General features: G+C 69.4%; 47 protein-coding genes (1 of these 47 running past the window's edge). 38 read left to right on the plus strand and 9 right to left on the minus strand.

Annotated features, from left to right (window positions below):
- Nucleotides 1–287 precede the first annotated feature (287 nt).
- Nucleotides 288–701 carry a hypothetical protein gene (locus tag QN152_06685; GenBank protein MDR7539204.1) on the plus strand — a complete coding sequence of 138 codons (414 nt, stop codon included), beginning with the start codon at nucleotides 288–290 and terminating at the stop codon, nucleotides 699–701.
- A 38-nt stretch (nucleotides 702–739) separates the two neighbouring features.
- Here QN152_06685 and glpK read toward each other — a convergent pair whose 3' ends face one another.
- Both glpK and QN152_06695 read right to left on the minus strand, forming a co-directional pair.
- On the minus strand, nucleotides 740–2,266 hold the full coding sequence (gene glpK / locus QN152_06690) for a glycerol kinase GlpK (protein ID MDR7539205.1): 1,527 nt from the start codon (nucleotides 2,264–2,266) through the stop codon (nucleotides 740–742).
- Nucleotides 2,267–2,316: 50 nt separating this feature from the next.
- Entirely contained in the window at nucleotides 2,317–3,963 is a 1,647-nt protein-coding gene (locus QN152_06695) for a glycerol-3-phosphate dehydrogenase/oxidase (protein MDR7539206.1), read from the minus strand.
- Nucleotides 3,964–4,175: 212 nt separating this feature from the next.
- Between QN152_06695 and QN152_06700 the strand changes: the two genes are divergently transcribed.
- The 4 genes from QN152_06700 (at nucleotide 4,176) to QN152_06715 (ending at nucleotide 8,209) form a co-directional block, all read left to right on the plus strand.
- Nucleotides 4,176–4,778: a glycerol-3-phosphate responsive antiterminator gene (locus tag QN152_06700; GenBank protein ID MDR7539207.1), complete on the plus strand. Its 603-nt coding sequence runs from the start codon at nucleotides 4,176–4,178 to the stop codon at nucleotides 4,776–4,778.
- Between the two features lie 307 nt (nucleotides 4,779–5,085).
- Nucleotides 5,086–6,378, plus strand: a complete 1,293-nt coding sequence (locus QN152_06705; protein MDR7539208.1) for an ABC transporter substrate-binding protein — start codon at nucleotides 5,086–5,088, stop codon at nucleotides 6,376–6,378.
- 56 nt (nucleotides 6,379–6,434) lie between these two features.
- Complete coding sequence (locus tag QN152_06710) at nucleotides 6,435–7,316, plus strand: sugar ABC transporter permease (GenBank protein ID MDR7539209.1); 882 nt, start codon at nucleotides 6,435–6,437, stop codon at nucleotides 7,314–7,316.
- Nucleotides 7,313–8,209 (plus strand): ABC transporter permease subunit, encoded by an 897-nt coding sequence (locus QN152_06715; GenBank protein ID MDR7539210.1) that lies wholly within the window; start codon nucleotides 7,313–7,315, stop codon nucleotides 8,207–8,209. Before QN152_06710 ends, QN152_06715 begins: the two co-directional genes overlap by 4 nt.
- 6 nt (nucleotides 8,210–8,215) lie before the next feature.
- Here QN152_06715 and QN152_06720 read toward each other — a convergent pair whose 3' ends face one another.
- Nucleotides 8,216–9,022 (minus strand): HAD-IIA family hydrolase, encoded by an 807-nt coding sequence (locus QN152_06720; protein MDR7539211.1) that lies wholly within the window; start codon nucleotides 9,020–9,022, stop codon nucleotides 8,216–8,218.
- A 212-nt stretch (nucleotides 9,023–9,234) separates the two neighbouring features.
- Here QN152_06720 and ugpB point away from each other — a divergent pair, with 212 nt between their 5' ends.
- The 23 genes from ugpB to QN152_06835 all read left to right on the plus strand — a co-directional run bounded on the left by ugpB (nucleotide 9,235) and on the right by QN152_06835 (nucleotide 37,115).
- Nucleotides 9,235–10,569, plus strand: coding sequence for a sn-glycerol-3-phosphate ABC transporter substrate-binding protein UgpB (gene ugpB / locus QN152_06725; GenBank protein MDR7539212.1), 1,335 nt, complete (start codon nucleotides 9,235–9,237; stop codon nucleotides 10,567–10,569).
- A 93-nt stretch (nucleotides 10,570–10,662) separates the two neighbouring features.
- A complete protein-coding gene (ugpA, locus tag QN152_06730) occupies nucleotides 10,663–11,544 on the plus strand; it encodes a sn-glycerol-3-phosphate ABC transporter permease UgpA (GenBank protein MDR7539213.1) in 882 nt (293 codons plus the stop codon).
- Complete coding sequence (gene ugpE, locus QN152_06735) at nucleotides 11,544–12,395, plus strand: sn-glycerol-3-phosphate ABC transporter permease UgpE (GenBank protein MDR7539214.1); 852 nt, start codon at nucleotides 11,544–11,546, stop codon at nucleotides 12,393–12,395. The genes ugpA and ugpE overlap by 1 nt, the downstream gene beginning before the upstream one ends.
- Complete coding sequence (locus tag QN152_06740; protein MDR7539215.1) at nucleotides 12,392–13,159, plus strand: glycerophosphodiester phosphodiesterase family protein; 768 nt, start codon at nucleotides 12,392–12,394, stop codon at nucleotides 13,157–13,159. The genes ugpE and QN152_06740 overlap by 4 nt, the downstream gene beginning before the upstream one ends.
- Nucleotides 13,160–13,326: 167 nt before the next feature.
- Nucleotides 13,327–14,586 carry an MFS transporter gene (locus QN152_06745; protein ID MDR7539216.1) on the plus strand — a complete coding sequence of 420 codons (1,260 nt, stop codon included), beginning with the start codon at nucleotides 13,327–13,329 and terminating at the stop codon, nucleotides 14,584–14,586.
- A 127-nt stretch (nucleotides 14,587–14,713) separates the two neighbouring features.
- A complete protein-coding gene (locus QN152_06750; protein ID MDR7539217.1) occupies nucleotides 14,714–15,691 on the plus strand; it encodes a fused MFS/spermidine synthase in 978 nt (325 codons plus the stop codon).
- An 8-nt stretch (nucleotides 15,692–15,699) separates the two neighbouring features.
- A complete protein-coding gene (locus tag QN152_06755) occupies nucleotides 15,700–16,557 on the plus strand; it encodes a M23 family metallopeptidase (GenBank protein ID MDR7539218.1) in 858 nt (285 codons plus the stop codon).
- 17 nt (nucleotides 16,558–16,574) lie between these two features.
- Complete coding sequence (locus tag QN152_06760) at nucleotides 16,575–17,249, plus strand: dienelactone hydrolase family protein (protein MDR7539219.1); 675 nt, start codon at nucleotides 16,575–16,577, stop codon at nucleotides 17,247–17,249.
- 72 nt (nucleotides 17,250–17,321) lie between these two features.
- Complete coding sequence (locus QN152_06765; GenBank protein MDR7539220.1) at nucleotides 17,322–18,485, plus strand: site-2 protease family protein; 1,164 nt, start codon at nucleotides 17,322–17,324, stop codon at nucleotides 18,483–18,485.
- A gap of 222 nt (nucleotides 18,486–18,707) precedes the next feature.
- Nucleotides 18,708–19,904 carry a DEAD/DEAH box helicase gene (locus QN152_06770; GenBank protein MDR7539221.1) on the plus strand — a complete coding sequence of 399 codons (1,197 nt, stop codon included), beginning with the start codon at nucleotides 18,708–18,710 and terminating at the stop codon, nucleotides 19,902–19,904.
- A gap of 132 nt (nucleotides 19,905–20,036) precedes the next feature.
- On the plus strand, nucleotides 20,037–21,185 hold the full coding sequence (locus QN152_06775; protein MDR7539222.1) for a PQQ-dependent sugar dehydrogenase: 1,149 nt from the start codon (nucleotides 20,037–20,039) through the stop codon (nucleotides 21,183–21,185).
- A gap of 279 nt (nucleotides 21,186–21,464) precedes the next feature.
- On the plus strand, nucleotides 21,465–22,856 hold the full coding sequence (hydA, locus tag QN152_06780) for a dihydropyrimidinase (protein MDR7539223.1): 1,392 nt from the start codon (nucleotides 21,465–21,467) through the stop codon (nucleotides 22,854–22,856).
- 109 nt (nucleotides 22,857–22,965) lie between these two features.
- Nucleotides 22,966–24,537 (plus strand): ABC transporter substrate-binding protein, encoded by a 1,572-nt coding sequence (locus QN152_06785; GenBank protein ID MDR7539224.1) that lies wholly within the window; start codon nucleotides 22,966–22,968, stop codon nucleotides 24,535–24,537.
- Between the two features lie 15 nt (nucleotides 24,538–24,552).
- Entirely contained in the window at nucleotides 24,553–25,494 is a 942-nt protein-coding gene (locus QN152_06790; GenBank protein ID MDR7539225.1) for an ABC transporter permease, read from the plus strand.
- Nucleotides 25,491–26,384, plus strand: a complete 894-nt coding sequence (locus QN152_06795; GenBank protein MDR7539226.1) for an ABC transporter permease — start codon at nucleotides 25,491–25,493, stop codon at nucleotides 26,382–26,384. The genes QN152_06790 and QN152_06795 overlap by 4 nt, the downstream gene beginning before the upstream one ends.
- Nucleotides 26,385–26,407: 23 nt before the next feature.
- A complete protein-coding gene (locus QN152_06800) occupies nucleotides 26,408–27,904 on the plus strand; it encodes a pyridoxal-phosphate dependent enzyme (GenBank protein MDR7539227.1) in 1,497 nt (498 codons plus the stop codon).
- Nucleotides 27,901–29,322, plus strand: a complete 1,422-nt coding sequence (locus QN152_06805) for a pyridoxal-phosphate dependent enzyme (GenBank protein ID MDR7539228.1) — start codon at nucleotides 27,901–27,903, stop codon at nucleotides 29,320–29,322. The genes QN152_06800 and QN152_06805 overlap by 4 nt, the downstream gene beginning before the upstream one ends.
- A 28-nt stretch (nucleotides 29,323–29,350) precedes the next feature.
- Complete coding sequence (pyrB, locus tag QN152_06810; protein MDR7539229.1) at nucleotides 29,351–30,304, plus strand: aspartate carbamoyltransferase; 954 nt, start codon at nucleotides 29,351–29,353, stop codon at nucleotides 30,302–30,304.
- Nucleotides 30,305–30,308: 4 nt separating this feature from the next.
- Nucleotides 30,309–31,286 (plus strand): ornithine carbamoyltransferase, encoded by a 978-nt coding sequence (locus QN152_06815; GenBank protein MDR7539230.1) that lies wholly within the window; start codon nucleotides 30,309–30,311, stop codon nucleotides 31,284–31,286.
- Nucleotides 31,287–31,366: 80 nt separating this feature from the next.
- Entirely contained in the window at nucleotides 31,367–33,964 is a 2,598-nt protein-coding gene (gene xdh / locus QN152_06820; protein MDR7539231.1) for a selenium-dependent xanthine dehydrogenase, read from the plus strand.
- A 33-nt stretch (nucleotides 33,965–33,997) separates the two neighbouring features.
- On the plus strand, nucleotides 33,998–35,326 hold the full coding sequence (locus QN152_06825) for an amidohydrolase family protein (protein MDR7539232.1): 1,329 nt from the start codon (nucleotides 33,998–34,000) through the stop codon (nucleotides 35,324–35,326).
- A complete protein-coding gene (locus QN152_06830) occupies nucleotides 35,323–36,336 on the plus strand; it encodes an LLM class flavin-dependent oxidoreductase (protein MDR7539233.1) in 1,014 nt (337 codons plus the stop codon). Before QN152_06825 ends, QN152_06830 begins: the two co-directional genes overlap by 4 nt.
- A 23-nt stretch (nucleotides 36,337–36,359) precedes the next feature.
- Nucleotides 36,360–37,115, plus strand: coding sequence for a DUF364 domain-containing protein (locus QN152_06835; GenBank protein MDR7539234.1), 756 nt, complete (start codon nucleotides 36,360–36,362; stop codon nucleotides 37,113–37,115).
- Nucleotides 37,116–37,119: 4 nt separating this feature from the next.
- Here QN152_06835 and rbsK read toward each other — a convergent pair whose 3' ends face one another.
- The 5 genes from rbsK to QN152_06860 all read right to left on the minus strand — a co-directional run bounded on the left by rbsK (nucleotide 37,120) and on the right by QN152_06860 (nucleotide 42,050).
- Nucleotides 37,120–38,058 (minus strand): ribokinase, encoded by a 939-nt coding sequence (gene rbsK, locus QN152_06840; protein MDR7539235.1) that lies wholly within the window; start codon nucleotides 38,056–38,058, stop codon nucleotides 37,120–37,122.
- A gap of 5 nt (nucleotides 38,059–38,063) precedes the next feature.
- Nucleotides 38,064–39,299, minus strand: a complete 1,236-nt coding sequence (locus QN152_06845; GenBank protein ID MDR7539236.1) for a damage-control phosphatase ARMT1 family protein — start codon at nucleotides 39,297–39,299, stop codon at nucleotides 38,064–38,066.
- 48 nt (nucleotides 39,300–39,347) lie between these two features.
- A complete protein-coding gene (locus QN152_06850; GenBank protein ID MDR7539237.1) occupies nucleotides 39,348–40,115 on the minus strand; it encodes an ABC transporter permease in 768 nt (255 codons plus the stop codon).
- Nucleotides 40,115–40,891: an ABC transporter ATP-binding protein gene (locus tag QN152_06855; GenBank protein MDR7539238.1), complete on the minus strand. Its 777-nt coding sequence runs from the start codon at nucleotides 40,889–40,891 to the stop codon at nucleotides 40,115–40,117. The genes QN152_06850 and QN152_06855 overlap by 1 nt, the downstream gene beginning before the upstream one ends.
- A 109-nt stretch (nucleotides 40,892–41,000) precedes the next feature.
- Complete coding sequence (locus QN152_06860) at nucleotides 41,001–42,050, minus strand: ABC transporter substrate-binding protein (GenBank protein MDR7539239.1); 1,050 nt, start codon at nucleotides 42,048–42,050, stop codon at nucleotides 41,001–41,003.
- A gap of 204 nt (nucleotides 42,051–42,254) precedes the next feature.
- Here QN152_06860 and QN152_06865 point away from each other — a divergent pair, with 204 nt between their 5' ends.
- From QN152_06865 to QN152_06905, 9 genes are all read left to right on the plus strand, one after another.
- Entirely contained in the window at nucleotides 42,255–42,968 is a 714-nt protein-coding gene (locus QN152_06865; protein MDR7539240.1) for a TetR/AcrR family transcriptional regulator, read from the plus strand.
- Nucleotides 42,969–43,025: 57 nt separating this feature from the next.
- Complete coding sequence (locus tag QN152_06870; protein ID MDR7539241.1) at nucleotides 43,026–44,333, plus strand: efflux RND transporter periplasmic adaptor subunit; 1,308 nt, start codon at nucleotides 43,026–43,028, stop codon at nucleotides 44,331–44,333.
- The gene (locus tag QN152_06875) at nucleotides 44,330–45,241 is read left to right on the plus strand and encodes an ABC transporter ATP-binding protein (protein ID MDR7539242.1); all 912 of its coding nucleotides are present in this window, start codon (nucleotides 44,330–44,332) and stop codon (nucleotides 45,239–45,241) included. Before QN152_06870 ends, QN152_06875 begins: the two co-directional genes overlap by 4 nt.
- Nucleotides 45,241–46,245, plus strand: coding sequence for an ABC transporter ATP-binding protein (locus tag QN152_06880; protein MDR7539243.1), 1,005 nt, complete (start codon nucleotides 45,241–45,243; stop codon nucleotides 46,243–46,245). Before QN152_06875 ends, QN152_06880 begins: the two co-directional genes overlap by 1 nt.
- A complete protein-coding gene (locus QN152_06885) occupies nucleotides 46,238–47,365 on the plus strand; it encodes an ABC transporter permease (GenBank protein ID MDR7539244.1) in 1,128 nt (375 codons plus the stop codon). The genes QN152_06880 and QN152_06885 overlap by 8 nt, the downstream gene beginning before the upstream one ends.
- 669 nt (nucleotides 47,366–48,034) lie before the next feature.
- Nucleotides 48,035–48,301: a hypothetical protein gene (locus QN152_06890; GenBank protein MDR7539245.1), complete on the plus strand. Its 267-nt coding sequence runs from the start codon at nucleotides 48,035–48,037 to the stop codon at nucleotides 48,299–48,301.
- A gap of 63 nt (nucleotides 48,302–48,364) precedes the next feature.
- The gene (locus QN152_06895) at nucleotides 48,365–48,772 is read left to right on the plus strand and encodes a DUF5668 domain-containing protein (protein ID MDR7539246.1); all 408 of its coding nucleotides are present in this window, start codon (nucleotides 48,365–48,367) and stop codon (nucleotides 48,770–48,772) included.
- A gap of 204 nt (nucleotides 48,773–48,976) precedes the next feature.
- Entirely contained in the window at nucleotides 48,977–49,885 is a 909-nt protein-coding gene (locus tag QN152_06900) for a TIGR01777 family oxidoreductase (GenBank protein MDR7539247.1), read from the plus strand.
- A gap of 165 nt (nucleotides 49,886–50,050) precedes the next feature.
- On the plus strand, nucleotides 50,051–52,213 hold the full coding sequence (locus QN152_06905) for a glycosyltransferase (protein ID MDR7539248.1): 2,163 nt from the start codon (nucleotides 50,051–50,053) through the stop codon (nucleotides 52,211–52,213).
- Here the strand turns inward: QN152_06905 and QN152_06910 are convergent.
- Complete coding sequence (locus tag QN152_06910; GenBank protein ID MDR7539249.1) at nucleotides 52,210–53,094, minus strand: xanthine dehydrogenase family protein subunit M; 885 nt, start codon at nucleotides 53,092–53,094, stop codon at nucleotides 52,210–52,212. The two genes, QN152_06905 and QN152_06910, sit on opposite strands and share 4 nt — an antisense overlap.
- A gap of 322 nt (nucleotides 53,095–53,416) precedes the next feature.
- Here QN152_06910 and QN152_06915 point away from each other — a divergent pair, with 322 nt between their 5' ends.
- Nucleotides 53,417–57,671, plus strand: the 5' portion of a protein-coding gene (locus tag QN152_06915) for a DEAD/DEAH box helicase (GenBank protein MDR7539250.1). Its footprint extends 53 nt past the window's final position; 4,255 of the gene's 4,308 nt are visible here — the first part of the coding sequence; its start codon is at nucleotides 53,417–53,419; the stop codon falls past the right edge of the window.

Here is a 57,671-nt window from a genome sequence, read left to right on the forward strand (position 1 = left end):
TGATCCGGCCGCCCACGCTGGCGAGAGGCCGGAGGCGGGAATGGGAGGCACGGGCGAGCCCGGGGGCATGAGCGGGGCGGACGACTATACCGGGCCGCTCTGGTCGAGTTCGGAGGAAGAGGAAGGCTAGAGCCCGCTGCGCCCGTGGGGAGGTCCGCCGGGCCATCCGGCCCCGGCGGCCTCCGCCCAAGGGGCACTGCGCTTTGCTGGCAGGGTGCTCCCCAGGGCCACACGGGATCCGGGGGAGCAGTCCCCAAGCGGGTGCCGCAGCGACTGGAGGGATAGCGATGCCGGACAAGGTCCGCACGGTGGACTATTACTACATCGACGTGCCCGACAGGCCGGGAGAGGGCGCGCGCATTCTTGCCCACCTGAAGAAGTCCCGGGTCAACCTGCTGGCGGTGCACGCCTTCCCGCATGGCCGGCGCACGCAGGTGGACTTCGTCCCCGCCAACGCGGCGAGGTTCAGGGCCGCGGCCCGCGCCGCCGGCTGGAAGGTGGTCGGTCCGAAGAAGGCCTTCGTCATCCAGGGCAACGATCGGGTCGGCGCCCTGGTGGACTACTTCACCCGCCTGGGGGCAGCGAAGATTAACGTCACCGCCACCGACGCCCTGGCCGCCGGCGGCGGGCGGTTCGGCGCCATCCTCTGGGTGAAGGCCCGTGACGTGAACCGCGCGGGGAAGGTACTGGGCGTGCGCTGAGGACGGGGATCGATGCAGTCGCCAGGGAGGGCTTGGGCTCACGGCGCCGAAGGTCGCTCCACCCACTCCCGGCTGCGCTGCACCGCCCTCCTCCACCCCCGGTAGCCGGCTTCGCGCCGCTCCGTGGACCAGCGGGGCTCGAAGATGCGATCCCCGCGCCAGTTGGCGCGCAGGTCTTCCAGCCCGCCCCAGAACCCCGTGGCCAGCCCCGCCATGTAGGCGGCGCCCAGGGCCGTGGTCTCGCTCACCGTGGGACGCACCACGGGCACCCCCAGGATGTCCGCCTGGAGCTGCATCAGGAAGTCGTTGCGCACGGCCCCGCCATCTACCTTGAGCGCAGCCAGCTTGAATCCGGCGTCCCGCTCCATAGCCTCCACCACCTCGCGGGTCTGGTAGCAGATGGCTTCCAGGGTGGCGCGGACCAGGTGGCGCCGGTCGGTGTAGCGGGTCAGCCCCACGATCACCCCGCGGGCGTACATGTCCCAGTGCGGCGCGAACAGCCCGGAGAAGGCGGGCACGAAGTAGACGCCCCCGGTATCCTCCACCGACCCAGCAACAGCTTCGCTCTCCGCCGCCGTGGCGATCAGCCCCAGGTTGTCCCGCAGCCACTGCACCGCAGCCCCGGTGATGGCGATGGACCCCTCCAGGGCGTACGCCCGCTGCCTCCGGCCCAGGCTGTAGGCGGCGGTGGTCAGCAGGCCGCTCCCCGAGGGGACGATCCGCTGGCCGGTGTTCATCAGCAGGAAGTTGCCGGTACCGTAGGTGTTCTTGGTCTCTCCGGGGTCGTAGCAGGTCTGGCCGACCAGTGCCGCCTGCTGGTCGCCCAGGTCGCCACAGACCGCCACCTCCCCGCCGGCTGGCCCGTCGGAGCGCGTAGTCCCGTAGAGGTCGCTGGAGGGCCGGATGGCCGGGAGGCAGCTTCGGGAGATGCCCAGGTAGCGGAGGACTTCGTCGTCCCAGTCCAGGGCGGCCAGGTCCATGAGCATGGTCCGTGAGGCGTTGGTGCAGTCGGTGACATGCACGCCGCCCTTCGGACCGCCGGTGAGCCACCAGATCAGCCAGGTGTCCACGGTGCCGAACAGCGCCGCCCCGCGCTCCGCCAGGGTGCGCGCCCCCGGGACGTGCCCCAGGATCCAGGCCAGCTTGGGGCCGGAGAAGTACGTGGCGCTGACCAGGCCGGTGTGCTGCCGCAGGTAGGGCTCGAAGCCGTCGTCGATGATCCGCTGGCAGATCTCCCGCGTGCGCGTGTCCTGCCAGACGATGGCGTTGCAAAGGGGCGCGCCGCTTCGGCGGTCCCACAGCAGCGTGGTCTCCCGCTGGTTGGTGATGCCCAGGCCGCAGAGCTGTGCGGGTCTGACGCCGCCCTGCGCCAGGGCCTGGCGCAGGACCGCACCGGCGTTCTCCCAGATCTCCAGCGGGTCGTGCTCCACCCAGCCTGGCTGGGGGTAGATCTGCCGGTGCTCGCGGTAGGCGGTGGCCCACACCCGCCCGTCGTGGGTGAAGAGGATGCAGCGGGTACCGGTCGTCCCCTGATCCAGTGCTGCTGCGTAGCTCTGCTCAGCCACGTACACCTCCTGGTGCCTGCCTGAACGCGGACGTCATGCTGCCCCACCCCTCAGGCGAGCGCCGCGAGCCCTTCCCGCTCGCGGTACACCGTCGCCTCCCACTGTTCCCACTGGCGGCTGCGTTCGTCAGCACTCCACCCCAGCTCGGCAGCCATCAGTGCGCTGACCCGGTCCACCACACCTTTCCCGGCGTCTTCGGCCAGCACGCTCAGGCGGGTGCGCAGGAACATTACGTCGGCTAGCGTCACTGCCATCTCCTGGCGACAGGCGTAGGCCACCTCCGCCGCCAGGACGGGCAGGTCGTCGACCAGGGGGCGCAGCAGGGTGGGCTCTGCCCCGCCCAGGGCCAGGATCTCCGTCGACGTGCCGCCGTAGGAGCGCAGCAGATGCCGTTGCTGCTCCGCCGCCAGCCCGCTGCCTGCCAGAGCCTGGCGGGCCTCAGCCAGCCGCTCTGTCCCGGCAAGAGGGAGGGTGGCGGTGCGGCAGGGACGGCCTCCCCCGTCGCGACGTGCCAGCAGGTCCACGGTGTCCTCGGCCATCTGCCGGTAGGTGGTCAGCTTCCCGCCGATGATGCTCACCAGGCCGCGGGGAGACTCCACGACGGCATGCCGGCGGGAGAGGTCGGCGACGCGCCCGCCACCTGCTTCCACCAGCGGCCGCAGGCCTGCGCAGGCGCCGACCACATCTGCGCTCTCCACCCGGCGCAGGTACAGCCGGGCGTGGCGCAGGAGGTAGGCCACCTCCTCCCGGGAGGCCGCCGGCGCCTCCAGCGGTCCTGTGTACGGATCGTCGGTGGTCCCCAGCAGGGCGCGCCCTCCCCAGGGCACCACAAAGGCGATCCGCCCGTCCTCAGTCTCTGGCAGGATGAGGGCCACCTGGGCGCCGAGGACCTCCCGGCGCAGCACCAGGTGCACGCCCTTGCTGGGCCGGAGGCGAAAGGAGGGCCGGTCGTCCAGGGCGGCCACCTCCTTCGCCCACACGCCGGTGGCGTTAACCACGTGGCGGGCGCGGACCACCACGCTGCGCCCGGTGAGCCGGTCCTCGACCACTGCACCAGCCACCCGGCCCCGGTCGTGCAGTAGCGACACCGCACGGGCGTAGTTCACCGTCACGGCACCAAACCGTCGCGCCGTGGCCAGGACGGCGTGGGTCAGCCGCACGTCGTCGGCCGCAGCGTCGTATAGGAGGAAGGCGGTCTGCAGGCGGTCCGTCCGCAGGGCCGGCACCAGTGCGGCTGCCTCTGCGGCGGTCAGCCGGCGGTGACGCAGCCGGTCCGCCCGGGCAAGCCGGTCGTAGCCCCACAGGACCAGGCCGACGGCAGGCGCCGTCCAGCCGCGCAGGGGCGGCGGCAGATGCAGACCGACTGGCCGGGCCATGCGGCTGTACAGAGGCAGCAGGAAGGGCTGCGGCTGGACCAGGTGAGGGGCCAGCTGCAGCAGGCGCCCTCGTTCGCGCAGCGCCTCCGCCACCAGCCCCAGCTCGGCGCGGGCCAGGTAGCGCAGGCCGCCGTGGACCAGCTTGGTGGAACGGCTGCTGGTTCCGCTGGCGAAGTCAGCCTGCTCCACCAGCCCGACGCGGTACCCGCGGGTGGCCGCGTCCAGAGCCACCCCCGCGCCGGTGATGCCGCCCCCAATCACCAGCACGTCCACTCCGGCAGCGAGCCTGACCAGATGGTCACCGCGAGCGGTGAGGGCCATGGTCTGTGTGCGCTCCCATGCAGGTACCGACCAGGCGTGCATGAAAAAGCCCTGCCGGCTGGACTGCCTGGCAGCCGGCAGGACTTTCTCCGCAGCTCCATCCTGCCACGCCCGGGGCTACACGCTGCCGAATCCTTTCTACCCGGCGCGCGGCCTCTCCTGCCCGGCCGGGCACAGGAGCGTCCCACGCCGGCCGAGAACTCAGCTGTGCTGTGACCTCCCCTCAGGATCCCTGGAGCCCGCTGCGCACCCGCCCGATTATCGCGGCGATTCGCACCGACGCCGTCGTGCCCGCGGCCATGGCCGCGCCGGTGGCGACGGCCTTCCTCCTCACCGGAAGTGTCGTCTCCCTTCCCGGTTTGGTGGGGCGCCTGGTCCAGTCGGGCAAGCAGGTGCTGGTGCACCTGGACCTCACCGAAGGCCTATCGGCGGACCGCGCGGCCGTGCAGTTCGTCCGCTCCATCCCCGGGATCGCCGGCATCATCACCACCCGCGGCCACCTCATCCACGCCGCGCGTCAGGAGGGGCTGCTGGCGGTGCTGCGGGTCTTCATGCTGGATTCAGCCTCCCTGGACACCGCTGCGAAGATGATGCGCTCCTGCGCTCCGGATGCGGTGGAGATCCTGCCCGGCCTGATATACCCGGCGCTCTCCGCCCAAATCCGCACCTGGAACATCCCGGTAATCGCCGGGGGGTTCATCCGCACGCGGGAGGAAGTACAGGCCGTCCTGCGCGCGGGAGCGCTGGCCATCTCCACCAGCACCCGCAACCTGTGGGCCCTGGATCTGACCGCCGGGAAGGCAGCCCCCGGCTAGGGCCCCAAGAATCGAGCCCCTTTATCATCATCCCCTGCTGTGCGCTGCTGGGGCTGCGCTGGAGGCTGGCCAGAGCCCTCGCTCCGTGTTATTTATAAGACGGTAGACAATCTGCGGCTGTGGTGGGACAGAGATTCGGAGAGAGTCCTGCCGGCGTGGAGTTGGGCCGGCGGGATTTGTTCTTAAAGGGGGTGATGGCGATCGCATGACGGGCGTATGGGGCGTACGCACGGGCTGGACCTCTCTTGCCACACGCTTGCGACGCAAGAAAGGGGGTGGAACCGTGAAGTTGGGGCGTGCAGGACTAATGCTGATGGCGATGCTGGCACTGCTCTCCGCCGGCGGTGCGGCCTACGCCCAGGGCCCTGTAAAGATTACCCTCTGGCATGCCATGGGCGGGGCGCGATATGAAGCGATCACCAAGGGTATCGCCGAAGGGTTCAACCGGGCCTATCCCAACTACACGCTGGAGCCTCTCTTTACCGGTAGCTACGCGGAGACGCTGACGAAGGCCATCGCCGCTATCCGGGCAGGCAATCCGCCGCACATCGTCCAGGTCTATGAGGTGGGAACCCAGACGATGATCGACAGCGGTGCCATCATCCCGGTGACCGACCTCGTCCCGCCCGGGGAGATCAATTTCGCGGACTATATCGATCCGATCCTCAAGTATTACACCGTGCGAGGGAAACTGTACTCAATGCCGTTCAACTCCTCCACGGCCATCCTCTATTACAACAAGGATATCTTCCGCAAGGCTGGACTGGATCCAGAGCGACCGCCTCAGACCTTTGACGAGCTGGAGCAGATGGGTCGGCAGATCCTGCGCAGTGGTGTGGCGCGCGGTGCCGTCACCTTCGGGTGGCCCGCCTGGATCTTCGAGCAAATGTTTGCCTACCACAACAAGTACTACGCCAACAACGAGAACGGCCGAGCGGCGCGTGCGTCAAAGGTCCTCTTCGATCAACCCTTCGGCGTCTATCTGGCTTCTCGCTGGGCGACGTGGGCCAGGGAAGGACTGCTCGTGTACGGCGGCCGAGAGTACGCGCCCAATCGGGCGTTCCTCGCGGGCGAAGTGGCGATGCTGATGCAGTCGACCTCGCAGGTCAGCACCATCGAGCGCGGGGCCAAGTTTGCGGTGGGCACGGCCTTCCTACCACGCATTCCCGGACAGCCTCGCGGCAAGTCGGTGATCGGTGGAGCGTCGCTATGGGTGTTGAAAGGACGCGGGCGTTCCAGGAGCGAACTGGATGCCATCGTGGCCTTCTTCAAGTACCTGAACCAGCCGACCCAGACGGCGCAATGGCACCGCGATACGGGATACTTCCCGGCCACGCAATCTGCGGTCAGGCTGCTGGAGTCCGAGGGCTGGTTTGCCAAGAACCCCAACTTCCTGACTGCATTTAAGCAGATCCAGCTCGGCCCGGACACCGGAGCGACCCGGGGCGTGTTGCTGGGGAATTTCGTCCAGATCCGCGACATCACCGACACCATGCTGGAGCGAATCTTCAGCGGCCGGATGACTCCGGCAGAAGCGGTGCGCCTGGCAGCAGATGAAGCCAACAAGGTGCTGGACGAGTACCTCAAGACCTACAAGTAGCAGGGCCGTCGGCCCCATGGACTGCGGCCAGCGGCCTGCTCCTGGCTGGTGAGAGCGTGGAAGGGCATTTCCCCGATCGCGGCTTGCCCTATCTGTTGGTGGCGCCGTCTGTGGCTATAGTTCTAATTTTCCTGCTGATCCCCTCGGGAGAGGCTCTCCTCCAGAGCCTCTCCCGCATCAACCCCTTCACCGGAGCGGGGAGATTCGTAGGCCTGGAGAACTTCACCAGCCTGCTGGCCTCGGAGGAGTACCGTCACAGCATCCGGGTTAGCGTCCTGTTCACGGCTGGCACGGTGCTGCTCAGCCTGAGCGCGTCACTGGCCATGGCGGCGCTGGTGAACCGGAGCCTGCGGGGAATTGGCATCTACCGGACAGCCCTCATCTGGCCGTATGCACTCTCCCCTGCCGTGGCTGGAACCATCTGGGCACTGCTCTTTGAGCCCTCCACGGGCCTCATCACTTTCGCGCTGCGCGAGATGACGGGCGCAGCGCCCAACTGGATGATGAGCGGTAGCCTGGCCCTCCTGGTCGTTATCCTGGCGGCGGCCTGGAAACTCCTCGGCTACAACATCATGTTCTTCTTGGCCGGCCTGCAGGCGGTGCCGGAAGAGCTGGCGGAGGCGGCCGCGGTTGATGGCGCCTCAGCCTGGCACCGCTTCTGGGCGGTGACATTTCCCTTGCTGTCGCCGGTGACATTCTTCCTGCTCATCACTAACTCCCTGTATGCCTTCTTTGAAGTCTTCGGGCTGATCGACGTGTTGACACAGGGCGGGCCGGCCCGTGCCACCGACGTCCTGGTGTACAAGCTCTACCGGGATGGGTTCGTCAGTATCAACTGGGGTCAGGCTTCAGCACAGTCGGTGCTCCTCTTTGTCCTGGTGGCTGCGCTCACTGTGCTCCAGTTCCGCTACGCCGGGCGGAGGGTCTTCTACACGTGAGTGCAGTGGGAGACAAGGTGGCTACAGGTGCTCTGCCCCTGCGGAGAGCTGCTTACCACCCGCTGCGGCTCCTTCGGGTCGCACGCCTGATCCTGCTGCACTTGCTGCTCATCATAGCGGCACTGGTTGTCATCTTCCCTGTTTACTACGCTATCGTGGTCAGTACCCATACCTTTCAGGAAGTGTTCAGCTACCCGCCGAAACTGCTTCCGGGGGATGCGCTGCTGGCGAACTACGCCGCCGCGTGGCGGAAAGTGGGCATGGGCAGGCTGCTTCTGAACAGCACCGGCATTTCGCTCCTCGTCCCCCTGGGGAAGATCGTGTTTTCCGTGCTCGCGGCGTTTGCCTTCACCTATTTCCGCGGCTTTCGGGCCAGGGGCTTCTTCTTCGTGCTTATCCTGATCACCCACATGCTGCCCCTGCCGGTGCGCATCGTCCCTACCTACCAGCTCATGCAGCGACTGGGCTGGATCAACACCTATACCGCCCTCACCGTCCCATTCTTCGCCAGCGCCACCGGCACCCTCCTATTTCGTCAGTTCTTCCTGACCGTTCCGGCCTCGCTGTCAGAGGCGGCACGCATTGATGGGGCTGGGCCGCTTCGCTTCCTGCTGCAGATCCTGCTGCCACTTTCCCGCAACAACCTGGCCGCGCTCTTCATGGTGGAGTTTGTGTACATGTGGAACCAGTACCTGTGGCCTCTCATCGTCACCACTTCCCACGAGATGCGGGTGGTGCAGATTGGCATCAAGATGCTGGTGGCCACGGACGCCCAGGCGGAATGGAACGTGATCATGGCTGGCGTCATGATGGCCATGCTTCCCCCGCTGGTGGTGCTGCTGCTCCTGCAACGAAGCTTCGTGCAGAGTATCAGTCTGGGGCAGGAGAAGTAGGTCGCCCTAGGGGGATGCCGGGAGCACCTGAGAGACGCATTCAAGGATGTAGTCCGGTCGCGGCTGTGCCGCCAGCGCGGCCTCGCGGGTGGTGACCCCCGTCAGCACCACCGCTGTGGCCATGCCCACGGCCAGGCCCAGGGCATGATCGGTCTCCAGGCGGTCTCCCACCAGCAGGGAGTCGGCAGGCGCGGTGCCCAGACGCTGCAGAAGGACACGCCCCATGATTGGTGATGGCTTGCCCACCACGGTCTCCACCTGCCGTCCGCTGCTGGCTTCAAGCGCTGCAATGACCGCGCCACAGTCGGGGAGGCCTCCGTCCGGTGTGGGGCAGTAGGCATCCTGGTTAGTGGCGATGAAGCGAGCTCCGGCGCGCAGCGCGTCAAAACCGATCTTCAGCTTGCGGTAGTCGAAGGTTCGGTCGAAGGAGGCGACTACGTAGTCCACCCGGTGGGGATCCTCTGTCAGGCTGAAGCCCGCCGCGCGCAACTCCCTTTTCACCGACTCTTCGCCTATGACGAAAAGAGACGCGCCAGGGGCGGTGGCTAGCAGGTAGTGCACCAGCACCAGCGAGGAGTTTATCACGTCATCGGGCGGCGTGGGGATTCCCAGGCGGGTCAACTTGTCCGCATACTCCGAGCGTGTCCGCAGCGGGTTGTTGGAGAGAAAGGCGACGCGCGCGCCGGCTTGGCGAAGCGCTGCCACGGTCTCCGCAGCTCCCGGCAACAGCGTGTCGCCCAGGTAGATGGTGCCGTCGAGGTCGAAGGCGTATCCTGAGTACAGACGGGCCGGCCGCAGTGGTGGTCTTCCCATATCAGTTACCTATCGCGCCAGGGCGCGCAGAGTTCAAGTTCCTTCCGCCGATGACGGGTTCCTGTCTACGCCTCTGAGGCTACTGGTCACACCCCGCTTCCCGTGGTATAAGAGACATGGACAATTTGTGGCTGTGGTGGGACGGAGATTCGGAGAGAGTCCTGCCGGTGCAGCAGGGGGGCCCGGCGGGATTTTCTCTTTGACGGGGGTGGATGATGAAGGTCCGATGGGTAACTGCCGTATGCCTGACGGCGCTGCTGGCACTGGCCTCGCCGCCCGTGTACGCCCAGCGCGTCACTATCGAGTTCTGGCACGCCATGCGCGGCCCGCTGGGTGAGTCCCTGGAGGGGATCGCCTCCCGGTTCAACGCCGCGCAGACCCGGTTCCGGGTCAACCCCACGTTCAAGGGGTCGTATCCGGAGACCATGGTGGCGGCCATCGCCGCGTTCCGCGCGGGCAATGCACCGCACATCGTGCAGATGTTCGAGGTCGGTACCGCCACCATGATGGCCGCCGGTCCGGCCATCAAGCCCGTCTACCAGCTCTTCAAGGAGGCGGGCCTGCCGTTTGACCCTACCATCTACCTGCCGGCCGTCCGCGGGTACTACAGCGACGCCGCCGGTCGCATGGTGGCCATGCCCTTCAACAGCTCCACCCCGGTCCTCTGGTACAACAAGGACGCCTTCCGCAAGGCCGGGCTGGACCCCAACGTCCCACCGCAGACCTGGGCTCAGGTGCGGGCGGCGGCGCAGCGCATCCGTGCGGCCAATGCCGCTCCCTGCGGCCTCTCCACGGCCTGGCCGACCTGGGTGCAGTTTGAGAACTTCGGCGCTATCCACGACGTGCCGTTTGCCACCAGGGCCAACGGCTTCGAGGGCTTCGACGCCGAGCTGACCATCAACGGTCCCCTCTACGTACGCCACCTGCAGTTCCTGGTGGACATGCTCAAAGAGGGCTCGTTCAAGTACGGCGGGCGGGATGCGGCCGGCGATTCCCTCTTCCCGTCCGGGGAGTGCGCCATGCTCACCGCCTCTTCGGCGCTGTTTGGGCGGATTTCCCGCGAGGCCAAGTTCGACTGGGGGATCACCTTCCTCCCCTACTACGACGACGTCAAGGGCGCGCCCAAGAACTCCATCATCGGCGGCGCGGCCTTCTGGGTGATGACCTCGCCGCGGCGGACGGCTGACGAGTACCGCGGGGTGGCCGAGTTCTTCCGGTTCCTGAGCTCCTCGGAGGAGACGGCCAAGTGGCACCAGGAGACCGGTTACGTGCCCATCACCTACACGGGGATGCAGCTGGCCATGGCCACCGGCTACTACCAGCGGTTCCCCTGGGCGGAGTTGCCCATCAAGCAGCTCACCCGTACCCCACCCACCAAGAACTCCAAGGGGCTGCGCCTGGGGAACATGCCGGAGATCCGGGTGGTCATCTACGAGGAGGTGGAGAAGGCGTTCCAGGGGCAGCAGACTGCCAGGCAGGCGCTGGACAACGCGGTGCGCCGCGGCAACGAGATCCTGCGCCGCTTCCAGCAAACGGTGGGACAGTGATCCCCGGTCCGCGGATCTGAGGGAGGTCCGGACGGCCCCGCCTGCGAAAGGTTTGCCGGCGGGGCCGTCTGGCGTGGTGCCCCGCTCCGCACCATGACCCGCCGCGCCATCTTCCCCGGCCGCCTGCTGCCCTACCTCCTGGTGGCGCCGCAGCTGGCGGTGGTACTGGTCTTCTTCTACTGGCCGGCCGTCCAGGCCGTCCTCCAGTCCACCCTGCGGCAGGACCCCTTCGGCCTGCGCACCGAGTTCGTCTGGTTCGACAACTTCCGGCGAATACTCGCTGACCCGTTCTACCTGGGGGCGCTGCGCACCACCTTCGTCTTCTCCACCGCCGTGGTCCTGCTGGCCATGTCCGCCGGGCTGCTCCTGGCGGCGACGGCAGACAGACAGATCCGCGGCGCCACCGTCTACAAGACCCTGCTCATCTGGCCGTACGCGGTGGCACCGGCGGTGGCCGCCGCGCTGTGGCTGTTCATCTTTCATCCGTCCATTGGATTGCTGGGGCGGGCGCTGGTGCGCGCGGGAATCCCCTGGGACTACACGTTGAAGGGGACGCACGCCCTGCTGCTGGTCATCCTGGCCTCGGCGTGGAGGCAGGTCTCCTACAACTTCATCTTCTTCCTGGCCGGGTTGCAGTCCATTCCCCCCTCGCTGCTGGAGGCGGCGGCGGTGGATGGGGCGGGCGGACGGCAGCGCTTCTGGAAGGTGACCTTCCCTATGCTCTCGCCGACCACGTTCTTCCTCCTCATCGTCAACGTGATCTACGCCTTCTTCGACACATTCGGGGTCATCCACTCGCTGACCCGCGGCGGCCCGGGCAAGGCCACGGAGACGCTAATTTACAAAGTCTACACCGACGGGGTGATCAACCTGGACCTGGGCGGCTCGTCCGCGCAGTCGGTGGTCCTGCTCCTGGTGGTGATCACCCTTACGGCTCTCCAGTTCAAGTACATCGAGCGGCGGGTGTACTACTGATGGCGCGGCGCTGGCGGCGGAGCGACTGGGGGACCCACCTGATCCTGCTTTTGGGAGTGGCCGTCTTCGCCTTCCCCGTGTACCTGGCCTTCGTCGGCTCCACCCACGACCTGGGGACGGTGAGCCGGGGGGAGATGGGGCTGCTCCCCGGCCCCCGCCTGGCGCAGAACTACGTCCAGGCCTGGAGCACGGGCAGCGGGGAGCGCATCCGGGGGGCGCCGGTGCGACAGATGATGCGCAACAGCCTGATCATGGCCCTGACCATCTCTACGGGGAAGATCGCCATCTCTTTGCTCTCGGCCTTCGCCGTGGTCTTCTTCCAGTTTCCCCTGCGCATGTTCTTCTTCTGGATGATCTTCGTCACCCTGATGCTGCCGGTGGAGGTGCGCATCATCCCCACGTTTAAGGTGGTCTCTGACCTGGGCCTGATCAACACCTTTCCCGGGCTTACCGTCCCCCTCATCGCCTCTGCCACAGCCACCCTCATCTTCCGCCAGTTCTTCCTCACCGTGCCTGACGAGCTGGTGGACGCGGCCAAGGTGGACGGCGCCGGGCCCATGCGCTTCTTCTGGAGCATCCTCCTGCCGCTCTCCTCCACCACCATCGCCGCCCTCTTCGTCATCCTCTTCATCTACGGCTGGAACCAGTACCTCTGGCCCCTGCTTATTACCACCAGCCAGCGCATGGAGACGGTGGTCATCGGCATCACCAAGATGATCGGCACAGGGGAGGCCCTGGTGGACTGGCCCATCATCATGGCCACGGCCCTGCTGGCCATGCTCCCCCCGGTGGCGGTGGTGGTGGTCATGCAGCGGTGGTTCGTCAAGGGGCTGACCGAGACGGAGAAATGAGCGGCGCCGCCCGGCGCCCCGTGCATATCATCGCCCACCGGGGTGCGTCCGCCGAGGCGCCGGAGAACACCGCGGTGGCATTTCGCCGGGCCCTGGCCACCGGCGTGGACGGCGTAGAGCTGGACGTGCACCTCTCCAGCGACGGGGTGCCGGTGGTCATCCACGACCATCTCCTGGAGCGGACCACGGACGGCCGGGGTCCGGTGGGTACGCTGCCGCTGGCGGCGCTGCGGCGGCTGGATGCGGGGCGGTGGTTCGCCGAAGAGTTTGCCGGCGAGCGCATCCCCACGCTGGCCGAGGCGCTGGCGCTCCTGCGCCCGGTGCGTGTGATCGTGGAGCTCAAACCCGGCCCGCTGCCCTCTGCGGAGATAGCCGGGCGGGTGGCTGCGGTCATCAGCGCATCCGGGCACCCTGCGGTCACGGTCTCCTCCTTCGATCACCCGCTGCTGCTGGAGGTGCGCGCCCACCTGCCGAAGGTGCCCAGGGCGGTTCTCTACGTAGCCCGGCCCGTGGATCCGCTGCGGCTGGCCCGGGATGCCGGTGCCGACCTGCTACACCCGCACTGGTCGCTGCTGTCCTCGGACGTGGTGGAGGCGGCGCATGCCGCCGGGCTGGGGGTGGAGACCTGGGTCGTCGACGATCCGGAGGAGATGGCCCGTGTGGTGGCCATGGGGGTCGACGGGGTGATGACCAACCACCCACAGCGGCTGCGGACGGTCCTGGCTGGTCTGCGTTTCCCCCTCCCGCCTCCGGCGAGAACCTGAAAAGCCCGTCTTCCCGAGCAGCGGAGTCCATGCACCAGGCGGGCCGGGTCGGGCTTCCGCTGCGAGATGGCCATGTGTGCGTAGAATTGATACCAGCCGGGCGAGGAGTGCCGGTCAGTGTGCCGTCCGGATCGAAGAGGACGGCGCGGAGGTGGAAAGGCAGGCAGATGAGGGCGGAGACCCTGCGCGCCGCCGTGGGGCGGGCGCTGGTGTTGGGCCGTCTGCGGTATGTCGATCGCTGGCTCACTGCGCAGCCGGGGACCATCCGCGCCAACGCCCGCACCGACTTCATCTCCGCGGCGCTCTTCGGGGCCTTCGGGGGCCTGACCATCCCGTTCATCCCGGTGATGGGGCGCCGGCTGGGGGCCTCTCCTCTAGAGGTATCGCTGCTGGTCGCCGCCTCTGCCCTGGCCATGCTCCTCTCGCTGCTGTGGGTGCGCCTCCTGCGGGCGGCGGATCCGGTGCGCCTAGTGGTGTGGACGCAGTCGGTGGGCCGGGGGCTCTTCCTGCTCATGCCTTTCGTCCGCACCCCGGGCCTGTATCTGGCGCTGGTCCTCCTCTACCACGGTGTGGCTTCGGCGGCCGCCCTGGGCTATGCCGAGGTGATGGGCGCGGTCTACCCGCAGGATCTGCGCGCCCGCATCATGGCCATGGTGCGCACAGGCATGGCCGCGGCCTGGATCGGTGCCGCGCTGCTGGGTGGGCGGATCATGCAGGCGGTGCCCTTTCAAGTCGTCTTCGCCGGGGCCGCGGCCTTCGGCGTGGCCGGTGCCCAGGCGTTCGGCCGCATGCGCCTCCCGCTGCGGCGGGAGACGCTGGAGCGCCCGGCGGCCGGCGCGGCCTGGAGGGCACTGCGCCAGGACTGGCGCTTTCGCCGTTTCCTGGGGGCGTTCTTCGTGTTCGGCTTCGGTGCCTGGCTGATGGGGCCGGCGGTCCCGCTGCTTTTGGTAGACGTGCTGCACGCTTCCAACTTCCAGGTCGGTCTGCTGGGCGCCGTCACCTCGGGGGCCTGGCTCGTGGCCTACTACCGGTGGGGCCGAGTGATCGATCAGCGCAGCGCCCCAGGGGCCCTCGTCCTGGTCTTCCTCGTGGGCACCCTCACGCCGCTGGTCTACCTCCTGGCTACAAGCCCCTGGGTGGTAATGCTGGCCGGCGCCAGCGATGGGGTCGTCTCGGCCGGGGTGGACCTGGGATGGCTGACGGCGCTGCTGAGTTTCGCCCCGGCGGGCCAGGTGGTCCACTACGTGGCCATCTTCAACACGCTGGTGGGCGTGCGCGGCTCCACGGCGCCGCTGCTCGCCGGCCTGCTCATCCCGCGCCTGGGTGTGCGCGCCATCTTCGCCCTGGCGGCGGCCTGCACCCTCTCCGGGGCGCTGCTGATGCGCCGGGCGGCACGGGAAGGCGCGCAGCCCGGCCCTTCCCGGTGATGGGGTGAGGGCGGGGCAGCGGAGGCCACCCTGGCGCGGGCCCGTACCGTCCCTGCTTCCCCACAGCTCCGGCATGCGTGCGGGAGGCCGGGGAGGTACAATGCACTTCGACGGAGTCCCTCGGCCCATGTGGCACCGACTGTCCGTCACCGCCTGCCTGGCCTGTGTCGTCGTCCTAGGCATGCTCCACCTGCCGGGAACCTCACCTCCGGTGTGGGCGGAGATGCCGGGGGTGGGCGGCTTTCGCGTGCTCTTCGAAGCGGACAGCGCCTACCACCACGTGGTCGTGGTGGAGGATGCCGTGGCCCGGTACCTGCGCTTCGACCGCTCCTTCCAGAGCGGGATGTACCTGCAGGACCCGTTCGACAGCCCCTTCCTCTACGCCGCCTACGCGCACCTCGGCCTGATCTTCCGCCCGCAGGCAGGGATAGTGCTGGTGGTGGGCCTGGGCGGTGGGTCCATTCCCAAGCGGTTCTGGCGCGACTACCGGGAGATGACGGTGGAGGTGGCCGAGCTGGACCCGATGGTGGTGGACGTGGCCAACAAGTTCTTCGGCCTGCCGGCGGACTTGCGCCTGCGGGTCGTGGTGCAGGATGGCCGCCGCTTCCTGAGGCAGAGTGCGCGGCGCTACGACATCATCATCCTGGACGCCTACTTCGCCGAGTCAATTCCCTTCCACCTGACCACGCGGGAGTTCATGCAGCTGGCGCGGGCGCGCCTGGCGTCGGGAGGAATCGTCCTCTCCAACCTGATCGGCGCGCTGCAGGGCCCCCGCAGCCGTCTCTTCCGCGCCATGTACCGGACCATGGGGGAGGTCTTTCCTGGCCTCTACCTCTTCCCCACCGCCTTCCGTCCCTACGAGGATGCAGACGTCATCCGCAACATCATCGTGGTGGCCTCGCAGGAGCGGGGGCTGGGCCGGGACGAGATCCTGCGGCGCGCGCGGGCCCTGGCCACCCGGGTGACGTACCGGGACTTTGTCAAGTACGCCGCCGACTACTACGCGGCCGCGATCCCGGTGGCGGATGTCCCTGTGCTCACCGACGACTACGCGCCTGTGGATTCGCTGGTGCCGCTGTACCGCTGGTCCCCGCCCTGGCCATGAGGGCCGAGTTGTCTCCCGGGGTTCTGGTCGCAGCGCTGGCCGGGGTTCTGGTCGCAGCGCTGGCCGTTCCCCCGCCGCCTGCAGGCTGGGCGATGGTTCTGGAGATCGCCCCCGGCAGCATCGTGCAGGGACAGGCGGTACGCGTGCGGGTGCGTACCGCCGCGTCGCCAGCGGTCTTGCTGGTGGGAGACCGGAGGGTCCCCCTGCATCGCGTAGCCGGCAGGTACCAGGCCTTCGTGGGCACGAGCCCGCTGACCAGGCCGGGCAGGGTCAGGGTGGAGGTCGTGCTGTCCGGTCCGGGCAGGGCTGCCGCCCGGGCGCACTTCGTCGTTCGGGCAGGCACCTTTGGCGTGCGCCGGCTGCAGGTGCTGCCCGGCCTGCTGGACCCCGCGCTGGCGGAGCGAGAGCGGCGGCGGGTCGCGGCGGCCACCAGCCGGCCGCTGTCGGCGCCGCTGTGGCGCGGCGTCTTCCGCAGGCCCGTGGTCGGGCCGGTCACTTCCGCCTACGGAGTGCGCAGCGTCTACAACGGTCTCCCCCGGGGCCACCACCTGGGCGTGGACTTACGGGCGGCCGCGGGGACGCCCGTGCGTGCGGCGCACGACGGCCTGGTCACTCTGGCGGAGGCGCTGCCGCTCAGCGGCCACACCGTCATCCTCGACCACGGTGCCGGGATCTTCACCACCTACCAGCACCTCGCCGCCGTGACCGTGCGCCCCGGTCAGCGGGTGCGGCAGGGACATGTGCTGGGGCGGGTGGGCTCGACAGGGTTGAGTACGGCGCCCCACCTGCACTGGGGGATGCGCGTCCACGGAGTCCGGGTGGATCCGCTCCCCTGGACGATGGCGGGTCCACTGACGGAGCCGTAGAACCATGGAGGGAGGTTATGAGTGAGGCGGCGGACCGGCCCCACCTGGATGAGCAGCTGGTCAGGGTTCCCGCGGGGCCGGTGACCCTGGAAGGGAACCTGGCCGTTCCCCCCAAGGCGCAGGCCCTGGTGCTCTTCGCCCACGGCAGCGGGAGCAGCCGGCACAGCCCGCGTAACCGCTTCGTCGCCCGCGTGCTCACCGAGGCCGGGCTGGCCACGCTGCTTACCGACCTCCTTACGGCCGCCGAGGAGGAGGTGGACACCGTGACGCGGCACCTGCGCTTCGACATCCCCCTGCTGGCGCAGCGCCTGGTGGCCATCACCGACTGGCTGGCCGCCCAGCCCCAGATCCAGTCCATGCGGATCGGCTACTTCGGCGCCAGCACCGGAGCGGCCGCCGCCCTGATCGCAGCCGCGGACCGCCCGCAGGCCATTGGGGCCATCGTCTCCCGCGGCGGACGCCCCGACCTGGCCGGTGCCGCTCTGGGCCGCGTGCGTGCTCCCACCCTCTTCATCGTGGGCGGCCAGGACCTTCCGGTGTTGGAGCTGAACCGGGAGGCCTTGCGCCAGCTACGGGCGGAGGCGCAACTGGTGGTGGTGCCCGGAGCCACGCACCTCTTTTCCGAGCCGGGAGCGCTGGAGGAGGTGGCGCGGCTCTCCGCTGCGTGGTTCACCCGGTACCTGGCGGGCTGAGGGTGCAGCGGGCGTCCCGGTGTGGTGGGCACGGTGTGGGCGCGCTGCCGGCCCGCTGCGGATGGTAGGCTGGTGAAGGAGGGGTGGCTGATGGGCGGCGGGTTTCGACTGGGGCGGCTGGTGGGAATTCCCATCTTCATCCACTCCTCCTGGTTCATTGCGCTTTGGGTGCTCTCCTGGTCCCTGGCCGTAGCCTACTACCCGCAGGAGTTCCCAGGCCTGCTCTCCCCCACCTACTGGGCCATGGGCATCATCTCCGCGCTTTTACTCTTTGGCTCGGTGCTGGTGCACGAGCTCGGCCACGCCCTCATCGCCCGTCGCCACGGGGTGCGCACCCGCAACATCACCCTCTTCATGTTCGGCGGCGTAGCCCAGATCGCTGCGGAGCCGCCCACCGCTGAGGCGGAGCTGGCCATCGCTGCGGCCGGACCGCTGACCAGCTATGGGCTGGCGGGGTTGCTCTGGGTGGGGGGCCGCCTGGCCGCGGGCACAGCCCTGGGGGCGATGGTGAGCTACCTGGCCTTCATCAACCTGTTGCTGGCCACCTTCAACCTGATCCCGGGGTTTCCCCTGGATGGGGGGCGGATGCTGCGGGCGTGGCTGTGGCGGCGTGGCGGCGACCTGGAGCGAGCCACCCGCACCGCTGCCCAGGGAGGTCAGGTGGTGGCCGTGCTCTTCATCGGGCTGGGCCTGGTGCAGATCTTCCGCGGGGCGTTCGTGGGCGGGCTCTGGCTGGTGTTGATCGGGTGGTTCCTGCAGGCAGCGGCCCAGGCGGGTTACCAGCAGGTCCTGCTGCGGCGCGCCCTGGGCGGTGTGCGGGTGGGGGAGATCATGACCCGGGACCTGCACACCATCGACCCCAACCTCACCGTGGAGGAGGCCATCGCCGAGTACTTCATCCCCCTGAAGCACGGCGGGTTCCCCGTGGTGTACGGGGAGCGGCTCCTTGGCGTGGTCACCCTGCAGGACGTGCGGGCGGTGCCACGGGAGGCGCGGGGGGAGCGGCGGGTGCGCGATGTGATGACGCCTTCCGCCAGCCTGAAGACGGTCCGCCCTTCCACGTCCGCCTACCAGGCATTCACCTGCATGGGGCAGGAGCAGATCGGGCGCCTGCTGGTGACCGACGAGGCCGGGTCGCTGGTAGGCATCATTACGCGCAGCGACCTGCTGCACGTCATCCGGGTCTACACGGAGTTCGGGGACTTAGGCGAGGAGAAGCCGGCCAGACCGCGCTGAACCCTGCCGGCGGGGCGCGCTGCATCCCGTCGGCTCCACAGAGCTGCTGCGGATCGCCGGACGGTGCCGGCTATTGACGCCTGGCTTCAGACCTGCTACGGTACGTTTGTCGTCATAGTGCGTTTCGCGGGGGACGCCCGGGCGCGTCCCCCGCGGTGCTTCGCGGGTCTTCTTCGTGGTGGGTTGGTCCGGCGAGACACGCGCAGATGCCGGCACCAATTCATGCGGCACATGCCGCATCCGGCCAGCGACCGGAGTACGAAGGAGGCGTTTCTCATTTCTACAGTTGTTCACCCCAGGGCCGCAGAGCAGTTCGGCGGCCTCACCCTGCGACCGGAGACCCTGCGTGCCATTGAGCGTCTGGGCTGGCGCCAGCCCACCCCCATTCAGGCCCGGGTCATCCCGCTGCTGACGGCGGGACGAGACCTGGTAGGGCAAGCTCAGACCGGCTCGGGGAAGACCGGCGCCTACGGGATTCCCCTGGTGGAGAGGCTATCCCCGGCGCGCGAGGCGGTGCAGGCGCTGGTGCTGGTACCCACCCGCGAGCTCGCCCTGCAGGTGGCGGAGGACCTGCGCGCGCTGGGCAGCGCCCGTGACCTCACCGCCGTCGCCCTCTTCGGCGGCCAGCCGATCGAGCGTCAGATGGCCGCGCTGCGCCGCCGCCCGCCCATCGCCGTGGCCACGCCCGGCCGCCTGCTCGATCACCTGCAGCGCCGCACCGTGACGCTCCAGACGGTGGCGGTGGCGGTGCTCGACGAGGCCGACCGTATGCTGGACATGGGTTTCCTGCCGGACGTCACCCGAATCCTCCAGCAGACCCCGGGGGCACGCCAGACCGCGCTCTTCTCGGCGACCATGCCGGCTCCGATCCGGCTCCTGGCCGAGAGGTTCATGCGCCAGCCGGTGTGGGTGTGCATCGACGCACCCAGGCCCACGGTAGAGACGGTGGAGCAGTACTACCTGGAGGTCATGGAGGAAGACAAGGTGCGGGCGCTGCGCCGCCTGCTGGTCAGGGAGTCGATCCCCTCCGCCGTGATCTTCCGACGCACCAAGCACCGCGCGGAGGGGCTGGCCAGAGTCCTGGGCCGGGAGCGTGCCGTCGGCCTGCTACACGGCGGGATGCGCCAGGAAGCGCGGCTGCAGGCGCTGCGAGCCTTCGCCCAGGGATGCACGCCGCTTCTGGTCACTACCAACGTGGCCTCGCGCGGCCTGGACCTGCCGCAGGTGTCGCACGTCATCAACTTCGACATGCCGGAGGACGTGGAGACCTACATCCACCGTGTCGGCCGCACGGCCCGGATGGGCCGGCACGGCACGGCCATCACCTTCGTGGGCCAGCACGACCTGGAGATGTTCGACCAGCTGCGGCGCCGCCTGGGGGACGCGCTGCGGCGCCATCCCCTGAACCTCTACGCCTGAGGTCGAGCGCACCCGGGGAAAGGCCCCAGGCAGGATCGTCCCCTCTGTTGAACGGGTCGTCTGCTGTGTCCGCGCCGGCGATGCCCAAGTATCGTCTGCTGTGTTAGGATGGGTGGCGATTTGAGCTGCCTGATGCGCGCATGGCTCCGCCGGACCATCCGGCACGCGTTGGGGCCGGCCCTCTTCCTGGTGCTGGCTTCAGTCTTCCCCCTGATTGCTGCCGCTCCCGGGGTGGTCATCCGCCTGCAGCCCCTCGTCGCCGGGCTCAGCGCACCGGTGCACCTGACCCACTCCGGGGACGGGTCGGGCCGCCTCTTTGTCGTCGAACAGGCCGGCGTAATCCGCCTCATCCGCGACGGGCGGCTGCTGCCGCGCCCCTTCCTGGACATCCGCCGCCGCGTGGTCTCTGGGGGGGAGATGGGATTACTCAGCGTGGCCTTCCACCCGCAGTACGCCCGCACCGGCCGTCTCTTCGTCAACTACACCGCCGACGGCGGCAGCCTGCGCACGGTGATCGCAGAGTACCGCGTCTCGGCCGGCGACCCCGACCTGGCCGATCCCGCGGAGCGGGTCCTGCTGGAGATCTCGCAGCCCTTTCGCAACCACAACGGGGGGCTGAACATCTTCGGCCCCGACGGGATGCTCTACATCGGCATGGGGGACGGCGGTTCCGCCGGGGATCCTCTGAACAACGGACAGCGGCTGGACACCCTGCTGGGCAAGCTGCTGCGCATCGATGTGGACGGGGGGACACCATACCGTGTGCCCCCGGACAATCCCTTCGTCGACCGCGGTGGCGCCCGCCCCGAGATCTGGGCCTACGGCCTGCGCAACCCCTGGCGCTTCTCCTTTGACCGGGGCAGCGGGCGGCTGTTCCTGGCCGACGTGGGTCAGAACCGCTGGGAGGAGATCGACCTGATTGAGAAGGGCGGGAACTACGGCTGGCGGATCATGGAGGGCGCCCATTGCTTCGACCCGCCCGAAGGCTGCTCCCGGGCCGGGCTGATCCTCCCCATCGCCGAGTACCGTACCTCTCTGGGCTGCGCGGTCACAGGCGGCCACGTCTACCGGGGCAGCCGCATCCCCGACCTCATGGGGCGCTATCTGTTCGCCGACTACTGCGGCGGGCAGCTCTGGTCCCTGCGGGAGAGTGGCGGGCGGTGGGTGATGGAGACGTTGCTGGCCACGGAGCTGCAGATCAGCTCCTTCGGGGAAGATCAGGCAGGCGAACTCTACGTCGTGGACCACCGGGGCGCAGTCTACCGGATCGTGCCCCGCTAGTCAGTGTGCGGGCGCGATTCCCATGCCCCGTCCGGGGCGGGGTTACCTGGGTCGGCGGGCTTGCCCCTGTTTCCCCCTCTATCACGCTGCCATCTCCTACCCTGCCCTCTTCGGTCCGGCGCTCCGGTCAGGGGAGGGAACTCGGCCAGGGCCGAGCTGACGAAACGGGTCGCACCGAGTTGACGGATGGAGCCGGAGTCTGGGCCGCTGGCACGGCGGCGTTGCGCGCAGGCTTCGCTGCAGGGAGCGGAGAATCGCTCTCTTGTCGCAGGAGGATCCATGCGCACGCTGTTCAGAGGCGGCACAGTCGTCACCGCTGAGCGGACCTTCGCGGCAGACGTTCTCGTAGACGGTGAGCGCATAGCCGCCATCGCCCCCGAGCTGTCGGCCGACGGCGCCCCGGTGGTGGACGCCTCCGGCCTGTACCTCCTCCCTGGCGGCATCGACGTGCACACCCATCTGGACATGCCCCTGGAGGTGGGCGGACGGGAGATCACCACCGCCGATGACTTCTACAGCGGGCAGGTGGCTGCCGCATTCGGCGGCACCACCGCCCATATCGACTTTGTCATCCAGCCCAAGGGGGCGAGCCTGCGCCAGGCCCTGGACCTCTGGCACGCCAAGGCCGCCGGCAAGGCGGTCATCGACTACGGCTTCCACATGACCATCGCCGACCCCACGCCGCAGGTGCTGCAGGAGATTGCCCTCCTGCCGCAGTGGGGGGTGACCTCGGTCAAGGTCCTGCTGGCCTACAAGGGGCGGCTGCAGGTAGACGACACCACACTCTTGCTGGTGCTGCGCCAGGCAGGGCGGAATGGCCTGCTCACCCTGGTGCACTGCGAAAACGGGGACGTCATCGACCTGTTGATCAGGGAAGCGGTGGCCGCCGGCCACCTGGAGCCCCGCTTCCACCCGCTGACGCGACCGGCGCAACTTGAGGGCGAGGCCACCGGGCGGGCCCTGGCCCTGGCGGCGGTAGCCGACGCGCCCGTCTACGTCGTTCACCTCACCTGCGCAGCCGCCCTGGAGCAGGTGCGGCTGGCCCGCGCCCGCGGCCAGCGCGCCTGGGCGGAGACGTGTATCCAGTATCTCTTCTTCACGGCGGAGGATCTGGACCGGCCGGGCTTCGAGGGGGCCAAGTTCGTCTGCTCGCCTCCCTTCCGCAGCCGCGACGACCAGGAGGCGCTGTGGGGCGGCCTCGGCGACGGAACCCTGGCGGTGGTCTCCACAGACCATGCGCCCTTCAGCTTCGAGGGCCAGAAGACACTGGGTCGCAGCGACTTCACCCGAATTCCCAACGGCGTGCCGGCCATCGAGGACCGCCTGCTGATGCTGTACCATGCCGGAGTGGGCGGCGGGCGGATCTCCCTGAACCGCTTCGTCGAGCTTGTCGCCACCAACCCTGCCCGCCTCTTTGGCCTCTACCCCCGCAAGGGGACCCTGGCCGTGGGTGCGGACGCGGACATCGTCCTGTGGGACCCGCAGCGGCAACGCGTCCTCAGCGCGCGAACCCACCACATGCGGGTGGACTACAACCTCTTTGAGGGGACGGAGGTGCGCGGCGCCCCGGCGGGGGTGTGGCTGCGCGGGCAGCAGGTGGTGGACGGCGAGCAGTTCCTGGGCAGCCCCGGCTCCGGCCGCTACCTCCAGCGGGCGCGTTTCTTCGGGTGACCGCGGCGGCCGGGTCCGCCTACTGCGGTCACCCGATGCCTCTGGTCAGCCCCTCAAGTATATTTGTGGTGTTTGCCCATACTGACGGGTACGTCGAGGAGGTCGAGAGATGAGGTACAGGCGTCTGTGCGTTATGTCGGTCCTGGCCGCCCTCCTGGCCGCCACCCTTGGCGGCTGGGCGCAGGCGGCGCCGCCGGTCCGCGGGGGCACCCTGACCGTGGCCCTCAGCGCCGACCCGCCCGCGCTGGACATCCATTCCACCACGGCCTACCTGACGGAGATCGTCAGCTGGCACGTCTTCGAGCCCCTGTTCACTTACGACCGCAACTTCCGCATCATCCCCATGCTGGCCGAGGGCTACACGGTGGGCCAAGGGGGGCGCGAGTACACCATCACCCTGCGCTCCGGGGTGCGCTTCCACAACGGTAAGGAGATGACGGCACAGGATGTGGTGGCCTCGCTGCAGCGGTGGATGAAGCTGGCCGTGGTGGCGGTGCCCTTCTTCCGCGACGACGTGGAGGCGGTGGAAGCCCGCGGGCCCCGGACGGTGGTGGTGCGTCTGCGGCAGCCTTCGGGCATCCTCATCGCCGCCCTGGCCCAGCCCATCCAGCTGGCCGGGATCTATCCGGAGGCCGTGGTCACCGCTGCGGGCACCAACCGCATCACCCAGCTCTCCGAACTGATCGGCACGGGACCGTTCCGCTTCGTCCGCTGGCAGCCCGGGCAGGTGATCGAGCTGGAGCGGTTCGAGGGGTACGCGGCGCGCCCCGGAGGGCCCGACGGCTACGGCGGGCAGAAGGTGGCCTACGTGGACCGGCTGCGCTTCGTCATCGTCCCCGACGTGCAGACGCGGATCAACGGCGTGCTCACCGGGCAGTACGACTACGCGGAGAGCATCACCGCCGACGCCTACGCCGACCTGCGCAATAACCCCCGGGTGCGCACGCTCATTCTCAAACCCTACGGGCAGCCCATGGCGGTGTTCAACAAGCGCAAGGGGCTCTTCACCGACCGGCGGATGCGTCAGGCCTTCCTGGCCGCGCTGGACATGAGCAAGATCATGGCCGGCACCTTCGGCAACCCCCTGATGTTTCGGGTGGACGGCAGCCTGATGTTCCGCGAGTCGCCATGGTACTCGCGGGCAGGTCTCGGGCCCTACAACGCGCGCAACGTGGCCGAGGCCCGCCGCCTGCTGGCGGAGGCCGGCTACCGTGGCCAGCCCGTGCGCTGGATCACCAGCGCCGCCTTCGACTGGGCCTACAAGCCCGCCCTGATTGCCAGCCAGCAACTGGCGGAGGCCGGGTTCACCATCGACCTGCAGGTGCTGGACTGGGCCACCGTCCTCTCGCGCCGCGCCAACCCCGACCTCTATGAAGTCTTCAGCACTTCCTTCATTTTCAGCCCGGGCATCGACCCGCCCATCCAGCCGGTGATCATCAGCCCCACCTGGCCCGGGTGGTGGACCACCGAAGAGAAGGACCGGCTGATCGGCCGACTGATCCGGGAGCCCGACATCCAGGCGCGAAAGCAGATCTGGGAGCAGGTGCAGCGTCTGTACTGGGAGGATGTGCCGGGGATTAAGTTCGGCGACTTCTTCAACCTGGCCATCGCTCGCCCCGGGGTGCAGGGACTGTCTACCCGCCCCGACCTGTTCTTCTGGAATGTCTGGGTGACGCCTTAGCCTGCCCAGTGAGGCGTGCAGGCCTACATCGCCCGCCGCCTGGTGACCACGGTGCCGATCGTTGCCCTGGTCGGCACCGTGGTCTTCCTGCTGGTGCACCTCACCCCGGGTGATCCGGCAGTGATCATGCTGGGACCGGACGCGCCCGCTGAGGCGGTGGTCCGCCTGCGCCATGACCTGGGGCTGGACCAGCCCCTGGCCGCCCAGTGGCTGCACTGGTTCCGCCGCATCATCACCGGCGACCTGGGGCGGTCCATCTTCTTCGGCCTTCCCGTCACTGCGGTGATCCGGCAGCACCTGGTGCCTACGGTACTGCTCAGCCTGCTGGCCATCCTCTTCGCCGTGGGCATCGGCCTGCCCGCGGGGATCGTCTCCGCCGTGCGCCGGGGATCGGCCCTGGACCAGGCGGTTACCCTGGTGGCCTTCCTGGGGGTCTCCGTCCCCGAGTTCTGGCTGGCGTTGAACCTGGTTCTTCTCTTCGCCGTGCGCTTGGCACTGCTGCCCGTGGCCGGCTACGTCCCCCCTACCCAAGGGCTGGGGACCACTCTGCGGTATCTGCTCCTTCCCGCGTTTACCATGGGCTTTGTCCAGTCGGCCCTCATCGCCCGGATGACACGCGCAGCCATGCTGGAGGTGGTGGCGCAGGACTACATCCGTACGGCGCACGCCAAGGGCCTGGCCTTCCGGCAGGTCACCCTGCGGCACGCCTTTCCTAACGCCCTGATCGCAGTGGTCACGGTGGTGGGCATCGTCTTCTCGGTGATGATGGGCGGCAACGTGGTGGCCGAGACCATCTTCACCATCCCCGGGATCGGCCAGCTGCTCATGAGCTCGGTGCTGCGGCGGGACTACCCGCTGATCCAGGGGATCGTCCTGCTGGTGGCTCTGGCCTACGTGCTGATCAACCTGCTGGTGGACGTGGTCTACGCCCTGGTGGACCCGAGGATCCGCTATTGAGCGGCCGCGCCGTCGCCTCCACCCAGCGCCCCGCAGTGGCGCCCTCCCCCTGGCGGTTGCGCTGGCGCGTGCTGCGCAAACGCCCGGTGGTGCTCCTGGGCGGGGTCCTCATCCTGCTGCTGGCCGCGGCCGGTCTCCTGGCAGGGGTGCTGGCACCCGCCGACCCGCAGGCCATGAACATCGGCGAGCGCCTGCGCGGGCCGTCGCCGCTCCACCTCTTCGGCACCGACGACTTCGGGCGGGACGTCTTCAGCCGGGTGCTCTACGGCATCCGCCTTTCCCTGACCATAGGGGCGGCGGTGCTGCTGCTCAGTACGTCCATCGGCCTGCCGGTGGGGCTGGTGGCGGGCTACGTGCGCCGGCTAGACAATCCCCTGATGCGGGTTATGGATGCCCTGATGGCCTTTCCCGCCGTGATTCTGGCCATCGCCCTCATGGCCGCCCTGGGGCCCAGCGCCGTCAACGTGGCCGTGGCCCTGGGGGTGGTCTACTCGCCGCGGATGGCCCGGGTGGTGCGGGGCGGCGTGCTGGTGGTGCGCGAGTTCGAGTACGTCACCGCGGCGCAGGCGCTGGGACTCCCGGAGGGGTTGATCATGGTGCGGCACGTCCTGCCCAACTGTCTCTCTCCGGCCGTTGTGCAGGGTACCTTTATCTTTGCTTATGCTGTTCTGGGTGAGGCCCTGCTGAGCTTCCTGGGGGCTGGCGTCCCGCCGCACGTGCCCAGTCTGGGCACCATCCTCAGCGGGGGGCGGGTCTACATGGGCCAGGCACCGTGGATTACCATTTTCCCGGGGCTGGCCATCATGCTGCTGGTGATCGGGCTGAACCTGTTCGGGGACGGGCTGCGGGACATCCTGGACCCGCGGCTGGTGCGCGCCGGCGGCGCGTAGCGGAGGAGGAGAAGGAGAGGCCGATGCGCAGGCTGGGACTGGAACGGGAGATCGTGGATCCGCAGGTCTACGCCCATGCGGTGGAGCGGTTCCGGGAGGCGAAGATCCTGCTGCCCACCTTCGCCCAGCTGGCCGACCCCGCGCGAATTCCGGCCGGCATCCGCACTGCCCTGGCGGATGTGGACCCCGACGCACCCCACCCGCTGAACCTCTTCCGCGTCCACTGGTACAACGGGGCCGACCGCCGCCAGTCGGTCTCCCTGCCCGACCACCTGATCCTCCCCCCGGTGCTCACCGGGGTGGAGGCGCGCATCGTCATAGCCCTGGGCGACCGTTTTCCCATGATCCGGGCGCACAAGGTGCTGGCGGCCTATGGCTGCCTGGCGCCGCGGATCATCACCGGGCAGTTCGACCCCACAGCACACCGGGCGGTCTGGCCCTCCACCGGCAACTACGCCCGCGGCGGGGTGGCCATCTCCCGCATCATGGGCTGCCGCGGTATCGCTGTGCTCCCCGAGGGGATGAGCCGGGAGCGCTTCACCTGGCTGGAACGGTGGGTGGCCGACCCCGCGGACATCATCCGTACCCCGGGCACGGAGAGCAACGTCAAGGAGATCTACGACAAGTGCCACGAACTGTCGCGCGACCCGCAAAACATCATCTTCAATCAGTTCTCCGAGTTCGGCAACCATCTCATCCACTACCTGGTAACCGGGCGGGCCCTGGGCCACCTCTTCGAGAGCCTGCAGCGCCGGTCACCGGCACTGCGCCTGCAGGCCTTCGTGGCTGCCTCGGGCTCGGCGGGCACCCTGGGGGCGGGAGATTACCTCAAGGAGCACTACGGCGCGCGCATCGTGGCGGCGGAGGCTCTGGAGTGTCCCACAATGCTGTACAACGGCTTCGGCGAGCACAACATCCAGGGGATCGGCGACAAGCACATCCCCCTGATCCACAACGTGCTGAACACCGACGTGGTGCTGGCGGTCTCCGACCGCAGCACCGACCGCCTGGACGTGCTGTTCAATACCCCGGTGGGACAGGAGTACCTGGCCACCCGCGGCGTGCCGCAGGAGGTCCTGCAGCATCTGTCGGCTCTGGGGTTGTCCAGCATCTGCAACGTAGTGGCGGCCATCAAGACGGCCAAGCACTTCCGCCTGGGTCCGGACGATGTCATCGTCACCGTGGCCACCGACGGTGCAGCCATGTACGGCAGCGAGCGGGAGAAGGCCCTACGCCGTTACTTCCCCCGCGGCTTCGACATGGTGGCGGCCGGGGAGACGTTTGGGGAGTGCCTGCTTGGCGTCGGTGTGGACCACCTGCGGGAGTGTGATCAGACCGAGCGCAACCGTATCTTCAACCTGGGCTACTTCACCTGGGTGGAGCAGCAGGGCGTCTCTCTGGAGGAGTTCGAAGCCCGCCGGGAGCAGCGCTTCTGGCAGCAGATGCGGCAGATTCTCCCTATCTGGGACGGGATGATTGAGGAGTTCAACGGCCGCACCCGGGCCGCGGAGGCGCTGTGAGCACACTGCCCTCCGCCGTGGTCTGTGCGGGCTGCGGCTACCAGGCCCGGGGGGACGAGCCCTATCCCTTCCGCTGCCCCAACGCCGTCCCCGGCGACGACACCGACCACGTGATGACGGTACGGCTGGACTGGCCGCGCCTGCGCTGGCCGGAAGGTGGGGAGGCCAACCCTTTCCTCCGCTTCCGCACCCTGCTGCACTCCTACCACCTTGCGGCCGCCCGTGGTATGGACGATGCGGCCTACGTGGCCCTGGTGCAGGAGCTGGACGGGGCCGTGGCCGCCGTGAACGGACGAGGATTTGTGGTCACGCCGTTCGGGCGGCAGGACGACCTCTCCCGGCGCCTCGGGTTCGCCTCCGGCGGGGGGGTGTGGGTGAAGGACGAGACGGGCAATGTCTCCGGCTCGCACAAGGCCCGTCACCTCATGGGGCTGCTGCTGTACCTGGAGGTGGTGGAGCGGGTCGGTCCGGCACCGGCGGGGCGGGGGGCGCACCTGGCCATCGCCAGTTGCGGCAACGCCGCCCTGGCGGCGGCGGTGGTGGCCCGGGCCGCGGGGAGACCGCTGCGGGTCTTCATTCCCACGGTGGCCGACCCCAAAGTGGTGGCCCGCCTACGCGCCCTGGAGGCGGAGCTCACCATCTGCCCGCGGGAAGCGGGTACCCCGGGGGACCCCACCTACCACCGGCTGCGGCAGGCGGTACGCGAGGGCGCGCTACCGTTCACCTGCCAGGGCAGCGACAACGGACTGACCATCGAAGGGGGCAAGACCCTGGGCTACGAGATGGTTGCCGCGCTGGCGGGGGGCCAGGGGCTGGACCGGGTCTTCGTGCAGGTGGGGGGCGGCGCGCTGGCCAGCGCGGTCGTTCAGGCCCTGGAGGACGCCCGGGAGCTGGGGGTGCTGGCGCACCTGCCGCGCATCCACGCCGTGCAGGCCCGGGCCGTCCAGCCTCTGGTGCGCGCCTACGACGGGGTGGCTGGCCGTATCCTGGAACGCATCGGACGGGAGGAGGGCCGCGGGCCCGCTCCCCCGGGAGGAGCGCGGGAGCGGGCCGACCTTATCCGGGACCACGCCACATCGCCTCAGGTGGCGGAGGAGCTGAACTACGCCGTCACCCACCGCTCGCAGTTCATGTGGCCGTGGGAGGCGGAGCCGCGCAGCGTCGCCGGGGGGATCATCGACGACGAGACCTACGACTGGGCGGCGGTGGTGCGGGGGATGGTGGTCAGCGGAGGCTATCCCCTGGCGGTGAGTGAGGAGGAGCTGCTGGAGGCCCACGCCCTGGCGCGCTCTGCCACCGGGATCGCTGTGGACCCCACCGGCTCCGCGGGCCTGGCCGGGCTGCTGCAGCTGGTGCGCGGTGGTCAGGTGGACCCGCAGGAGCGGGTGGCCGTGCTCTTTACGGGAGTGCAACGCTAGGAGGGACACAGACAAGGAGGCAGGAACGATGAGGAGCTTTCTCGGTCGGGACATCCTCTCGCTGAAGGACTTCGAGCGGATGGAGTACTTCCGGGTCTTCCAGGTATGCGAGGAGCTGAAGCCCTACGCCCGGGATCGGCGCAACGGCGACCTGTTGAAGGAGAAGATCCTGGTGACCGCCTTCTACCAGCCCAGCACCCGCACCCGGCTGGCCACCGAGGCGGCCATGCACCGGCTGGGGGGACGGGTGGTCGGCTTCTCCGACGTAAAGATGACCCGCGCCGGCGACTTCTACCAGGAGTCCATCAAGGACACGGTGCACATGCTGGAGTACTACGGCGACGTGATCGCCATGCGCCACTTCCAGCAGGGCGCTCCGGCGGAGGCGGCCCGCTGGGCCTCCGTCCCCGTGATCAACTGCGGCGACGGCTGGGGGGAGCACCCCACCCAGGTGCTCACCGACCTCTACACCATCTGGGGGGAGCGGGGCACCCTGGACGGGCTGAAGGTGCTCTGCGTGGGCGACATGCGCATGCGCACCATGCACTCCCTGCTGTACGCCGCCTCCCAGTTCGACATGGAGGCGTTCATCGTCTCCCCCCCGGAGATGAGCCTCCAGCCCCAGTTCAAAGCGGAGCTGGATGAGCGCAACGTCCGCTACACCGAGGTCCCCGCGGTGGAGGACGTCATTGCCGAGGCGGACGTGATCTACATGGAGCCGGTGGTGCAGGCGGACTACACCCAGTCGCGGGTGGAGGCCACCGCGGAGCGGGGGACCACGCCCGCCGCCTACAGGGTGACGCGGGAGATGCTGCGTCACCGGGCCAAGAAGGACGCCATTGTCCTGCACTCCCTGCCCCGGATGGACGAGCTGCCCACAGACGTTGACGCCACCCGCCACGCCCGCTACTGGATCGAGGCTTTCAACGGAGTGGTCATGCGCATGGCCCTGCTGGCCCTGGTGCTGGGAGCGGTGGAGTAGGCCGATGCAGACGCAGCTGCGCGGACGGGACCTGATCACGCTGCAGGAGTGGACCAAGGAGGAGATCGACACCGTCCTTTCCGTGGCCCTGGACCTGAAGCGGCAGCGGGCGCTGGGGCAGCCGCACCCCCTGCTGCGGGACAAGGTTCTGGCCATGCTCTTCTTCTACGCCAGCACCCGCACCCGGGCGTCCTTCGAGGCGGGGATGGCCCAGCTGGGCGGGCACGCCCAGTTCATCGAGAGCCGCACCACCCAGATCGCCCATGGGGACACCCCCAAGGAGATCGGTGAGATCCTGGGCCGGTACAACGACGGCATCGCCATCCGCCACGTGGACTGGGGGCAGGGCAACCGCTACATCCGCGAAGTTGCCGCGGCCAGCCGGGTGCCCGTGCTGAACATGCAGTGCGACATCTACCACCCGTTCCAGATTCTGGCGGACATCCTCACTATCATCGAAAAGCAGGGAGACCCCCGCGGCAGGACCATTACCGTGAGCTGGGCCTACGCCGCCAGCTACCAGAAGCCCATCAGCGTCCCCCAGAGCCTGATCCTGCTGGCGCCGCGCTTCGGCATGAACGTACGCCTGGTGCACCCCCCGGGCTTCCAGCTCATGCCGGAGATCGTGGCCCAGGCGCAGGAGAACGCCCGCCGCGCCCGCGCCGGCTTCGAGATCCTGGACGACTTCGACGCAGGCTTCCGGGACAGCGACGTCATCTACGCCAAGAGCTGGGGGCCGCTGCTCACCGTGCAGAGCGATGCCGAGGGGGCGGCGCTGGCCGCCCGCTACCAGGACTGGATCACCGACGCGCGGCGGATACGGCTGGCCCGCGACGACGCCATCTACATGCACCCCCTGCCGGCCGACCGGAACATCGAGGTGACCGACGAGGTGATCGACGGGCCGCAGTCGGTGGTCTACGACCAGGCGGAGAACCGCCTGCACGTGCAGAAGGCGGTTATGGCGCTAACCATGTCATAGCCTGCGGCTGCTATCCTGGGAGGGAGGGCGGTAGGGAAGAAGTCGGAGCACACCCGCAGGGCTGGAGGGGGTGCAGGGCTATGGAGTTCATCCTGAACGGCCGGCCGGTCTCTGTGGAGGCGCGCGAGGGGGAGAGCCTCCTGGAGGTGCTGCGGGAGCGCTGCGGGCTCACCTCCATGAAGGACGGCTGCGCCCCGGAGGGCTCCTGCGGCGCGTGCACAGTGCTGGTGGACGGCAGGGCGGCGGTCTCCTGCGCCCAGCCGGCGGCGCGCGTGGCCGGCCGGCGGGTGACCACCCTGGAGGGCCTGCCCCAGGAGCGCCGGGCCCAGTGGGCCGAGTGCTTCGTCGTCGCCGGAGCCTCCCAGTGCGGCTTCTGCTCGCCGGGGATCGTGATGAAGGCGGAGGCGTTGCTGCAGCGCAACCCCGCTCCCTCACGGGAGGAGATCCTCCGCGCCCTGGCCGGCAACCTCTGCCGCTGCACCGGCTACATCAAGATCGTCGAGGCCATCCGCCTTGCCGCCGCCGCGCGACGCGGTGAGCCCATCCCTGCCCCCGACTGGAGCGGGCGGGTGGGGTCGCGCACCGGAAGGTATCAGGGGCGCGAGCTGGCCCTGGGCACGAAACCTTACGTCAACGACATGCGTCTGCCGGGGATGCTCTACGGGGCGGTCCGCTGGTCCGACCATCCCCGGGCCAGGGTGCTGCGGATCGACACCAGCAGGGCCGCCGCCTGTCCCGGAGTCGTCGCCGTGGCCACCTGGCGGGATGTACCCGGGCAGCGCCGGCAGGGGCTGATCACCAGGGACTGGCGGCAGTTCGTCGCCGAGGGGGAGGTCACCAGCTACGTGGGTGACGTGCTGGCCGTGGTGGCGGCGACAAGCCGGGCGGCCGCGCGGGAGGCCGCGGCGCTGGTGGAGGTGGACTACGAGGTCTTAGAGCCGGTGACCGACCCCTTCGCCGCCCTGGCCCCGGGGGCCCCGCAGCTCCACGAGGGCGGCAACGTCCTCTCCGTCTCCCGGGTCAGGCGGGGAGATGTGGACGCCGCGCTGGCTACGGCAGCGCACGTGGCCACCGAGACATTTCAGACTCAGTTCGTGGAGCACGCCTTCCTGGAGCCGGAGGCCGCGCTGGCGGTCCCCCTGGAGGACGGGGGCGTGCACGTCTACTCCCAGGGGCAGGGGCCCTGGGATGACCGGCGGCAGGTGGCCTCCTTCCTCGCCCTCCCCGAAGAGCGGGTGCGGGTCACCCAGGTGAGCAACGGGGGGGCGTTCGGGGCCAAGGAGGACCTCAACGTCCAGTGCCACGCCGCACTCCTTGCCCGGCTCACCGGCCGGCCGGTGCTGGTGGCGCTCTCCCGCCGGGAGAGCATCCGCTTCCACACCAAGCGCCACCCCCTGACCATGACCTACACGGTGGGCTGCGACGCCGAAGGGCACCTGCTGGCTGTCCGCGCCCGCATCGTCGGCGACACCGGCGCCTACGCCAGCGTCGGTGACAAGGTGCTGGAGCGCGCCGCCGGCCACGCCTGCGGTCCGTACAAGGTGCCCCACGTGGACGTGGAGGCCACTGCGGTCTACACCAACAACCCGCCGGCGGGCGCCATGCGCGGCTTCGGTGTCCCCCAGGTCAACTTCGCCATGGAGGGGATGATGGACATCCTGGCGGAGCGGGTGGGCATCGACGGATGGGAGATGCGCTGGCGCAACGCCCTGGAGACCGGAGAGGTCTTCGCCACGGGGCAGAAGCTTGGCCCCGGGGTGGGGCTGAAGAAGACACTGCTGGCAGTGCGGGACATCTACCGCTCCGCCCGCTACGCCGGGATCGCCTGCGGCCTGAAAAACACCGGGGTGGGCAACGGGCTGAAAGAGTACGGTAAGGCCATCCTGCGGGTGGAACCAGACGGCGCCGTCACCCTCTTTCATTCCTGGACGGAGATGGGGCAGGGGGTGCACACGGCGCTGCAGCAGATCGCCTGCCAGGAGCTGGGGCTGCCGGCCGACCGTGTGCGCGTGGTGGTAGACACCATCCGCGAACTGGACACCGGGCAGTGCACCGCCTCCCGCTCCACGGCCCTGGGCGGCCGCGCCGTGATCGAGGCGGCGCGCAGGCTCAAGGCTGCGCTAGGCGGCAGGCGCCTGGAGGACCTGGCCGGGCAGGAGTTCTACGGGGAGTTCCTCGTGGACTGGACCACCAAGCTTGGGGTGGAGAACCCTATCACCCACTTCGCCTACGGCTGGGCGACCCAGGTGGTCATTCTGGACGAGCGGGGCCGGGTGGCCAGGGTGGTGGCCGCGCACGACGTGGGCCGGGTGATCAACCCCACCCTGCTGGAGGGGCAGATCCAGGGGGCGATCCACATGGGGCTGGGCTTTGCGCTCTCAGAGGAACTGGTGGTGCAAGGCGGGGTGCCCGTCACCGACACCCTCAAGTCCCTGGGCATCATCCCTCCCGCGGCCATGCCGGAGGTGGAATGCATATTCATCGAGGAGCCCCAGCCCGAGGGGCCCTACGGGGCCAAGGGGGTGGGGGAGGCGGGAATGGTGCCCACAGCCTCCGCGGTGGCGGCGGCCCTGTACGCCTTCGACGGCGTACGCCGCACCCGCCTGCCCATGCGGGACTCCGCTGCCGCGCGTGTGGTGGCTCCAAAGCGCGTGCCGGCGCGGGTGGCCTCATCGTGAGGCGGGCGAGCCTGCGACCCCGGTGAGTCCGCCGTGAGCCTGGCGCTGTGCGGGGGGACCGTGCTGACCGCGCTGCACCCGGCGCGGCTGGCCACAGTGGATGTGCTGATCGAAGAGGGCCGCGTGGCGGCGTTGGGCGCGGTTCCCACAGGCGTTCCGCGGCGCGACTGCTCCGGGTGCTTGGTCGTCCCCGGCAACGTCAACGCGCACACGCACCTCTACTCCGCCCTGGCCAGGGGCATGCCCTATCGCCTGCCTCCCCCGGCGAACTTCCTGCAGATCCTGCAGCGGGTGTGGTGGCGGCTGGACCGTGCCCTGGATGAGGAGAGCATCAGGGCCTCGGCTCTGGTGGCGGGGATGGAGGCGCTGCTGGCCGGCACCACCACCGTGATCGACCACCACGCCTCCCCCAACGCCATCGACGGCTCCCTGGACGTGATCGCCGAGGCCCTGGAGGAACTGGGCCTGCGCTCGGTCCTCTGCTACGAGGTCACCGACCGCGACGGCCCGGAGCGGGCGGGCGCCGGCCTGCGGGAGAACGCCCGCTTCCTCCGGGAGCAGCGGCCGCTGGCCCGCGGCCTGGTGGGCGCCCACGCCTCCTTCACCCTCTCCCGGGAGACGCTGGCCGCCTGCGTGGCCCTGGCCCGGGAAGCCTCACGCGGTGTGCACATCCACGTCGCGGAGGATCCCGTAGACGAGCGGGACGCCGAGGCCCGCTTCCGCCGGCGAGTGGTGCACCGCCTGGCGGAGGCCGGGGCCCTGGACGGAGGCGCCGTCCTGGCGCACTGTGTGCACGTGGATGGGGCCGAGGCCGCCCTCATCGGGGAGCGCGGGGCGACCGTGGCTCACAATGCCCGCTCCAACATGCACAACGCCGTGGGGCACGCGCCGCTCCACCGACTGGGCCCGCGGGTGGTGCTGGGGACGGACGGGATCGGCTCCGACATGTTCGCTGAGTCGCAGGCCGCCTACTGGCGGGGGAGGGAAGAGGAGATCTTCCTCTCCCCGACCTGGCCGCTGCAGCGCCTGGCCGCCGGCGCCGACCTGGCCGGGCAGATCTTCGCCGAGCCGCTGCTGGGGCGCATCACCCCCGGCGCGCCCGCCGACCTGGCGGTGCTGCAGTACACGCCGCCCACGCCCCTGCAGGAAGAGAATGTGGCCGGGCACTGGCTGTTTGGCCTGTCCGCCCGCTTGGTGCGCGACGTGCTGGTGGCGGGTGAGCTGGTGGTGGCCGACCGACGCCTTGTGCGGGTGGACCAGGAGGCGGTCGCCGCCACAGCCGCACGGCAGGCCCGGCGCCTGTGGGGCCGGCTGGAGGAAATCGGTCCGCACGACTTCGTACCTGCGGGAGGTCCGGGATGATCAGCAGCGAGGGGCGGGTGGCCCTCTACCTGCAGGACAAGCACCCCATCCGCGACGGGATGGAGTACGTGCGCTACGCGGAGCGGCGAGGCTTCGAGGCCGTCTGGCAGGCGGAGAGCCGGCTGGTGCGCGAGGCCACCATCCCCCTGGCGGCCTTCGCCGCGGTGACCGAGCGGATCAAGGTGGGCAGCGGGGTGATCAACCTCTGGACGCGCAACGTCGCCCTGATGGCAGCCACCTTCGTCACCCTGGACGACCTGGCCCCGGGGCGGGTGATGCTGGGCATTGGCGCCTGGTGGGAGCCGCTGGCCTCCAAGGTGGGGGTAGACCGGCGGCGGCCTCTGCAGGCCATGCGCGAGGTGGTGGAGGTGGTGCGCCGGCTGATGCGCATGGAGCGGGTGACCTTCCACGGCGAGTTCGTCCACGTCAGCGACATCGAGATCGACATCGTGCACGGGAACCGCGCCCCGCGGCAGATCCCCATCTACATCGGGGCCACGGGGATGAAGATGATGGAGCTGGCCGGGGAGATCGCCGATGGCGTGCTGTTGAACTACCTGGTCAGCCCCGCGTACAACGCCCAGGCCCTGGTCGCCCTGGCTGCCGGCGCCGCCCGCGCCCGGCGGCGGGTGGAGGAGATCGACCGGCCGCAGCTGGTGGTCTGCTCCCTGGACCCCAACCGCGAGGCCGCCCTGGACCGGGCGCGGGAGCTGGTCACCCAGTACCTGGGGCAGCAGCCGCACATCATGAAGGCCAGCGGGGTGGACGAAGCGCTGCTGGAAGAGATCGGCAGGGTGCTCACCTGGCCGGCGGGCCCGGAGGAGATCCGCAGGGCCATGCGGCTTGTGCCCGACGAGGTGGTGCAGATGATCACCGCCTCGGGCACTCCGGAGGAGTGCCGGGCCAAGGTCCGGGAGTACGTGGCCGCAGGGTGCACCTGCCCCATCCTCTACCCGCTGGGCGACGACGTCTGGGCCATGATCGACGCCTTCGCCGGCGGACAGTTCTAAGCTGCACACGGACGCACGTGGGAGTGATTGACGACCTCCTGGCCGGGCTGCCCGAGGGGGTCCTGGAGGATGTCCTGGTGGCGGCCTTCTGGACGGCGGTGGTGGCGAGAAGCGGCGGGCGCAGGCGGTGCGGCCTGGCCTCCACGCCGCACGAGGACGACCACCACTACGGGCGGGGACCGGCCATCCGGGATGCGGGCGCCCTGGCCGAGCGCAGCCCCCGGGAGCTGGCCGGGCTGGCCCGATCGGCGAGTCCCATGGAGGCGGCGGTGGGGATGGCCGCCATCAACGCCCTGCTGCCGCCCTCCGAGCAGTGGTGGGAGCCGCTGAATGCCGAGGAGATTATCGCCGCGCAGGGAGCGGGAAATCGCGTGGTCCTGGTGGGCCACTTCCCCTTTGTCCCGCGGCTGAAGGAGCGCGTGGGCGCGCTGTGGGTCCTGGAGCAGCACCCGCGGGAGGAGGACCTGCCTGTGGCGGCCGCCCCGGAGATCATCCCGCAGGCCGACGTCCTGGCCCTCAGCGGGACCACGCTGATCAACCACACTTTTGAGGGGCTGGTGGCGCTGCGCCGCCCGGGCGCGCTGGTGGTGGTCCTGGGCCCGAGCACGCCGCTGTCACCGGTGCTGTTCGCCCACGGGGTGGACGTCATCTCGGGTGCCTCCGTGGAGAACGTGGACGCGGTGGTGCGGGTCGTCCGCCAGGGGGGCAACTTCCTCCAGATCCGACCCCACGGCGTGCGGCTGGTGACCATGCGGAAACCCTCACTAGCCCTGCAGTGAGGAGCTACTGCGGCAGGGTCTCCAGGAATGCGTCAAGCTCAGCACGCCAGGGGAATGACACCTGGGTTCCCACCCGCGTCACCGAGATGGCGGCCGCCGCATTGGCCAGATGCACCCCCCGCCGTAGCGGCGCTCCCTGAGCCAGAAAATACGCCAGGGTGCCGATGAAGGCATCGCCCGCGCCCGTGGAATCCACGGCCTTGACGGGAATTGCAGGCGCCAGCGTGACGCCGGCCGGATCTGCCACCAGGGCGCCTCGCTCCCCCAGCGTGATGATTGCAGCCCCAGCACCGGTAGCCAGCAGTTGCCGGGCGGCACTCTCGGCGTGGGGAAGGTCCCGGATGGGGAGGCCCGTAATGGCCTCGGCCTCTGTCTCGTTGGGGGCGATCACGTCACTCAGCCTGACCAGTTCCTGGGGAAGAGGTTGTCCCGGCGCGGGATTGAATATGGTCAGCGCTCGTCCGTCCTGCTTGGCCAGCCGCAGTGCCTCGGCGGTCACCTCCAGCGGCACCTCGAGTTGGCAGACGACCACATCCGCCCTGGTAATGGCCTCTCGGGCCCGGTGGACATCCTCGGGGGTGAGGCCGAAGTTGGCGCCGGGGACGATTACGATCATATTGCGCCCCTCGTCGTCGACGAAAATGGGGGCCACGCCGGAGAAGCGTTGTTCATCCCACAGCACGTATGTGGTGTCGATGCCCTGCTGCTGGTAGTTCCTGAAGATGTATTCCCCGAACATATCCCGGCCGAGCTTGGTAATCATCGTTACCCTGGCCCCGAGCTTGCGGGCCATCACCGCCTGATTGGCGCCCTTCCCTCCGCAGCCCAGGTGGAAGAACCGGCCGATCAGGGTCTCTCCCAGCTTGGGTAACCGGGGCACCTTCGTCAACAGGTCCATATTGGAAGCCCCAAGCACACAGACCCACGGCTCCGTGGCCTGCATGGATTTCACCTCACGAGTATTGTCTGCGGGTATCCACCGGTCTGGATCGCCCCCCACCGGCCGTCGATGAGCCACAACGGGTCCATGCTCTGCTGGACTTCCGCTTGGCCTTCCCGCAGCCCGGTGATCAATTCCGATTTCAATGTCCTCAGGGTCACGAATGCCGTGGGGAAGTAGGAGGTGGCGTGTCGGAACGATGCGGTGGGAGGCCAGTGGGCATCCCCCAGCAGCCGGCGGTAGTTCAGATCGCCCTTCAGGATGGCGAGATCTGCGCCGGCGAGTTCCTGGCGGAGATCCGCAGGCAGCTGGAAATAGAACAGGCAGCTGGTGTAAAACCAGTGCGTCTGCAGTGTCAGGCGGCCGGCACGCAGGTGGGCGACGATGCGGTCGTGCAGTCCCTGGGCTGCGTCACCGGCCGGGGGCAGGGCCGCCAGCGCGGCATGCAGGTCGGCCGGGGTAGCGTCAGAGACGAAGAAGGGGTGCATCTTGAGGTGCAGGACCACGGTGCGGGCCAGGCCCCCCGCCAGCAGGAAATCTGCCAGGGCCACATCCATGAGTAGTTCCGTGCCGGCATTGTCGACGAGGATGGCGACGCGCTGTAATTGCTGTGACGCCAAACGCTCCCACACCCACGCAGACTCATCGACGATCAGCCTGGCCTGGTCGTGCCTGACTCCAACTTCGCGCCCGCAGGCCACCGTCGCGGGGAAACTCAGGTCCATGCGGTTTCCCCACAAACTGGCATGGAGCAGTCGCCAGAAGCGTTGAAGCGTATCATCAGGGAGCTCCCGGCACAGCGAGTCTACCAGTCGGGGAGCCCGCTCCAGCTCCAGTTCAGCTCGTTTCATCACCGCAAAGGGGTCAAACGCATACCAGGGGCCAGGCTGGAAATAGCGGGTGGCCTCCAGCACGCGACGGTAGAAGAACGCCTCTGCCCAATACCAGGGAACCTCAAACCAGCTTCGCCTCAGGTACGGTTGTGATACCGTGTCCCAGAACGCCCTATCCCGCGCTCGCTCCCCCAGGGAGCGGATGACGCTGCCTGCAATTTCGTTGCCCAGCTCCTCCAGCGCCCTCCTGATCTCCGGCGGAAACGGATTCAGCTCCATGACCTGCTGGATGATGTTCGGCACTCGCACCCTGAACGTATACTGTGCGAAGGAGTTGGGCTCAGAGGTCAGGATGGGAGGCGGAAGGAGGTGCGGGTCGATAGCCGGGGCCGGGATGTCGGACACGCTCACGTCACTGCGCCCCCGGGTGCAGCGGCGACCTGCCGGCTGTCCTCAGGGTCACAGGGCCTGCCCGCGGTAGGCCCAGCCGGTGAGCTGCCGCTCGATGACGGCGAAAAGGACGAACAGCGCCACCCCCATCGCTGCCACCACCACCAGACCGGCGAAGACCAGGGGCACCTCGAAGCGGGAGCTGGCGGCGATCATCAGGTAGCCGATCCCCCGGTTGGCCGCCACCGTCTCCGAGATCACCGCGCCCACGAAGGCCAGGGTCGCCGCCACCTTCAGTGAGGCGAAGAAGTAGGGGAGGGAGCGGGGGATGCCGATCTTCAAGAAGATCTCCCGCTTGCTCGCTCCCAGCGACCGCAGCACGTCCTGCAGCTCAGGTTCCAGGGTGGCCAGGCCCGTGGCCACGTTGACGACGATGGGAAAGAAGGAGATGAGGAACGCCGTGAGGATGGCCGGGATGGTGCCGATGCCGAACCAGATGACCAGCACCGGGACGATGGCTACCTTAGGGATGCTGTTGAAGGCGACCAGCAGGGGGTAGAGCGCGCGGTAGACCAGGGTGGAATAGCCGATGGCCAGCCCCAGCCCCATCCCCCCGGCCAGCGCCAGCCCGAAACCCACCAGCGTGGTGTAGAGGGTCTGTGCCGCGTTGAACCAGATGGCCTCCTGCCACTTCAGGTACGCGGTCCACACAGCGGTCGGCCCGGGCAGGATGAAGACCGGGATGCGCAATAGAGTCACCAGCCCCTCCCAGAGGACAAAGGCCCCCAGGATCACCAGCCCCGGCGGCACCCACTCCCGCCAGCGCAGCCGGCGCATCAACGTCCTCCCCCCTCGCCGATGTGTCGGCGGACGGCGTGGTAGGTCTCGGTGAATGCCGGGGTGAACGTGTCCTCCAGGGAGCGCGGTCGACCCAGGGGTACGGCGGTCTCGTAGACCAACCGGCCGGGGCGGGGGCTCATCACGTAGACCACGTCCGCCAGGAAGATGGCTTCACGCAGGTCGTGCGTCACCAGGAAGACGGTGAACCGTCGCTCCAGCCACAGCCCCTGCAGTACCAGCCACAGCTCCTCGCGGGTGAAGGCGTCCAGGGCGCCGAAGGGCTCATCCAGCAGGAGCAGCTCCGGCTGGTGGATGAGGGCGCGGCACAGGCTCACCCGCTGCTGCTGCCCGCCCGACATCTCCCAGGGGTGGCGCTGGCCGAACCCGTCCATGCCCACCGAGGCCAGCAGCATCCGGGCCCGCTCTGCGTACTCCGCCCGGTGCTGCCGGAAGCGCCGCTTGTGGGGTTCAACGATTTCCAGCGGTAGCAGCACGTTGTCCAAGGTGCGCCGCCAGGGCAGGAGGATGGGGTTCTGAAAGGCCATCCCCACGTTCTTCTGCGGCCCGCGCACCGGCACGCCGCCCACCCAGACCTCTCCGCGGGTGGGGCGGAGCAGCCCGGCCAGCAGTTTCAGCAGCGTGGTCTTCCCGCACCCGCTGGGCCCGGTGACGGCGACGAAGGCGCCCCGGGGGACGCCCAGAGTCACATCTTCCACCGCGGCGATGGTCTGCCCCTCGTGCTGGTAACTGGCGCTGACGTGCTCCAGGCGCACGAAGAACCCGGTCACCGCGGTGACAGTCACGCGTTGATGCGTCTGCACATCGCTCGCCTTGTCTCGGTCGGCGTGGGCGGAGAGGCCGGCGGCGTCTCCGCCCACGGATTCACGGTCGCAGTGCGGGCAACATGCGGTCCTTCTTCGGCGGAAGGAACTTGCCGTTGAACACCTCGTACCACTTGGGTCTGGTCGGCAGGCCGAAGGCCTCGGCCACCGCATCGATGGCCCGGGCCAGCCGCTCGGTGCGCACCCCGCCGAAGCCGTCAGCGGCCACCTCCCGGGTGAGGACGTTAGTGCGCAACGCCAGCAGCAGGCGCTCCAGCTCCACGCTCTCGTTGACCAGGGGGTCGCGCTTCTTGATGGCAGCGATGGCCTCCTGCGGGTTGGTGACGGAGTCCTTCACCCCGGCGATGAAGGCACGCACGAACCCGCGCAGCGCTTCCGGCTCGCGGTCCGCCAGCGCCTTGGGCACCATGACCGCATTGCCGTACAGCGGCAGGCCGTAGTCGCTGTACAGGAAGGCGACGATGTCCTCGGGCCTGACGCCGGCGACCTTCAAGTTGATGAACGCCGTGAAGTAGAAGCCCGTGATGGCGTTAACGGTTCCGCGGATCAACGAGGGCTCACGCAGCGGAGCGTCCATGCTCACCCACTCCACGGACTCGGGGTGGATTCCCACCGCCCGGGCGAAGACCGGGAAGAGACGGCGCGGCGCGTCCCCCACCGGCGCGCCCAGCTTCTTGCCTACCAGGTCCTGCGGCGTGCGGATACCTTCCCGGCGCAGTGTGAGGATGGAAAAGGGTGGGGAATTGAGCAGGATGGCGATGGCCACCAGCTCCTTGCCGGGATTGCGGGCGTTGAACTCGATCATGGAGTTGATGTCCGCGTACCCAAGGTCGTAGGCTCCACCCGCGATCTTGGTCACCGCGTCCGCCGAGCCGAAGCCGCGGTCGACGGTCAGGGTGATCCCCTCCCGGGCGTAGTAGCCCTTCTCCAGGGCCACCAGGAAGGGGGCCTGCGGCCCCTGCATAAGCCAGTCCAGGGTGAACTTCCAGGTCACCGGCCTGCGCTGCGCCGGCGACGGGGCAGGCAGCAGCATTGCCACCAGCAGGATGGTGCACAGCGCCAGCATCGGCAGATTCCATCGCCCTCTCATGGGACCCCCTCCCGTTCGGGTGTGCTCTCGGTGGACACTGGAGTACTTCCCTGGCTGCCTGAGGGATTCCTTGAGGAGGAGGGGCCGTGCTGCCGCGGCCTCCGCGTCCTGCGGGCGGGTTGACAGCGGGGGCCGGGCCAGCTAGAGTACGGCGGGAGGATAAATGAGTGAGCGCCCACTCATTTATCCCTTGGTTGGCTGGAGATGCCCCGCGTCACCCCTGAGGCCAAGGCCCGCCTGGAGGAGGCCCGCCGCGCCCAGATCCTGGCAGCGGCGGCCCGCGTCTTTGCCCGCCGTGGCTACCACCGGGCCACCGTGGCTGAGGTCGCCCGGGCGGCGCGGCTCTCCGAGGGCAGCATCTACAACTATTTCCGGGGCAAGGAAGACCTCCTGGTGCACATCCCCACCCGTCTCATCCAGCCCATCCTCCTGCCACTGCTGCAGCGGGGGCCGGAACTGGGTGATGCGGACGACCTGGAGCGGCTCCTGCTGGCTTTTGCCTCCGGGATCGTGCGGGAGGTGCCGGCGCGGGCCCGCTTCCTCAAGGTGTTCCTCTCGGCGCTCCCCTCCCTCAGCCCTGCGGCCAGGAAGAAGTACATGGAGGTGCTGCCGATCTACGCGGCAGGCGTCCTGGAGGAGGTGTTCCGCCAGGGAGTACGCCGCGGCCTGCTGCGCCGCGACCTCAATCCGGTCATTGCCTCCCGGATCTTTCCCGGGATGCTCCTGGTCTTCGTGTTGATGCAGGAGGTGTTGCTGGAGCGCCGCCTGGTCCCCTACCCCTACGATGACATCGTCAGGGAGGCGGTACGGATCTTCCTGTATGGCGCCGCAGCCGCAGCGCCGGAGAGCAATGGGCTGCACCCCCGCCCCGGAGGAACCGGGGGGCGGAGGGGAGCTGTGCGGAGAGGATCCCTGTAGAGCAGCCCTTTAGAGGAGCTGGCGAAGGGGAGCCCTGCGAAGATGAGCCCTGCACACATGACTCCTGAGAGCCCGCGCCACTCGCCGGAGTGGATTCTGCGTCTCCTTCTGGTGCTGCTCCTGGCGGGAGGGGCCTGGGCGGGCGTTGTCTCCCTGCGCAATACCCGCGGGGAGAGTGATGTTCTCACCGCCTCCGGGACCGTTGAGGCCTCCCAGGTCAGCGTGGCCAGCAAGGTCCCCGGACGGATCCTCCGGCTGCACGCCGCCGAGGGGGAGACGGTGCGCGCCGGGGTGCCGCTGGTGACCATCGAGGGTCGCGAGCTGCAGGCGCAGCTGGCCCAGGCGCGGGCCGCCGTGGCCGCCTCCCGCGCCCGGCTGGCACTGGCCCAGGCGGCGGTGACGCTGCAGGAGCGGCTGCTGGAGGCGGCGGTGGCCCAGGCGGAGGCCACCCTGGAGGCCGCACGGACGCGGCTGCAGCAGGCGCGGGAGGCGCGGGACCTGACGGCGGCGCAGGTGGCCGAGGCGGTGCGTCAGGCGGAGGCGGCGCTGGCGGCGGCGCGCGCCAGCAGCGAGGTGGCCCGGGTCAGCCATGAGAAGGCCGCGAGGGATCTGGCCCGCCTGCAGGCCCTCTACCGCGACGGCGCCGTCAGCGCGCAGCAGGTGGACGCGGCGCAGGCCGCCGTGGACACCGCCAGGGCCCAGGCAGTTGCGGCCCGGGAGGTCGTCCGCCAGGCGGAGGCGGCGCTGCAGCTGGCGCGGGCCAACCTGCGACAGGTAGAGATCCGCCAGCGTGATGTGGCCGCGGCGCAGGCGCAGGTGCGTCAGGCGGAGGCGGCCACGCGCTCCGCCCGTGCGGGGGAGGTGACGCTGAGCCAGCGCCGTGCCGATGTGGCCGCAGCGGCCGCCCAGGTGGCGCAGGCTGAGGCCGGTGTCCAGCTCCTCCTCAGCCAGCAGGAGAACCTCGTGCTGACCTCGCCCATCGACGGCGTGGTCGTGGCCAGGCACGCCAGGGAGGGGGAGGTAGTCGCCGCAGGGGCGCCCGTGCTCACCGTGGCGGACCTGGAGGAGGTCTGGGTGCGCCTGTTTGTCCCCCTGCCGCACCTGGGAAGGGTTGTTCTGGGGCAGCCGGTGGAGGTCAGGACTGATGCCTTGCCTCAGCGGACGTTCCACGGCAGCGTCACCGAGATCGCCCAGCAGGCGGAGTTCACCCCGAAGAACGTGCAGACTCAGGAGGAGCGGGTCAAGCTGGTCTTTGCGGTCAAGGTAACCATCCCCAATCCTGACCATCTGCTCAAACCGGGGATGCCGGCCGACGCCACCATCCGCCTCGCCCCCCGCCGGGAGCCCGCGCAGGGCCGGCGATGATCGTCGTCACCGAGCTGACCAGGCGCTTCGGCGAGACGGTGGCTGTGGACCGCGTCTCCCTGGAGGTCGGTCGCGGCGAGCTCTTCGGCCTCCTGGGGCCGGACGGCGCGGGAAAGACCACCCTGTTGCGCATGCTCTGCGGCATCCTGGCGCCCAGCGAGGGCACCGCGCGCGTCGGTGGCGCCGACGTCCGCGCGGCGCCGGATGAGGTGAAGGCGGTAGTGGGCTACGTGCCCCAGGCCTTCGCCCTGTGGCGCGACCTGACCGTGCTGGAGAACCTGCAGTTCATCGCCGAGACCTATGCCCTGGCCCGTCCGGTCATGGCCGAGCGCATGCAGCGCCTGCTGGCCTTCAGCCGTCTGTCGCCCTTCGCCCGTCGCCAGGCCGAGCACCTCTCCGGGGGGATGCGGCAGAAGCTGGCGCTGGCCGCGGCGCTGATCCACGAGCCGGAAGTCCTGTTGCTGGACGAGCCCACTACCGGCGTGGACCCGGTCTCGCGCCGCGAGTTCTGGCAGATCCTCTACGAGCTCAACCGGCAGGGGAAGACCGTGATCCTGGCCACCCCATACATGGACGAGGCGGAGCGCTGCACGCGGGTGGCGCTGATGCATCGCGGGCGCATCCTCAGCGTGGGGTCCCCGGGGGAGATGAAGGAGCGCCTTCCGGGAGTCCTGCTGGAGGTGGTGGCCGAGCCGAGGCGAGCGGCCCTGGCCGTGGCCCGCCGCATGCCCCAGGTGCGGCAGAGCACGCTCTTCGGGGAGAGCCTGCACCTGCTGGTGTCTGACGCGGGCGCAGCCGGGCCCATCCGGTTGCGGCTGGCCGCGGAGGGGATCACCGTGCAGGAGATCCGGCCTCTGGAGCCTTCCCTGGAAGACGTCTTCGTGGCGCTGCTTGCGCCGGGAGTCTGATGACGCAGGCCGTGGCGGGGGAGCCGGCCGTGGAGGCCCGGGGCCTGACCAAACGCTTCGGCGAGTTCGTCGCCGTGGACCACATCGACCTCACCATCGCCCGCGGCGAGGTCTTTGGCTTTCTCGGGCCCAACGGCGCCGGCAAAACCACCACTATTCGCATGCTATGCGGCCTGTTGCCGCCCACCGCGGGGACGGCGTACGTGCTGGGCGTCGACGTCCGCCGCGATCCCGAAGCGGTCAAGGCGCGCGTGGGCTACATGGGGCAGCGCGCCAGCATGTACGATGACCTCAGCGTGGGCGAGCTGCTGCACTTCTACGGCCGCATCTACGGCCTGCCGCCCCGGGAGCGGGCGCGGAAGGTCCGGGCCTGGCTGGAGGAGGCGGGACTGGCCGGCAGGGAGCGGCAGCTGGTGGGCACCCTCCCCAGCGGGTGGCGGCAGCGCGTGGCTCTGGGCTGCGCCGTCCTGCACCGCCCCGAGCTTCTGCTGCTGGACGAGCCCACGTCGGGGATCGACCCCCTGCAGCGGCGCGGGTTCTGGGAGCTGATCTACCGCTTCGCCGACGAGGGGACCACCGTGCTGGTGACCACCCACTACATGGATGAGGCGGAGCACTGCACCACCCTGGCCTTCATCCACGGAGGGCGCATCGTCGCCCAGGGCAGCCCCGCGTGGATCAAGCACACCGCCATCCGCGGGGGGCTGCTGGAGGTCCTGGCCGACCCCTGGGCGGAGGCGCTGGCTGTGCTGGGCGACCTGCCCGTGGTGCGGGACGCAGCGCTGCACGGGGTGGCCATCCGCGCCCTGGTGGACGACCCCCATGGGGCGGTGCCTCAGGTGGCCGATGCCCTGCGGACCCGAGGGGTGCTGGTGCGGCGCATCGCCCCCCGCGGCCCCTCTCTGGAGGAGGTCTTCATCTCCCTGGTGGAGCCCGCGGAGACGCCCGCCGCAGCGCAGTCCCCACCGGCCACCACCCCCAATAGAGGACCGAGTGGTGGGTAGGCGCCTGGCCGCCATTATCATCAAGGAGTTCGTGCAGCTGGCGCGCGACCGGCGCACCCTGGCCATGGCGTTGCTCATGCCGGTGATCCAGCTCCTGCTCTTCGGCTACGCCATCACCACGGAGGTGGAGCACCTGCCCACGGTGGTATTCGATCAGTCACAGAGCCAGGAGAGCCGGGCGCTGCTGCAGCGCTTCGTCAACTCCCGCTTCTTCCACATCACGGCGTATGCCGCCAACCTGCAGGAGGTGCAGGCCCGCATCGATGGCGGGTCTGCCCGCGTGGGAATCGTCATTCCTCCGGACCTGGCCCAGGCGCTGCAGGCCGGCCGCCCCGCCCGGGTGCAGGTGATCGTAGACGCGTCCGACCCGCTGGTGGCCCGGAGCGCCCTCTCCACGGCGGAGGCCATCGGGCAGGTGGCGTCGCTGGAGATCGCCACCCGCCTGCTGAGCAGGGCCGGTGTGCCCGTGCGCGGCACGCCGCTGGAGGTGCGCACCCGCGCCTGGTACAACCCCGACCTGCGCAGCGTGAACTTCATGGTGCCGGGCCTGCTGGCGGTGATCCTGAGCATGCTCACGCTAATGCTCACGGCCATCGCCATCGTCCGGGAGCGCGAGCTGGGGACGCTGGAGCAACTCGTGGCCACCCCCATCCGCCGCGCGGAGCTCATGCTGGGGAAGATCCTCCCGTACGTGGTGCTGGGCTACCTGGACATCACCCTGGCCCTCCTGATTGGAGCCTACTGGTTCCGCGTCCCCATCCGCGGCAGTCTCCTGCTGCTCTACGCGCTGGCGCTGGTCTTCTACCTGACCACGCTGGGACAGGGCATCCTGGTTTCCACTGTCTCCCGCACGCAGCGCCAGGCCATGCAGGCGGCCTTCTTCGTCTTCCTGCCCACGGTGTTGCTCTCAGGCTTCATGTTTCCCCGGGAAGGCATGCCGCCGGTCATCCAGTGGATCGGTTACGCCATCCCCCTGACCTACTTCCTGATCATCGTCCGCGGTATCATCCTGAAAGGGATCGGCCTGGCGGAGCTGGGCAGTCAGATCGTCCCCCTGGCCATTCTGGGCATGGTCTTCTTCACCGCAAGCGTCCTGCGCTTTCAGAAGCGGCTGGAATAGGCCCAAGAAGCTCCTTCCATCCTCTTGTCATTGTCATCACAGCACTGGTGGTTTCACCTCTCCGCGCGCAAGAGGCGACATTCCTTGTCGTGCCCGGCAAGTCGCTGGGGTCCTATGAGTTGACGTGGAGCATCGATCGCTTCAGGCAAGAACTTGGAGATCCCCTACAGGTGCTTGACTACAATACTGACCGCATTGGCGCAACCGGGGTCGGGTTCCCGAACGTACCTCTGCGAGGTCACTTATGGATTGGGTGGGAGATAGTCACGCGGCCTGACCTGAACAATCGTGTCATCTCGATCCATGTCCACATGGTGCGTGATCCAGCAAGAAACGCGCATAATCTCCGATACCGGACTGCGGAGGGGCTCGGTTTGGGTTCCACGCGGACAGAAATCGAGAATGTGTATGGCAAGGCAAACTGGGAGTTCCAAACACGGGACAGGATTTTCCGCTGGTATGCAAGCGGTATTAGCTTCATGGCCTCGATTATCTCCATGCCGACGCCGATTCCCCCAGCGATCTTGTACCGTTGGCAGGCGTGGCCAGGCGCCATCGGGCGCCGACCCGAGGGGAACTCGGGCGCCTACCTGAGGAGAAATTCGGGCTCCCGGCGGATTTCGGCCAGTGCCAGTGGGCGGGTAGCCTGGGCCAGGAGGGGCTACCCGTATGGATCCGCGCCGCGGATTTCTCTTCACCCGCGCCAGCGTACCTGGGAGCGGGCATCACGCGCTGCACCGGGAGATCCTGCGCCGTACCTTCCGGGAGCAGCGTCAGACGTTGCAGCAGGCGCGGGAGACCCTCCGCCGGGAGCGGGAGCAGCGGTCCCGGCTGCTGAGGGAACACCGCCAGGCCTTCCTCCGTGCCCGCGCGCAGGCCAAGCGCGAGGGACGCACCCTGCTGAAGATCCTCGACAACCTCCCCCGCCTAGTCTAACGTTTCCTTCTGGGTTGCACTCCGGCGCGGGGTGGCTCGCCGCCACGGGATGGAGGAGCGGTGATGGACGAGCCCCGAGGGGCCAATCGGTTCCTGGGAGGTCTGCTGTTGCTGGGGTTGGGAGTGCTCTTCCTCCTCAGCAACTTCGGTTACTTCTCCTGGGCAGCTCTGGGCCGCTGGTGGCCGCTGGTCCTCATCGCCATCGGCCTGATCATCCTGCTGCGGCGGTCTTCCACGGAGCCTGCCGCCGGGCCGCCGCTTTCTCCCGCTGAGCCCCCTTCCCCCGCACCAGCTGGACCGTGGGTGGTCCGGCCACGACGGAGCTTTCCCACCAACGCCGTCATCCTCATCGGGCTCGGCTTGGCCTTCCTCATCGACGAGGCCCTGGGCGGGCGGGCCCTCCCCGCGCTCATCCTCATCGTCCTCGGGGGAGCGTTGCTGCTGCGCGACTGGTACGGGCGCAGCCGCTGACCGGGGCGCAGGGCGCACCACCGGAGACCACCGGAGGGTCGCGATTTCCTCCTTGATCTGCTTGAGGCTGCAGACCTTGCACGTGTTGGGGTTCCTGGGGGTGCGCCGCACCCCCGCAGCACGCGCGGGGGATGGCACAGATCCCTGCCGCCAGGAGTCCTCTCCGGCGGCGTCAAAAGGAGCGCGCAGCACTCGGGGGGTGTCGTGGCCGACTCTTCGCTGACCGTGGTGGTGGCCGGGGCGAGCGGGCACCTGGGCTCTGCGCTCGTCGCCCTGCTGCAGCACCAGGGGCACCGCGTCCGCCGGCTCGTGCGCAGCCCCCGCCCCAGTACCCTTGAGGCGGTGCCCTGGAATCCGGAGGCCGGGACCATCGACGCGGCGGCGCTGGAAGGGGTCGACGCCGTGATCAATCTGGCCGGGGAGCGCATCGCCGCCGTGCGCTGGACACAGGCGAAGAAGGCGCGCATCGCCGGCAGCCGGGTGGGCGGGACGCGGCTGCTGGCGGAGACGCTGGCCGCGCTGGCGCGGCGTCCCCGCGTCTTCCTCTCCGCCTCGGCCGTGGGCTATTACGGGGACCGGGGAGCGGAGGTACTCACCGAGGAGAGCCCCCCGGGCGACACCTACCTGGCACGCCTCTGCCGCGAGTGGGAGGCCGCGGCGGAGCCAGCGCGGCGCGCCGGTATCCGCGTGGTGCACCTGCGGACCGCCAACGTCCTGGACGCGCGGCGGGGCTTCCTGGTACCCCTGCTGCCGCTGTTTCGCCTGGGCCTGGGCGGGCGTCTGGGCAGCGGCAGGCAGTACATGCCCTGGATCACCATCGACGACTGGGTGCAGGCGGTCGGTCACCTGCTGACTGCGGAGACCGTGGATGGGCCGGTGAACCTGGCCGCCCCTCAGCCGGTGACCAACGCGGAGTTCACCCGCACGCTGGCTCGAGTGCTCGGTCGTCCGGCGTTCTTTGTGGTGCCGGCCTTCGTCCTGCGCCTGGTCATGGGGGAGCTCGGCCGGGAAATCCTGGCCAGCCAGCGGGTCTACCCGGCGCGGCTGCTGGCCTCCGGTTTCACCTTCCGTTACCCCTCGCTGGAAGAGGCACTGCACCACCTGCTGCGGTGAGACGGCTCTCGCTACGGTGAGAGAGGCCCTTGCTGCGGTGGGCCGCTCTTACTGCGTTGAGGCCGCTCCACCCGCTTGTGGATGGTTGGGACGGCACGCGCGGGGATCCCCCTGTGGGTACGGGCGGAGACTGGGGGAGGTAGGGGTTGGGCAAAACTACCGCTGGTGGAACCGCAGCCCGACCGGCTTCCCTCCCGGATCCGCCAGGCCGCCATGCTCCTGGCGCTGGCAGCGGGGGTCGTCTACCTGGTCTGGCGGCTTTTCTTCACCCTGAACACGCAGGCCCTCTGGCTGGCCCTCCCCGTCTGGGCGGCCGAGCTCTACGGGGTCGCGGCCGCCGGCCTGCTCTTCTTCACGGCGTGGCGCCCCACGCGGCGGTCCGCCCCGCCGGCCCTCCCCGGACGCAGCGTTGACGTCCTGATAGTGGTCAGGGACGAGCCCCCCTGGATGGTGCGTCGTGCCGTGCTGGGAGCCCTCGCCCTGCGCTACCCGCACGCCACCTGGGTGCTCGATGCCGGCGGCAGGCCGGAGGTGGCGCAGATGGCCGGGGAGTTCGGCTGCCGCTACCTGGCGGCGGCAGGCGGCAGCAGGGCGGAGACGCTGAACCGGGCGCTGGCCGACAGCCACGCCGAGTTCGTCGCCGTCTTCGACGCCGACCAGGTCTCTGCTCCCGAGTTCCTCGACCGCACCTTGGGCTACTTCGCCGACCCCCGGGTGGCTTTCGTCCAGACCTCGCAGGACTTCTACAACGTTGACTCCTACCAGCACCGGTTCGATGTGGAGTCCCGGCGTACGTGGCACGACCAGGTCCTCTTCTTCCGCGTGATCCAGCCGGGGAAGGACCGCTGGAACGCCGCACTCTACACCGGCACCTGCGCGGTCTTGCGGCGCAGCGCTCTGGAGGATGCGGGCGGCTTCGCCCCGGAGGTGGTGGCGGAAGGTCTCCATACCTCCCTGCGCCTGCACGGACGCGGGTGGAGGTCGGTCTACCACAACGAGGTTCTGGCCTACGGCCTGGCCGCGGTGGCCGCCGGCCCCTACCACGCGCAGCGCCTGCGCTGGGACCGAGGGGCGATGCAGCTCCTGCGCTGCGCCAACCCCCTCACCGTCCGTGGCCTCTCCCTGCCCCAGCGCCTCAGCTACCTGGCCACGCTGACCGCCCCCCTGGAAGGCTGGCAGAAGCTCGTCTTCTATCTGACGCCGCCCGTCTACCTGTTCACGGGGATCCTACCGGTGCGTGCGCTGGAGGCGGCCCTCCTCGCCCGCCTCGGCCTGGTCTACGGCTTGCTGCTGCTGGCCTACAAGCTGGCCTGCCGCGGCCACGGCATGGCCCTGCTCAACGCGCACTACAGCATGGTGCGCTTCTACACCTCAATCAAGAGCACAGCCGCCCTGCTCCGGAGGGCCCGCGGCCAAGAAGAGTTCCGCCCTCCCGTGGCTTCAGACCGCCCGCCCTGGCCGGTGCTCCTGCCCGTGCTCTTTGTCTTCACCACCAACGACCTGGCCGTCTACGCGGGCACCACGCGCTTCGTCCTGGGCGTGGATCCGGACCCGCTGGGATATGCGGGCAACCTCCTGTGGGCCTCCTGGCACGTCTGGCTGACCATCTGGGCCGTGTGGTTCGCCCTGAAGAAGGTAGAGCGGCGAGCGCGGTACCGCCTTCCCGTGGCCGTGCCCGTGCGCTACGCGGGCGAGCAAGGAGACACCGGCATTGGTGTCCTGGTGGACATCCACGAGGAGGGAGCGGGCCTGCTGGTGCCGCAGGTCCCCTTCGAGGCCAAGCAAGTCTGGGTGCAGTTCCTCTGGTTCGACCAGCGCGTCGGCCTGGACGGTGAGGTGGTCTTCCAGCGGGAGACGCCTAACGGGCTGCACGTGGGACTGCGCCTGCGGGGGCTGCGCCCCGAGACGCGGGACTTCCTCACCTCGTTTGTCATCCTCTTTGCCCAGCGGAAGTTTGTGGCGGAGGTGAGCCGCCCCATGGACCGGCTGGGAGCCGCTGCCTGGCGGCGGGAACGGCGGCGCACCCCGCGACGGCGCTGGCATCTTCCTGTGCGCGTCGAGGTGGACGGAGACGAGGTCTGGGGGGTCACCCAGGACGTGAGCGAGCGCGGCGCCCTGGTCCTCTTCCCACAGCCGCTGGCCGTGGGCTCCACCTTCCGTCTCGCCGCCTGGACCAGCCGCGTGGCTCACACCGCCACGGTGGTGCACAGCGAGGTCATCGAACTGCCGCCGTACACCCTCTACCGCGCCGGTCTGCGCATCACGCCGGCGCCGCTGGGCGCGCCGGTGCGGCGGGCCAGCCCTCCACAGGTCCGGACCCGCGCCTAGCCTGCGCCCCCGAAGGCCTGCGGGTACTGGAGCGCGGCCTGCAGCGCCCGCCTGGTGAATACGGTGGCCAGGTGACGCCGGTAGTCGGCGGAGGCGAAGATATCAGCGTTGACCTCCACACCCTCCGCCGCCTTCGCCGCCGCCGCCGCCAGCGCCTCCGCTGTCGGAGCAATCCCCTGCAACGCCTCCTCCACCGCCACTGCCCGGTAGGGGACCGGCGCCACGCCGGTGACACCCACCCGCACCTGAGTGCAGCGGCCCCCGCGGTCTGTGGTCACCAGGGCGGCTACGCCCACCACGGCGAAGCCTGAGGCGGGGTGGGGAAACTTCAGGTAGGCGCTCCCCGAGCCCGGCGGTGGCAGCGGCAGGCGCACCTCCACCAGGATCTCCCCCGGGCGCAGCGCCGTGGCATACAGGCCAGTGAAGAACTCGCCCGCGGCGATCCTGCGCCGTCCCTCCATCCCCTCCGCCACCACCTCCGCCTCCAGGGCCAGCACAGCGGCCGGATAGTCAGCGGCAGGGTCGGCGTGGGCCAGGCTACCGCCGATCGTCCCCATGTTCCGCACCTGGAGGTCGCCGATGCACGCCGCAGTCTGCGGCAGCAGGGGGATATGCTGCCGCAGCAGGTCCGAGGACTCGATCATCCAGTGGGTGGTCATCGCCCCCACCACCACACGGCCATCTTCCAGGCGGATGCCGCGCAGGTCGTCGATCCGCCTCAGGTCGATGAGGTGCGCGGGGGTGGCCAGGCGCAGCTTCATCAGCGGCAGGAGGCTGTGGCCGCCCGCCAGCAGCCTGGCCTTGTCGCCGTGAGTGGCCAGCAGCTGCAGGGCTTCCCTCAGCGATGCGGGCGCGTGGTAGGCAAACGGCGCCGGAATCACACCCCACTGTTACGCGGGCAGCTGGCGTCTTCCCTGCCGGCGACAAGGGGCCCCGGGGCGGCGGCGAATGTAGGAGAGTTCCTGGAAGAGGCTGGTATGGACGACCGGACCATCGAGGTCCTGGACGACGTGATCAACGTGGCGGGGCACCGCATCGGCACCTACGGAGACCTTGAAGGAGAAGAGGGTCAGGGGGGATGAAGCGCAAGCCGACAGTCACCAGGATGGCCATCACGATCAGTCCCGCTATCCGTCAGCGGCCGGTTGCGGCCTGTGTGGTCGGGGGAGTTGGAGGCCCGGGTATCGAAGACGTGTGACAGGTATGATGAGGTCCACGCTGCTCGGTCTACCCTTTCATCCACTGGTCGCCGGGTGGTTCACTGACCGCTTCGGTGGACCCACCGCCCCACAACGGGCGGGGTGGCGGGAGATCGCCTCGGGCCGGCACACCCTCATCGCCGCGCCCACCGGCTCAGGGAAGACCCTGGCTGCCTTCCTCTGGGCGATCAACCGGCTGGTGGAACAGGGGCTGGCGGGGGCGCTACCCGACCGCACCCAGGTGGTCTACGTCTCTCCCCTCAAGGCGCTGGGCAACGACATCGAGAAAAACCTGCAGGAGCCGCTGCGCGGGATTCGCCAGCGGGCTACATCTGCGGGGCTGGCGCTCCCCGAGCTCCGTATCGCCGTGCGCAGCGGAGACACCCCGGCGCGCGAGCGCGAGCGGATGCGGCGCCGGCCGCCGCACGTCCTCATCACCACCCCGGAGTCGCTCTTCATCCTGCTCACCGCCGCCGGCAGTCGGGCGTTCCTGCGCACGGCGGAGACGGTGATCGTCGACGAGATCCACGCTGTGGCCGGCGACAAGCGCGGCGCCCACCTGGCCCTGTCGCTGGAGCGGCTGGACGCCCTGGCTGGCCACCCCCTGCAGCGGATCGGGCTGTCCGCCACCCAGAAGCCCATTGGGGAGATCGCCGCGCTGCTGGTGGGCGCCGCCAACCTGCGTCCTGACGGCACCGTGGACTGCGCCGTGGTGGACGTGGGCCACCGGAGGCCCCTGGATCTGGCCATCGAGGTGCCCGACCAGCCGCTTGGCCCCATCACCACCAACGAGCTCTGGCAGGAGGTCTACGACCGCATCGCGGCTCAGGTGCGGGCGCACCGCACCACCCTGGTCTTCGTGCACACGCGCCGCCAGGTGGAGCGGGTGGCCCACCAGCTCAGCGGTCGGCTGGGCCGGGAGAAGGTGGCGGCGCACCACGGGTCGCTTTCCCGCGAGACCCGCCTGGGGACGGAGCAGCGGTTGAAGGCCGCAGAGGTGCCGGTGGTGGTGGCCACCGCCTCCCTGGAGCTGGGCATCGACATCGGGCACGTGGACCTGGTCTGCCACGTGGGCGCGCCGCGTCTCCTGTCCACCTTGCTGCAGCGGGTGGGCCGGTCGGGCCACGGCCTGGAGGCCACGCCCAAAGGCATCCTTTATCCGCTCACCCGCGACGAGCTGGTGCAGTGCGCGGCGGCGGTGCGGGCCGTCCGCGCGGGGGAGCTGGACCGCGTCACCATCCCTCACAAGCCCCTTGATATCCTGGCCCAGCAGGTGGTGGCTATCGCCGCCAGCGGAGAGATGGCCGAAGAGGATCTCTGGGGACTTGTGCGTCGCGCCGCGCCCTACCGCGACCTCACCCGCGGTGAGTTCGAGGCGGTCCTGCAGATGCTCGCTGAGGGGATGGCCACCGGGCGGGGGCGGCGTTCCGCCTACCTGCACCGCGACCGGGTGCACGGCGTGGTGCGTGCTCGCCGCGGCGCTGGTATTGCCGCCATCACCTCGGGAGGGGCCATTCCCGACGTGGCCGACTACGACGTGGTGGAGGAGCCCAGTGGTGCGCTCCTGGGCAAAGTGAACGAGGAGTTCGCTCAGGAGGCCATGGGCGGCGACGTCTTCCTCCTGGGCAACCGGGCCTGGCGCATCAAGCGGGTGGAACGGGGGAGGGTGCGTGTGGAGGACGCGCACGGGGCGAAGCCCACCATTCCTTTCTGGATCGGCGAGGCGCCGGCCCGCTCCGCCGAGCTGTCGCGGGCGGTTGCCGAGCTGCGGGCGGAGGTGGAAACGCGGCTCTTGGACCCGCAGGCCGCCGTCGCCTGGCTGCAGGTGGAGACAGGGGTGTCCCGGGCCGGGGCGGAGCAGATCGTAGCCTACCTGGCGGAGACCGCGCAGGTGCTGGGCGCCGTGCCCACACAGCGCATCGTGATCGCCGAGCGCTTCTTCGACGAGGCCGGCGGGATGCAGCTGGTGCTGCACCTGCCCTTTGGCGGGCGGATCACCCGCGCCTGGGGGTTCGCCCTGCGCAAGCGTTTCTGCCTCACCTTCGACTTTGAGCTCCAGGCCGCGGCCACCGACGACGGAATCGTCCTGTCGCTGGGGGAGCAGCACGCGTTCCCTCTGGACAGCATCTGGAGCTTCGTGCACCCGGCCACCCTGGAGGATGACCTGGTCCAAGCCGTGCTCCCTTCGCCCCTGTTCGCCAACCGCTGGCGGTGGAACGCGTCGCGCGCCCTGGCCGTGCTGAGATTCGAGCGCGGCCGCCGGGTGCCCATGCCCCTGCAGCGGATGCGGGCCGACGACCTGCTGGCCGCCGTCTTTCCCGCACAGGTGGCCTGCCAGGACAACCATGCCGGCCCCATCGTCCCCCCGGACCACCCGCTGGTGCGCGAGACCATCCGCAACTGTCTGCAGGAAGCCATGGATGTGGACGGGCTGCGGGCAGTGCTCCAGGCCATCGAGCGCGGGGAGATCCGCACGCTCTCCGTGGAGACGGCGGCGCCGTCGCTGATGTCCCACGAGATCCTGCACGCCAACCCCTACGCATTCCTTGACGACGCCCCGCTGGAGGAGCGCCGGGCCCGGGCCGTCGCCCTGCGGCGGACCGCTCCGGACCTGGCCTCAGGGTGGGGGGCGCTGGATCCGGAGGCCATCGCCCTCGTCCGGGCGCAAGCCTGGCCGGACGTGCGCGATGCGGACGAGCTGCACGACCTCCTGCTCTCCCTGGGCCTGCTGCCGCTGCCGGATGCCGCGGCGTGGGAGGCGTGGAGCGATGCGCTGCGGACGGCGGGACGCGCAGCGCTGGCCTCCTGGGAGGGCCCCGACGGCCTGCGCCGGGGCCTGGTGGCGGCGGAGCGCCTGCCCCTGGTCCGGGCCCTGTTGGGGCCGGTTACCCTCGATCCGCCCGTCACCGATCCGCCGGGGGTGCGCGCCTTTACGGAGGAGGAGGCTGCGGAGGCGGTCGTACAGGGCTGGCTGGAGATCCTCGGCCCGGTCACGGCGCATGCGCTCGCCTCCCGCCTCGGACTGCCTGGGTCCGTCGTGCAGAGGGCCCTGGCCGGCCTGGAAGGGCGCGGAGTGGCCCTGCGCGGCCGCTTCACCCCCGAGGCTGCGCCCGATCAGGTGGAGTGGTGCGAGCGGCACCTCCTGGCGCGGATCCACCGGCTGACCCTGGGCCGGCTGCGGAGGGAGATCGAGCCGGTGACCACGGCCGACTTCGTCCGCTTCCTCCTGCGCTGGCAGCACCTGGCCCCGGGGACGCAACTGCACGGTCGCGAAGGGCTGGTGGCGGTCATCGGGCAGTTGCAGGGGCTGGAACTCCCCGCGCCCGCCTGGGAGCAGTGGGTGCTCCCCGGGCGGGTCGCCCGCTACGACCCGGCGGACCTGGAGGGCCTCTGCCTCAGCGGTGTCGTGGCCTGGGGCCGGCTCGCCCGCAGAGAGCCTCCCGACAACGGCGAGGGAGAGGATCACCGGCCGCGACGGGCCTGGCAGGCACCCTCCCGGCAGGCACCTCTGGCCCTGCTGTTGCGGGAGGACCTGCCCTATCTGCTCCCCGTGCGGCCGCGGTGGTCGGAAACAGAGGGCCTCTCCCAGGAGGCGCGCGATGTGGCGGCCTACCTGGAGCAGCGCGGCGCATCGTTCCTCACCGACATCGCCCGCGGCACTGGCTATGTTCCCGCTGCGGTGGAGGACGCGCTGTGGGAGCTGGTGGCGCGCGGCCTGGTCACCGGGGACGGAATCGCCGGGCTGCGGGTGCTGCTGCAGCCGGAGGTGAAGCGCCGCGGCCTGCGCCGCCGCCTGCGCGTCCTGCGCGGCGGCCGCATTCCTCCCCGGCTGATGCCGGTGGGACGCTGGTCGCTGTGGGGGGGGGAGGATGAAGTTCCCCCGTCCGCCGCGCGCACGGAGTTTGTGGCCCGGCAGCTCCTGCGCCGATATGGCGTGGTCTTCCGCGACCTGCTGGCGCGGGAGAGCGCCGTCCCGCCCTGGCGGGCGCTGCTGGAGGTCTACCGGCGCCTGGAGGCCCGCGGCGAGGTGCGCGCCGGGCGGTTCGTCGGCGCGTTCCTGGGGGAGCAATTCTCCCTGCCCGAAGCCGTGGACGCGCTGCGCACGATTCGCCGCCAGTCTCCCTCCGCTGAGCTGGTGCTGGTCAGCAGCGCCGATCCTCTGAACCTCGTCGGCATCCTTCTGCCCGGCGGACGGGTGTCAGCCTTTGCCAACCAGTTCATCGCCTACCGGGACGGCGTCCCGGTGGAGGTCGGATCGC

It is taken from the genome of Armatimonadota bacterium (assembly GCA_031459715.1).
In the GTDB taxonomy this organism is placed as follows: domain Bacteria; phylum Sysuimicrobiota; class Sysuimicrobiia; order Sysuimicrobiales; family Humicultoraceae; genus Humicultor; species Humicultor tengchongensis.

Coding starts and splice junctions, on each gene's coding strand:
- QN152_06685 (MDR7539204.1), top strand. CDS start 288: ATGCCGGACAAGGTCCGCACGGTGGACTATTACTACATCGACGTGCCC.
- QN152_06695 (MDR7539206.1), bottom strand. CDS start 3,963: ATGGCCCTCACCGCTCGCGGTGACCATCTGGTCAGGCTCGCTGCCGGA.
- QN152_06705 (MDR7539208.1), top strand. CDS start 5,086: ATGCTGATGGCGATGCTGGCACTGCTCTCCGCCGGCGGTGCGGCCTAC.
- QN152_06720 (MDR7539211.1), bottom strand. CDS start 9,022: ATGGGAAGACCACCACTGCGGCCGGCCCGTCTGTACTCAGGATACGCC.
- ugpB (MDR7539212.1), top strand. CDS start 9,235: ATGATGAAGGTCCGATGGGTAACTGCCGTATGCCTGACGGCGCTGCTG.
- ugpA (MDR7539213.1), top strand. CDS start 10,663: ATGACCCGCCGCGCCATCTTCCCCGGCCGCCTGCTGCCCTACCTCCTG.
- ugpE (MDR7539214.1), top strand. CDS start 11,544: ATGGCGCGGCGCTGGCGGCGGAGCGACTGGGGGACCCACCTGATCCTG.
- QN152_06740 (MDR7539215.1), top strand. CDS start 12,392: ATGAGCGGCGCCGCCCGGCGCCCCGTGCATATCATCGCCCACCGGGGT.
- QN152_06745 (MDR7539216.1), top strand. CDS start 13,327: ATGAGGGCGGAGACCCTGCGCGCCGCCGTGGGGCGGGCGCTGGTGTTG.
- QN152_06750 (MDR7539217.1), top strand. CDS start 14,714: ATGTGGCACCGACTGTCCGTCACCGCCTGCCTGGCCTGTGTCGTCGTC.
- QN152_06760 (MDR7539219.1), top strand. CDS start 16,575: ATGAGTGAGGCGGCGGACCGGCCCCACCTGGATGAGCAGCTGGTCAGG.
- QN152_06770 (MDR7539221.1), top strand. CDS start 18,708: ATGCGGCACATGCCGCATCCGGCCAGCGACCGGAGTACGAAGGAGGCG.
- QN152_06775 (MDR7539222.1), top strand. CDS start 20,037: ATGCGCGCATGGCTCCGCCGGACCATCCGGCACGCGTTGGGGCCGGCC.
- hydA (MDR7539223.1), top strand. CDS start 21,465: ATGCGCACGCTGTTCAGAGGCGGCACAGTCGTCACCGCTGAGCGGACC.
- QN152_06785 (MDR7539224.1), top strand. CDS start 22,966: ATGAGGTACAGGCGTCTGTGCGTTATGTCGGTCCTGGCCGCCCTCCTG.
- QN152_06800 (MDR7539227.1), top strand. CDS start 26,408: ATGCGCAGGCTGGGACTGGAACGGGAGATCGTGGATCCGCAGGTCTAC.
- pyrB (MDR7539229.1), top strand. CDS start 29,351: ATGAGGAGCTTTCTCGGTCGGGACATCCTCTCGCTGAAGGACTTCGAG.
- QN152_06815 (MDR7539230.1), top strand. CDS start 30,309: ATGCAGACGCAGCTGCGCGGACGGGACCTGATCACGCTGCAGGAGTGG.
- xdh (MDR7539231.1), top strand. CDS start 31,367: ATGGAGTTCATCCTGAACGGCCGGCCGGTCTCTGTGGAGGCGCGCGAG.
- QN152_06830 (MDR7539233.1), top strand. CDS start 35,323: ATGATCAGCAGCGAGGGGCGGGTGGCCCTCTACCTGCAGGACAAGCAC.
- rbsK (MDR7539235.1), bottom strand. CDS start 38,058: ATGCAGGCCACGGAGCCGTGGGTCTGTGTGCTTGGGGCTTCCAATATG.
- QN152_06850 (MDR7539237.1), bottom strand. CDS start 40,115: ATGCGCCGGCTGCGCTGGCGGGAGTGGGTGCCGCCGGGGCTGGTGATC.
- QN152_06860 (MDR7539239.1), bottom strand. CDS start 42,050: ATGAGAGGGCGATGGAATCTGCCGATGCTGGCGCTGTGCACCATCCTG.
- QN152_06865 (MDR7539240.1), top strand. CDS start 42,255: ATGCCCCGCGTCACCCCTGAGGCCAAGGCCCGCCTGGAGGAGGCCCGC.
- QN152_06870 (MDR7539241.1), top strand. CDS start 43,026: ATGACTCCTGAGAGCCCGCGCCACTCGCCGGAGTGGATTCTGCGTCTC.
- QN152_06875 (MDR7539242.1), top strand. CDS start 44,330: ATGATCGTCGTCACCGAGCTGACCAGGCGCTTCGGCGAGACGGTGGCT.
- QN152_06880 (MDR7539243.1), top strand. CDS start 45,241: ATGACGCAGGCCGTGGCGGGGGAGCCGGCCGTGGAGGCCCGGGGCCTG.
- QN152_06890 (MDR7539245.1), top strand. CDS start 48,035: ATGGATCCGCGCCGCGGATTTCTCTTCACCCGCGCCAGCGTACCTGGG.
- QN152_06895 (MDR7539246.1), top strand. CDS start 48,365: ATGGACGAGCCCCGAGGGGCCAATCGGTTCCTGGGAGGTCTGCTGTTG.